This is a genomic window from Akkermansia sp. 54_46 (assembly GCF_001917295.1).
Taxonomy (GTDB): domain Bacteria; phylum Verrucomicrobiota; class Verrucomicrobiia; order Verrucomicrobiales; family Akkermansiaceae; genus Akkermansia; species Akkermansia muciniphila.
On the sequence record NZ_MNUD01000033.1, the window covers coordinates 173,015 to 230,685 of the forward strand.

Below are 57,671 nucleotides of genomic sequence, written 5' to 3' on the forward strand. Positions count from 1 at the left end.
CGTCGTGGCGTGCGAGGACGATGTCAGGGCCGTTCTGCGGCGGGCTTCCGAAGCGGACATTCCCCCGGAACGAATTCTGATCATGCCCCTGGCCTCCACACGGGATGAGTTGAACGCCATGCGTGCGCAGGCGGTGGAATGGTGTCTCCGCTACGGTCTTCGTTTTTCAGACCGTCTGCATATCGCCATCTGGAACAGCAAAAAAGGCGTTTAAGCACGCTCCTGACTCATCAGGAAAGACAAATGCTTCCCGCTTTTCCGGCCGGAATTCCGCAAGCCTCCAAGGCTCTGCGCCATCGGGGAACCTACGCTTTCTGTTTCAAATCCAGCAGCATCTGGGTATTGCTGGGGTATTTGTTCAGGAAAAACAGGAACCGTTCCATGGCTTCTACGGGTTTATGCCCGGCTAAAGCGCGGCGGATCAGATTCATCTTGTACAGCCATGCTTCCGGCATAATGAGCTCTTCCCTCCGCGTCCCCGATTTCAGAATGTCCACGGCCGGGAAGATATATTGCTCCGCAATGCGGCGGTTCAGCACCAGTTCCATATTGCCCGTCCCCTTGAATTCCTGGAAAATCAGGTCATCCATGCGGCTGTTGGTTTCCACCAGGGCGGTGGCAATGATAGTCAGGGAACCGGCCTGGCGCGTATTGCGGGCGGCGGCAAAAAGGCGCCGGGGCATTTCCAGAGCGCGGGCATCAATGCCGCCGGACATCGTGCGGCCGCTTCCCTTGTCAGCGTTATTGTAGGCGCGGGCCAGGCGAGTAATGGAATCCATCAGCAGGAAAACATGCTGCCCCGCCTCTACAAGCCGTTTGGCGCGTTCAATGCAAAGTTCCGCCATGCGGCAGTGATCGCGCACCCTTCCATCATTGGAAGAGGCGTATACTTCAGCTCCCGGGAGGGAACGTTTAAACTCCGTCACTTCTTCCGGACGCTCGTCTACCAGAAGCACCATCAGGTGAATGGAATCCCTGTAATTCTCCAGAATGGCTTCCGCCATGTGCTGAAGCAGCGTCGTCTTCCCTGCGCGGGGCGGAGAGACAATCAGGCCGCGCTGGCCGCGCCCGATTGGAGCAATCAGATCCAATGTGCGGGTGGTGTAACGCTCCGGCCGGGTTTCAAAAGAAATGCGCTTATTAGGATTGACCGCCTTGAGCTCTTCAAAGTGCGGGTTCTTGCGCGCTTTCTCTGGAGCAACCCCGTTAACGGAGGCAATTTCCGTCAGAAGAATGCCGCGGTCATGACGGCAGGCCTGCCCATGCACCCACACGGCAGGACGCAGACCGAACCTGCGGATCATATCCTGCGGCACATAAACGGCTTCCGCAAAAGCGTCAAAATCATTATCCGGCTTCCTTAAAAAGCCGAACCCCTTATTCGTAATTTCCAGCAACCCGTCCACCGGTTCCGGCGGCGCCAGTTCACGGGGGGCGCTGTTCTGTGGGGTTCCGCCCTCCTGATTATTATTCCAGCGGTTTTTAACCCGGTCATTGCCGTTTCTGCCATTGCGGCCATCCTGGCGGTTATTCCGGTTTTTGTTGAAACGGTCGTTGTTATTCCGGCGGTTCTGCCTGTCAAAACGCTGCCTTTGCGGCTCATTTGTCCGACGCGGCTCCCGGGCGGCATCTTCGGAAAAATCCGCCGCACCTTCCTGCACCACCTTGATGGACGGAACGGAAGCATCCGCCTCCGGCTCCTGTTCCCTCGGTTTCCTCACAAATCTCTGGCGAATAACCTTCGGCCTGCCTTCTGCGGGCTGCTCCGGAACAGAATCGGAAGAATCGGAAGCCGGCTCGGCGGGCGCTGCATGAACGGCAATTTCCGCCTCAGGGCCGGCTGAATCACCGTTCTCCGGAGCAACAGCCTTGGCAACACGCCTGCGCACCGGCTTGACGGCGGCTTCCGTTCCGGAGGCAATCGCAGAGCCGTCAGTTTCCGGAACCTCCTCCACAGGCTTCTTGCGCGGGCGTCCGCGCCGGGGCCTGGCAGGAACATCCTGCGCTTCTTCCACCGGGATTTCAGCACTGCTCTTACGGGAAGTCTTCTTCCCCGGCATATCGACACTTTCCATCCCATCATCCGCCAATTCAGCAACCTTCTTCCTTATCGTCCGCTTGCGGGGAGCCGGGGAAGAATCCTGTTCCGTCCCGGGCACTTCCGCAGCAGTCTGGGGCTTTACCGGAGCTTCCGCCGCAGACTTGGTTTTGCGGATAATACGTTTTTTGGGCGCCGGCTCCGGAGAAACCTGTTCCGGAGTCAAATCTGGGGGGGTATCAGACATGGAAAAGAAAATTGAACTGCAACAACAGGCGTCTCCTGAAGGACAACAGCGTTAACCAAGCTGCTCAAGGATTTCTTCCGCCACATCGAAATTGGAGAAGACGTTCAGCGCGTCATCATAGTCGTCCAGCGCTTCATACAGGCGCAGGGCGGCCTTCGCCGTTTCCAGATCATTAATCACGGAAGCATTCTGCGCCACGGAAATCAGCTTCATGGAAATTACCGTATGCCCGGCTTCACGCAGGGCGGCGCACACGTTGTTCAACTCCGTTGGGCTCGTAACAAACACCCATTCATTGTCGGAATCCCCCTGTTCCACATCATCCGCGCCGCATTCCAGCGCCAGATCCATGGCGGAATCCTCCGTAAGACCTTCCGCCATGATGCGGGCCTCTCCCTTGCGTTCAAACTGGTAAGCCACGGAACCGGGCGTACCGATGCTGCCTCCGTTTTTGGTGAACAGGGTACGCAGCTCGGAAGCGGAACGGTTTGTGTTGTCCGTCGCCACTTCAATCAGGAAAGCCGTGCCTGAGGGGCCGTAGCCTTCATAGGTAATCTCCTGGATGGTAGCTCCTCCCAGTTCCCCGGTGCCTTTTTTGATGGCGCGTTCAATATTTTCCTTGGGGGTGGACACGGCCTTGGCTCCGTCAATGGCGGCGCGCAGGCGCGGATTCAGATCAGGATCTCCGCCGCCGCTTTTGGCGGCCAGCATGATTTCATGGGCAAAGCGGGCAAAAACCTTGCCCTTCTTGGCGTCTTCCTTAGCCTTAACGTACTTGATCTTAGACCATTTATTATGTCCTGACATAGAATTGGGAATAATAGTAAGTGTAGGTGAAAAGAGACAAACTAACAAGTGGAACTGTTCTACAACCCGGGGAACACATTGTCATTTGCAAATACCACGCAGGAAGGGAATCAGGGTGCGGCCATCCGTAAATATATTACAGGTACCGGATACTCTGCCGGGGAACACGCCGCGCACCTTCAGGAGCTCCGGCTACCTCTTGGCAGTCACTCTCAACACACGCAAAATAACGTATTCCCCAGCATTGGCAATACTTTTTTAGGTCACGGCAACCGGCTGCTTTCAGAGTTATCTTCTACCGCCTTCAATTAATTTTTAATATATTTTGATTATTTAAAATAATAAATACTGTTTCTTTAATAGTGAAAATAAAAAAATATATCCGCACAGCAGGCTCCTGTTACGCATCCAGCCCTGATGGTGCAGGGGGTGATTCCGTCATGGGCCAAAGCCTGAGTTCTAACGCCGCCTCTGTTATCATTGACTAAGAAAGGGAGGCGGGCTTAGATATGCCCTTCTTTCTTTTTCCCTGTCTTATGGAACAAGCAGCGCACCAGGAAAAATCACATGCGGCCCTTTCCTCCGTCCTGTGGTCCGCCTTTTTAACGGTCATCAAGCTCTGGGCCGGCATTGTAACCGGCAGCCTCGGCATCATTTCCGAAGCCCTGCACAGCGGGCTGGACCTGATGGCTGCGGCCATGACTTTTTACGCCGTAAAAGTGGCGTCCCGCCCTGCGGACGAAAGCCACCCCTACGGGCACGAAAAGGTGGAGAATCTTTCCGCCCTGGCGGAAACAGCCCTCCTTTTAGTTACCTGCGCCTGGATTGTCTGGGAGGCTGTGGACCGTCTGTTCTACAATGAGGCGGAGATTACCCTCACCTGGTGGGCTTTTGCCGTAGTGGCCGTCTCCCTGCTGGTAGATGTGAACCGTTCCGCCATGCTCCGCCGGATAGCCAAAAAGCACAAAAGCCAGGCCCTGGAAGCGGATGCACTTCACTTTACCACGGATATCTGGTCTTCCGCAGTCGTGCTCCTGGGTCTTTTCTGCATCTGGCTGGCCCATCTGGTCCCTGCGGAATCAGCCTGGCACGGCCTCCTGGAGAGGGCGGATGCCATTGCGGCCCTGTTTGTGGCGGCTCTGGTTTGTTCCGTGGCTTTCGGCCTTGCCAAACGTTCCATCCACGCCCTGATGGACGGCGGTTCTTCCTCCCTGACGCGTCAGGTGCTGGACGCCATGAAAAAGAATGCCCCGGATTATCCGGTCAAACGCATCCGCCTGCGTGACGGAGGCTCGCGCATCTTTGTAGAGCTGGATGTGGAAGCGCCTGCGGAACTGCACGTGGATGACGCCCATGATGTGGCGGAATCCATTGAAGGCATTGTAAAGCATGAATTGCCGGAAGCGGACGTCATCGTCCATATCGAACCGGCGCGGGAGAATCTTTCCAATATGGAGCCGGACATGATTATCCACCGGCTGGCCTTGCGCCACCATGTCCGCATTCACGGTTTTTATGCAGGCCACGGCAAACAGGCCCCCTGTTATTTCATGGATGTGGAAATTCCGGCGGATTGGCCCCTGGAACGCGGCTACCATGTGGTGGAGGCTTTCAGGGATTCCATTCTGCATGAACTCAAGCCGGAAAAGGTAATTTGCCGCATTGAACCGGATTGCCGCGACATGGAAACAGGCGCCATTGCGGAACAGGTTTCTCCGGAGGAAGTGCGCCTGAAGGTAAATCTCATTCTCCAGCAGCACAGAAACATCCGCAAGATCCTCAAGCTGGACCTGACCAGGGAGGACAATTTCCCAACCTTGACCTGCGTGTGTTCCGTGGACGCCTCCCTGACTATCCGGGAATGCCACCAAATCGCCTCGCAGCTGGAAAACCAGATAGAAAACGCACTGCACCACCTGGGGCGCGTTACCGTCATTCTTAAACCGTCCAAGCAGGGCAGAAGTTGAATGACTGTTGCCGGATTCCCGTAAAAACATGTTCCGAATCCAGGAAGGGGAAACGGTGTCCATTCCGGGCATGGGAACCTCTGCCCGGACAAAGCGGAGCCAACGATTATGAATGGCCCGCAACGGAAACTCCGGGCATTTCCCTGTCCAGCTCCGCGCGAATGCGCTGGCGCTCGGAAACGATCTGTTCGTCGTCTGCACCGCCTTCCCGCAGGAAATATTCCGCCATGGACAGGGCTACTTCCGATTCCGAGGAAAAAACCTGGGAAGCGCCGGCTTCCTTCAGTATATCCACGTCCCTCATGTACTTGGTGTGAATCATCACGTCAATATGAGGGTTAAGCTCCAGAGCCACGCCTACTATCTCCTTGGCGTCCGGAATGGAAGCGGAGAGAATCAGGCTTTCCGCATATTCAATGCCCGCATGGCGCAGAATTTCCCGCTGGCTGGCATCCCCGTAAACAATATCCCCTCCCTGCTCCCGTATAGCGGTAACCGTGTCTATGTTCATTTCCACGATGATGACTTCCACCCCGTTGTCATTCAATATCCTCTTAAGAATGCGCCCCGTGGGGCCAAACCCTACCAATACCACGCGCCGCGCATCCGGAGCGGGCAAGGCCATGCTGTTCACGCCCCCCGGGTCCGCAAGCCCTATGCCGCGTTTTTGCAGCCATTTGACTGCAGGTCCAATCTGCCGATACAGGATGGGATTTAAGGAAATGGAGACGACAGCCGCCAGAATGATGGCCTGATTGGCATCCGGAGGCAGGATGTTGTACATGAGACCTATTCCGGCGAGAATGAAAGAAAATTCACCCACTTGAGCCAAGGCCACGGATACGCTCAGCGCCAGCGGCACCGGCCGCCTCAGGCAACGAACAACCACATAAGCCGCCAGCGGCTTGCCGATCATCACCACCCCCAGCGTTGCCAGGGCCAGAGGCCAGCAATCCCCCACGGACATCGGGTCAAACATCATCCCCACGGAAACGAAGAAGAGAACCGCAAAAGCATCCCTCATCAACATGGCTTCCGCCGCCGCGCGCGCGCAGAAGTCCGACTGGCCTACAACCATCCCCGCCAAAAACGCCCCCAAAACCATGGAAGCGCCAAAGAATTCCGCGGAGCACACCGCCACGCCCAGCGCAATGACCAGCACAGCCAGCGTAAACAAGTCACGCGCGCCCGTTCGGGCCACGTACCGCAGCACCAGCGGAATGACTTTTTTCCCGGCAAACAGCGTCAGGGCCACCAGCAGGGCCAGCTTGACGAACATCCAGCCAAGCTCGGAAAGAATGCCGCCCCAGTCTCCGGCGCCGCTCTGGCGCGCTTCCATCACGGCGGGGATGAGAACCAGCAGCAGAATGGTAAACAGGTCTTCCACTACCAGCCATCCCAGGGCCACATGGCCGCCGGGCGTATGGAGGTTCTGGTTGTCTTCCAGCACCCGCGTCAGCACTACGGTACTCGCCACGGAAATCGCCATGCCAAAAACCAGTCCGGAAATCGCGGACCATCCGAACATCCACCCGACCAGCACCCCCAGCACGGTAGCCACGGATATCTGCACAACGGCTCCCGGCACGGCCACTTTTTGCACGGCAATCAAATCCTTCAAATGGAAATGGAGCCCCACCCCGAACATCAGCAGGATAACGCCCAGCTCCGCGAATTGTTCCACCGTATGGGAATCCGCAACAAATCCCGGCGAGTACGGCCCTACCACCACCCCGGCCAGCAGGTAGCCCACCAGCGGGGATAAATGCAGTTTTCTGGCAATAAGGCCGAAAAGAAGGGCAGCGGCCAATCCGCCGACAAAAGTGAGAATAAGGCTGAAATCGTGATCCATACGCGCGTGACAGGGATAAGGGGTATTCTTGACCGCCAAGTCGTTTTTACGCTATCGCGTTTTTACGCTATCGCGTTTTATTTTCCCTCACAAGAACGCATTGCGCCGCATGGAAATGCAGTCGCACTTTTTGCATGAAAAATGGTCCCGGCAAATTTTCATCATACCCTATTTGCGACCGCTTCTAATTAAATTTTCCCATACGGGATTCCTATCAAATGTGTTAGTAAAATTCGTCCTGTTCATTCCCGGGAAGCTGCCGGGTCATTGTCCCGCACTGGCGGTCGGACAAATACCCATACATCACCATCGGCAATTTTTACATCCTGCTGCCGGACAACGGAAATAATCCGCCGGCCCGGAAAATCCAAAGCAGGAACGCCCGCCGGGCAGACACTTTCGTTTTCAGGCTCTTCCATGCTCCATGCCCATACCCCTGAACTTGGAAAAATTGATAAAATACCCCCAATTCCATTTGAATTTCCAGGAAATTAATTTATTTTATATTGGAAATAATTGATTTTTTCAAATCTATGACTGAAGATGCCATATTCAAGGAACAGTGGAACCTTCTTAAGAAGGAGATGGCAATGGGAGACGCTCATCTCCAGCAAAGGCTGGAACAGTTCATTTTCCGGCAATACGGCCGGGCGGTTCTGACGCATTACATTAAAGCCCTTTCCGTCCTGGAGCTCAGCCGCCATTTCTACCTGCGGTTCCGCAGGAGGAGCCGGGCCGTAACGGAACCCATTCTCTACTGGACCGTGCTTGCGGAAACAACCATCCACATGACGCTGGAGGGAGTAAAAGACATGCACCCCTTCATCTCCCTGCCGGCACGTGCCGGCGCAACCTTCCAGCTTGACATGTTAAAAGACTGCTACCTTCTTTATTTGAGGGACCGGGGATATCCCTGCTGGCCCAGGGCCTCCCGCAGAAGCCGCATCATCCGGAACAAATGGAACGCTCCGGAACTGGAAGCCGCCTATTTCCTCCGGTTGTGCCAGAACAGCACGGACCGTCATTATGCCAACGTGATGAACATCCTGCTGGAAGAAATACTGCATATGCTGATTACCCTCCACCAACTCAGGAACCACGGAAAAAACCTGCTGGAACTCAGAAGAAGCCGGAACTCCAATTCTTCCCCGGGCGGCGTTCCGCCGCCGTCCCTCCGCCCGCAGCACCCTCCCGAAGACAGTCTTTAAAACCATCCGCGCTTTTTCCAAAGGATACTTGAAAAAACCGCCGGGACCTTACAAAATCAACATGCAGTCTCCATAGGAGAAAAATCTGTACCGTTCCCGGATGGCTTCCAGATAGGCTTTCATGACCAGCTCCCTGCCCGCAAAGGCGCTGACAAGCATCAGCAGCGTGCTCTGCGGCAAATGGAAATTCGTGATCAGGGCGTCCACCACCTTGTAGTTGTAGGGAGGATAGATGAAGATGTTCGTTGAACCGGAACACTCCCTCAACGGCAGACCTTCCGCCGTTGCCACATGTTCCAGCACCCTCACGCTGGTGGTGCCCACGGCAATGACCCTTCTGGCGTTATTGACTGCCCGGGCAGCGGCTTCAGGAAGAAAAAAATGCTCCGTATGCATCTGATGGTCTTCTATCCTGTCCGCCTTGACGGGACGGAATGTTCCTACCCCCACGTGCAGGGTTAGAAAATCGTGGGGGACGGATGCCAGCAGCTCCGGCGTAAAATGCAGCCCGGCCGTAGGAGCGGCAATGGCCCCTTCATGTCTGGCGTAAACGGTCTGGTAACGCTCCCTGTCGGATGGGTCGCTTTCCCGGTTCATATAGTGGGGAAGAGCCAGACGCCCGTATTTTTCCTCATCCACTTCCCGGTCAAACCGGATAAGGCGGTACCCTTCCTCATCAATGCCTTCCACGGTGCCCACCGCCTCTCCGACCGCAACCGTACGCCCAAGCTTCATTTTGCGTCCGGGGCGCACCATGCACTTCCACAACAGGGGATTAAGAACCTCCGCGCGTACTATTTCAATGGAACCGTCGTTGGAAAAATATCTTGCCGGAACCACCCTGGTATCATTCAGGATAAAATGATCCCCTTCCCGCACATATTCCGGCAAATCGCAAAAATGCCTGTGTTCAATCATGCCCGTATCCCGGTGAATGACCATCATCCGGGACGCGGAGCGGTCCGGAAGGGGACGGTCCGCTATCAGTTCTTCCGGCAGCGGATAATCAAAATCAATGGTGCGCACGGCCAAGTGCATTGCCACGAATCCTCCGAAAGGTCAATATCTTTAAACCGCAGGTAACACAATTATATCTTTACCCTGCTTCGGTTCATATGGTATGGAAGGATACATGAACAACCTGCTGTCAGCAAACATTTCCAACGCAACCGCCTGGGGGACCATTCTGGTCGTCGTCCTCGTCATCTTTCTGGTCATCTTTTTCGCCATCATCGCCAAATTCTTCAAGACATGGCTGCGCGCCCGTCTGGCGAAAGCGCCCGTCTCCATGAGCAACATGCTGGGGATGTGGCTCCGGAAAGTGCCCTATCCCCTGGTGGTGGACACCCGCATTACGGCCGCCAAGGCGGGCCTGGACATCAGCACGGATGAGCTGGAGGCCCACTTCCTGGCCGGCGGCGACATCGTGGACTGCGTGCTTGCCCTGATTGCGGCGGAGAAAGCCGGCATTCCGCTGAGCTACGACCGCGCCTGCGCCATTGACCTGGCCGTGAAAGGCACTTCCAAGACCGTGCTGGAAGCCGTGCGCACCTCCATCAATCCCCGAGTCATCGACTGCCCGAACCCCAGCTCCGGCCAAACGCGCCTGACGGCGGTGGCCCGTGACGGCATTGCAGTGGCGGTGCGCGCCCGCGTAACGGTGCGCACCAACCTGGATCTCTTCGTAGGGGGCGCCACGGAGGAAACGGTGGTCGCCCGCGTCGGGGAAGGCATCGTCTCCGCCGTAGGTTCCGCCCCCTCCTACAAGGATGTTCTGGAAAAACCGGAGGTGATCTCCCGTACCGTAAGCGACAAGGGGGTGGACGCCGCCACGGCGTTTGAAGTGCTTTCCATTGACATTGCGGATGTGGATGTAGCCGGCAATGTGGGCGCCCGCCTCCAGGCCGAGCAGGCGGAAGCGGACAAACAAATCGCCCAGGCCAAAGCGGAAGTCCGCCGCGCCGCCGCCGTAGCCACGGAACAGGAAATGGCTGCAAAAACGCAGGAAATGCGCGCCAAGGTGGTGGAAGCGGAAGCCCAGATTCCCATGGCCATGGCGGAAGCCTTCCGCAACGGCAATCTGGGAGTGCTGGACTACGCCCGTTACCAAAACGTGGTGGCTGACACCAAAATGAGAGATTCCATCGCTCAACCGGATACGCCTCCCTCTTCCATCAAATAAATAAATTCCCTGGTTTCCGGAAAGGCCTGCTTTTTCCGGAAACCTTTATCCTTTATGGATTCACTGGCATACATGCTCGCCTCCGGAGGCGATGACAATAGCCTGAAACTCTGGTTCTGGCTGATTGTCGGGGTGATTTTCCTCATCAAAAAAGCAATCGAATTGTTGAAACCGGATGAAAAAGATGAGGAACCGTCCGTTCCGGACACGGAGAACCATCATGAAAAACGCGTAAGGGAAGTCATTGCGGAAATGCGCCGGGCAACCCCGCAGCCACAGCAAACCCAACCTGCCGCACCGGCCCGCGCACCGCGGCCCTCAGCCCCTCCTGTAGAGCTTCCCTCCCCCGCCGTGGCCCGCAAACCGCAGCCGATCCCGGCGCCGGCGGCTGCACAACCCGAGGAAACAGCCCGGCAGACGGCGCAAAATGTGCTGGAACGCTACGTAAAAGCTACGGAAGAAGCCCGGCAATCCATGCGCTCTCTTTCCGATGCGGAACAGGCGGCTCTGCAACGTTTGCAAAAGAGGGAGATGAAGGAACATCTGCCCGACCTTCTTCCGTCATCAGCCGCAGTGGAATCTCCTTCCCTGAAAAATTCCCTTCACCACCCCAAATCCCTGAAAGCGGCTGTTCTTTATCAGGAAATCCTTGGAAAACCCAGAGCATTACGAAGCGCATCCTTCAGCGGTGAATAAAGAATGGCCCTTCCCGGGCCATGTTCCGTTCAGCCGTCATGCTGCCCCCCTCTTATTCATTCTCCCTTGCCTGAAAAGGTAAGCGGAGGTACCCTCCATCCCGCAATGACAGACACACCTTTGCAGATAGCCGGACGCCAGTTCACCTCCCGCCTGATGGTGGGAACGGGAAAATTTCCTTCCAATGAGAGCATGAAAGAAGCTCTGGAAGCCTCCGGCGCCCAAATTGTGACGGTGGCTCTGCGCCGGGCGGATCTGACGGGTTCCCACGATCCCGCCGCCAATATTCTGGATTTCATTGATCCGGAAAAATACCTCCTTCTCCCCAACACCAGCGGAGCGACTACGGCAGAAGAAGCCGTACGCCTGGCGCGCCTGGCGGCAGCAGCCGGGCTGCCCAACTGGATCAAGCTGGAGATTCACCCGGACGCCCAGTACCTGATGCCGGACCCCATTGAAACGCTGAAAGCGGCGGAAATCCTGGTCAGGGAAGGCTTCACCGTGCTTCCCTACATTAACGCGGACCCCGTGCTCGCCAAACGCCTTCAGGAAGCCGGAGCGGCGGCCGTCATGCCTCTTGGCGCCCCCATCGGCACCAACAAGGGAGTACTGACCCGGGAGTTGATTAACATCATCATTGAACAGGCTATTGTCCCCGTGGTGGTGGACGCGGGGCTGGGAGCGCCCAGCCACGCGGCGGAGGCTCTGGAAATGGGAGCGGATGCCGTGCTCGTCAATACGGCTATCGCCGCCTCCGGCTCTCCCTCCGCCATGGCGGAGGCGTTCGCCCTGGCATGCCGTGCCGGACGCATGGCTTATCTGTCCGGCCTTCCCGCCGTTTCCTCCCAAGCTACAGCCACCAGCCCCCTGACTTCCTTCCTGCATTAAAAGGCCGGGAAAAAGCCCCGGTTTTCTCCCGCACCCATGGGTCAAGAAACTCCGGGAACATTTTTCGCAATCTTCCTGCGTATCAGGAATTCCAGGATGAAGCAGGCGGCTACAAACAGCACAATCAACGGAATCAGATAAGGCTGGCTGAAGAACATCTGGTAAAAGAACGCCCCCAGAATAAACAGCATCAGAAGAAAGCCCAGGATGATAAGCAGCGCATTTCCCTGAGTCTCTTTCCGGAGCCGCCAATGGGCGACGAACACCGCCAGGTAGCTGATCAGAAAACAGGCCCCCGCCAAATTGGCGATGGCTACCAGGTTAAAGGCATTCGTCATCACCAGAATCCCCAGCAAAAGATAGAAAAAACCCTCCGTTCCGTGGCCCCAGAAAGGCTGTTTAAAAATAGCTCCCAGCTGGCCGTTGCGCGCCAGAGCCCGGGAAATGTCCAGCATGCTGAACATGGTGGCATTAATGGCTGATGCCGTAGCAATGAGAGCCGCTACGGATACGGCCATGAAGCCCCACATGCCCAAAACCGGATAGGCGGCCTGCGCTACGGCCGTTTCCGTATGGCTTTCCAGGGAAGTAGCGGGAACGTTGGACAGTACTACGTAGGAGAGTATCAGGTACAAGGCCAGCACAAGGCCAATAGCCATAAAAATGGCTCTTGGCAGCGTCTTGGAAGGATTTTTCAGATTGCCCGCCGTATTGGCCATCATTCCGTAGCCGGCAAATGCGAAAAATGTCAATCCCACGCTGCCCAGCAAACCGTCCAGCCCTTTCACCGGAATGGGATCCGCGCCCACAGGCACGGAAGAACCGAAGCTGGCAAGCATTAAAACCGTCAAAATCAATAATTTGAATGCCACCATGATTACTTCCGACTTTCCAACGGCCCTGGCTCCCCCCATATTCAATGCCCCCAGCAGCAAAATAGCCACGCTGGCAAAAAGGGCCGTGGAATAAATGGTGACTGCCCTGTCCGGTAAAAACAGGCGGGACGCATAGGCTCCAAAGGATTTGGCCACCAGGGCCACGGTAATGACCAGCGTTCCCAGGTAAATAAGGGTCAGTGCGCCGGACAGGGTCTTATGGGAAAAAGCCTCGTTGAAATAATCCATAATTCCTCCGGAACCGGGATAACGGGAACCCAGTTTGGCGTAGGTGTACCCGGAAAGCAGGGCAGCAACGCCTCCCAGAATAAAGGACCAATATACATTTTTTCCCGCCATCAGGGTCGCCTGCCCCATGAGGGCGAAAATTCCCGCTCCCACCATGGACCCTATTCCTAATGCAATGACGCTCCACAGGGACAGATATTCTTTTGGGGCCTTCCCGTACATAAGGGATTTAGAGATACTACAGGAATGAAACGTTGACCTTTCCGCACGGGATGACACGTCCTGCTTATTCATCCGTCCTGCAGCCCCATCATGACTATTCCGGCACGGCTTTCCCCTTGAACCGTCCGTTGTCGGCATGTAGGGTACGGCTGATGATCAAAACCGCCATTTTTGATTTTGACGGAACTCTTGCCGACACCATACCCCTGTGCCGGGAGGCTTTTCGCCGCGCTATCCAGAAGCTGGACGGCAGAATATTGACGGATGAAGAAATCGAACGCCAATTCGGCCCGGACGATCTGGGAGTTATCCAGAAATTGATTCCCGGGAAACCGGAACTGCATGAACGCGGCAGGGAACTATTTATCCACTATTACCGCAAGCTGCACGCAGACCTGGCTCCCGCCCCCTTTCCCGGAACAGCCGAATTGCTGAGCACTCTCCGCAACCTCGGCATTCGGCTGGCCATGGTCACAGGCAAACGCCTGGAAAGCGCAGAGATATCCCTCCAGTTTTTTCATCTGTCCGAATTTTTTCCTATTCTGGAAACAGGCTCCCCGGAGGGAGGCGTAAAACCGGACCGCATCAAACGGGCTTTGTCCCGTCTGAATGCCGTCGCCTCAGAAGCCATCTATATTGGAGACGCCCCCACAGACGTGGACGCATGCCGCTCTGTCCCTATCCGCATTCTCTCCGCAGGATGGGCCGCGGAGGCGGACATCAAAGGCCTCAGGGAAAAAAAGCCGGACTTTCTCCTGACCCGTTTTGAAGACCTGGAACGTTTCTTCCGGGAACATCATGAAAATGAAGGCCTTTAAGATTGCAATCCTGCAGAAAACAGGCTACCATTACCCACCCCGTTAATATCAATCCTTCCATGACTTTTCAGAAAGAATCCGGAAAAGAGGGCCTGAAAATTCTGCTCATGCTCGCCAGCGTCATTATCATCACGGCCGGGCTGCAGGCGGGAAAACCGGTGCTCCTGCCCATCGTTTTATCCGGCTTTCTGGCAATCGTCAGTTATCCGCTGACGACTTTTTTCAAGAGCCGTCTTTGCTTCCCGCACTGGCTGGCAGTGACTTTCACGGTCATCATGGACTTTGGCATTCTGGTGGGCCTGGGCTATCTGGCCCAATACCTGGGGCAGGATCTGGCCAAAACGGTCACGGTCAAATACCAGCCTCTTATGATGGAGAAAATCCATGAACTCCGCGCTTTCCTGATTGAACAGGACTGGAACAACCTGGCTGACCAGATGCTTCAGGAATTTCCGGACCTGCTCAACGGCCAGCGCATCGTGGCGTTTTCCACAGGGGTGATGGGGCAGTTAGCTTCCATGCTGACCTTCACCACCCTGATTCTGATCCTGATGACTTTCTTCCTGGGGGAAGCCCCCCGCTTCCGGGCGAACATCAATAAACTGGGGCATAACAGCGACACAGGCATCCGCAAATTCTCCAAGGCCCTGGCCGGAGTTCAGAAATATCTCATTATTAAAACCTTCATCAGCGCAGTTACAGGGCTTCTGGCTTTCCTGCTTTGCTATTACATGAACGTGGACTTTCCGCTGTTGTGGGGCATCGTGGCTTTCGCCCTCAACTTCATTCCCACCTTCGGCTCCATCATCGCGGCTATCCCCCCCACACTTCTCGCCATGCTTCTGATCAGCCCTACTGCGGGCATCATTGTTGCCGGCGGCTACCTGGTGATCAACACAGCCTTGGGAAACTGCCTGGAACCCATGCTGTTGGGACGACAATTCGGCATTGTGACCAGTATGGTTCTGCTCTCCGTCATCTTCTGGGGCTGGGTATGGGGCCCCATCGGCATGCTGCTGGCCGTACCCATTACCATGTTGATTAAACTCGGGCTGGAAAGCTCCAAGGATCTCGCCTGGATCGCCCAGCTCATTGACAACCCTCCCACTCCCAGATTCCCTCTCCCCCCTCTCCATTCCGGGAAAACCAACGAAAGCACAACCAAGGAATAATCCATGCATTCATTCGCTTACAAAAACGGCACGCTCTACTGTGAAAACGTCAACCTTCAGGAACTGGCGGACAAGGAAAGCACACCCCTGTACGTTTATAGCAAACAAACCATTTTAAACCACTTTCACCGCCTCAGGGAAGCTCTGGCACCGCTTAACGCGGAAGTGGCCTACGCCGTCAAGGCCTGCTCCAACATCGCCATCCTGAACCTCATGGCCCGCAACGGGGCGGGATTCGACATCGTCTCCGGCGGAGAACTCTTCCGCGTCCTCAAAGCCGGGGGAGATCCGTCCAAATGCACTTATGCCGGCGTAGGAAAAACCGAGCAGGAAATCCGTTATGCCCTGGCGCAGGGCATTTATTGCTTCAATGTGGAATCCGAAGCGGAACTGCGGGCCATTAACGCCATTGCCGCCTCCATGGGAGTCAAGGCTCCGGTGGCCGTGCGCGTCAATCCCAACGTAGAGGCGGGAACGCACAAATACATTACTACCGGCAAGGCTGAAAATAAATTCGGCGTGGACTTCGAACGCATTGAATCTCTTTATGAGATGGCGGCCCGCGAACTTCCGAACCTTCATCTGAAAGGGTTGCAAATGCATATCGGCTCCCAGCTTACCCAGGCGAAACCCTTCCTGGAAGCCGTCAGGAAAGTCGCCCCCCTGGCTGCTTCCCTGAAAGAAAAACACGGCATTGAATTTTTCTCCATCGGAGGAGGAATTGGCATCGTTTACCAGGGCACGCTGGATTCCGGCGTTCAGGAATGGTGGAATGAGGACTGCGCCCAGCTCACGCTGAGCACTTACGCCCAGGCCGTCGTCCCCACCCTGCAACCTCTGGGATTACACATCATTGTGGAACCGGGCCGTCTTATCGTAGGAAATGCGGGAGCACTCATCACGCGTTGCCTGTATGAAAAAAACGGGAAAGCCAAAACCTTTAAAATTGTGGATGCAGGGATGAACGACCTCATCCGCCCCGCCCTCTACCAGGGCTATCATGAAATTATCCCGGTCAGAGAACACCCCTCCGGATCCTGCGTCACAGCGGATGTTGTGGGTCCCATCTGTGAATCCGGAGACTTCCTCGCCCAAAACAGGGACATGCCGGACGTGCGCCAGGGAGAACTCCTGGCCGTACTGTCCGCCGGAGCCTATGGTTTTTCCATGTCTTCCAACTACAATTCACGGCCTATGGCGGAAGAAGTCCTGGTGGACGGGGACCAATGGAACGTCATTCGCAGCCGCCAGAGCTGGGAAGACCTCATCCGGGGAGAATCCATTCCGGAATAACATCCCCATCCCGCCCATCTTTAGAATGCCCTTCCAGCGGTAAAACGAAGGAGGGGCATTTCCTTTCAACCGTACTGAATGGAAAACAAGGTAGAATTTTCAAGTCCGCCAAGCCACGCGGAGCTTCTTTCCGGAGACGCCGCACGCTACTGCCGTACGGGCTCCGGTGGACCAGTCCGGCCGCAAGTCACAATGATTCGAACATGAACATGTCCCGCAAGAGCGCTGCAACCCCGGCGTGCGCCTGAGTTCAGCCTTGCCCTCCTGAAAAAAAACACCTATCATATCCCCGTTATGCCAATAGCCACACCAGAACAATACATTACCATGCTTGAAACGGCCAAAAAGGAAGGCTACGCCTATCCGGCCGTTAACGTGACCACGATCGAAGTCATCAACGGCGCTCTCCGCGCTTTTTCCGAAGCCAAAAGCGACGGTATCATCCAGGTTTCCATCGGTGGCGGCAAATTCGCCTCCGGCAGCTCCGTAGGCAATTCCGCCCTTGGCGCCATTGTTCTGGCGGAAGCAACGCGCCGTCTGGCTGAAAAGCACAACGTTCTCGTAGCCCTTCACACGGACCACTGCCAGCCCGAACATGTGGATACTTTCCTGCGTCCTCTGATTGCCGAATCCCGCCGCCGCGTGGAACGCGGTGAAGCCCCCCTCTTCAATTCCCACATGCTGGATGCCTCCACGCTTCCCATGGCGGAAAACCTCAAGCTTTCCCGGGAACTGCTGAAGGAATGCGCCGAACTGGGCATCGTTCTTGAAATCGAAATCGGCGTTGTGGGCGGAGAAGAAGACGGAGTGGACAACTCCGGCCATCCCGCCGACAAGCTTTACACTTCTCCGGAAGATATGCTGATGACGTATGAAGCCCTCGCGCCCCTCGGCAAATTCATGCTGGCCGCCACTTTCGGCAACGTGCACGGCGTGTACAAGCCCGGCCACGTCAAACTGAAACCCAGCATCCTGCGGGACGGTCAGGAAGCCGTGGTAGCCAAACACGGAGAAGCGGCTCGCATGCCCCTCGTCTTCCATGGCGGTTCCGGTTCCGAACTTTCCGATATCCGCGAAGCCGTTTCCTACGGCGTCGTCAAGATGAACATCGACACCGACACGCAATACGCCTTCACCCGCCCGATCGTCTCCCACATGTGCGAACACATCAACGGAGTGCTCAAGATTGATGGCGAAGTGGGCAACAAGAAGGATTACGATCCCCGTTCCTATCTTGCCAAGGGTGAAAAGGGAGTCGCCGCCCGCCTTCAGGAAGCCGCCGACAACCTTATGTCCGCCGGCAAGACCCTCTTTGGCAAAATCTAAAAAGAGTTCCCTCAACGAGTTTAATGCCATGCCCGGTTTCTTAAAAGAAACCGGGCATTTTTTCTGGAAAAACCCGCCAACAGGGTAAGGCGGGAAACGCTTTCACCGAGTATTTATCCCTCTGAGACGACGGGAAAACGAACCGTTCCCCGTCTTCTTCTTTTCTGTCCCCTGGGCTTCTCCGATTACGGGACCATTAACCCGCATTCTTCCGCAAGGAAACCGCTGCGGACAAATAAAACGATAGCCGCACAGGAAAAACCGGAATTATTCATAACAGAACAAGGCCATTCCTCCGCTCAGCGGACCGCAGGGAACCCGGCAGCGCGGCCCTACCCCGGCGCCGCTTTGAACACAGGAGCCTTTCCCCAGCGCTCCAGGAACCTTAATTTCCTGCTTTGCGGGATTCCCTTACGCGGTCATTGGCGTTCAGGATGCGCTTGCGCAGACGGATAAAATGAGGCGTAGCCTCCACCAGTTCATCAGGTTCAATGTACTCAATGGCACGTTCCAGAGAAAAAATGACGGGAGGGGAAAGCTGGATGCCGTCTCCCTTCGTGGCTGAGCGGATATTGTTCAAATGCTTTTCCTTGCACGGGTTGACCGGCATATCCATCTGCCGCGGGTTTTCGCCTACAATCTGGCCTTCGTAAATATCTTCCTGCGGCCCCACAAACAGACGCCCGCGTTCTTCCAGCGCTACCAGCGCGAACGGAGTGGAAACGCCCGTCTCCATGGAAACCAGGGTGCCGGTGGTACGCGTGGTGATGTCCCCGGCATAGGGGCCGTAATCCCGGAACAGGTGGGAGAAAATACCGTGGCCGGACGTCAGATTGACCAGCTCAAATTCAAAACCGATAATACCGCGGGTGGGAATATAAGCCTGAATAAAAGTATGGCCCGTGCCTTCCCTGCATACCATGTCTTCCATCTGTCCCTTGCGGGCGTGAAGAAGCTTCATGACGCCGTTGGCATGTTCGTCCGGAACTTCTACGTACATCGTTTCATACGGTTCCGTAAGGCGGTCGTTTTCATCCCTCTTCATGATCACGGTGGGACGGGAAACGCACAGTTCATAATTTTCACGGCGCATAGTCTCCACCAGCACGGCGATCTGCATGGCGCCGCGGGCGGAAACGGAGAAAACGCCGGCCTTGTCCGTATCCTCCACCTGGATGGAAATATTCGTCCGCATTTCCCTCATCAGGCGGTCGCGTATCACGCGGGAAGTCACATTCTTGCCGTCGCGCCCTCCGAAAGGCCCGTTGTTGATGGAAAATTCCATGGAAATGGTAGGAGGATCAATCGCCACGAATGGAAGGGGCTCCGTATCCGCGGAACCGCCCAAGGTTTCCCCGATATTGACGTTTTCAAACCCCGCCACCCCTACGATGTTGCCTGCCACGCCGATGGCCGAATCCGTAGTGCTCAGGCCGGAATATTCAAACATGCGGGTCACTTTTCCGGAAATGCAGGAGCCGTCGCTCTGATGGAGCCACACGGTATCCCCTTTCTTCACAGTGCCGGAAGTAATGCGGCCGATAGCCACACGGCCCACATAATCGTCCCAGTCAATATTGGAAACGAGCATCTTGAATTCACCCTCCGGATCGGCATCCTTCGGAGCGGGGATATGTTCCACAATCTTGAATAAAAGAGGAGTGCAGTCCACAGGAGGTTCCCCCTCCATGGAATTCATGAAGTAACCGTCGCGGGCGGAACCGTACACGAAAGGGGCCTCAAATTGTTCATCCGTGGCGCCCAGCTCCAGAAAAAGCTCCAGCACCTGGTCATGCACGGCGGCGGGATCGGCATGCGGACGGTCGATCTTGTTAATGACGACAATGGGCATCAGACCTTCCTGAAGGGCCTTGCGGAGCACAAAACGCGTCTGAGCCTGCGGCCCTTCAAAAGCGTCCACCACCAGAAGCACGCCATCCACCATTTTCATCACGCGCTCCACTTCCCCGCCGAAATCCGCGTGTCCGGGAGTATCCACAATATTGATCGTATATCCATTCCAGAGGATGGATGTATTCTTGGCCTTAATCGTGATGCCCTTTTCTCGTTCCAGATCCATGGAATCCATGGCGCGTTCCTGCACGGCCTGGTTAGCACGGTAGGCGCCTCCCGCCTGCAAAAGTTGGTCAACCAGGGTCGTCTTCCCATGGTCAACGTGAGCGATAATGGCGAGGTTGCGGAACTTGGAAGGATCTGACATTGCGCGCGAGAGCTAAAAACACCGGAAAATAAATGTCAAGTCTGCTCCATGAATACCGACTATATTTTCAGCGGTTGCAAGCCTCCCTGCCGCCATTGCCGCAAGCGATGGAACTTTTATTTTCCTCCGGCGCATTTATAGCTTCCCCCCCTCCTCAAATAGGAGTATTCTGTTCCGGCATAAGTAATTTCTCAATTCTAGATAACAATGAAGATTTGGTTAGATGGAAAGCTGGTGGAACAGGAGGAAGCAAAAACCTCGGTTTTCGACCACGGCACACTCTATGGAGACGGCATTTTTGAAGGTATCCGGTTCTATAATAAGCGCGTTTTCCGCCTGGAAGACCACATGGACCGCCTGTACAACTGCTCCCATTATCTGTTGCTGGATATTCCTTACACTCAGGAAGAACTCTCCAACGCCGTATGCGAAACGGTCGCGGCCTCCGGCCTGAACGACGGCTATATCCGTCTGGTGGTTACCCGCGGCGTCGGCAATCTGGGACTTAACCCATTCAACTGCAAACGGTCCTGCGTCTTCATCATTGCGGATAAAATCTCCCTGTACGATCCGAATGTATATGAAAACGGGCTGGCCCTGATTACCAGCTCCGTGCGCCGCAACCGTCCGGACACTGTTTGTCCGCAGGTCAAGTCGCTCAATTATCTCAACAACATCCTGGCCAAAATGGAAGCTGTGCGCCAGGGTGCGGCGGAAGCCCTGATGCTGAACGACCTGGGTAATGTGGCCGAATGCACGGGCGACAACATTTTCATCGTGAAGGACGGTACCGTGTTCACGCCGCCAGTTACGGACGGCTGCCTGGACGGCATCACGCGCCGGGTAGTGCTGGAAATCTGCCGGGAGCTGCAAATCCCGGCTCAGGAAAAGACCATGAACCGCTTTACCATCACTTGTGCGGACGAATGCTTCCTGACCGGCACTGCCGCGGAATGCGTTCCCGTGACCAAACTGGACGGCTATCAGCTGGGCTCTGGAAAAATCGGTCCTGTTACAGCTCGAATCCTGGCCCGTTTCCAGGAACTGGCCCAGACCACGGGAACATCCTGTTAAAATCAGCCAACCCTTTTTTGGACCAACGAAAACGGCTCCGTCATCCGGCGGAGCCGTTTTTTTGCGCTATTCCGTTAAATATAAAAAAGAAAACACAGGTAAGCACATTCCCGCGGAGCTATACAGCAATCTCCTCTGGAAATGCAGACTTGTGACCTTCACGGCCTCCCGTTCCGAAACACTGCAGAAGAATCCAATATGAAAAGCCGCGCCATTTGTGAAATGACAAGGCAAGTGACATATTGCATGTCCGGCCGCCACGCCGGACATGTCTCAACCTGGAAAAAGGCTATTTCTTCTTGGGCAGGCCGGTTTCCGGGTCAAACTGCTTAGCCTGCTGGGCATGTTCTTTCGTCTGATAGAACCGAACGTAATCAACCAGGAATTTTACAGGATACCCTTGCCCGTCTTTAGGAGCTTTCTCGCACCAGGTGCCGCCCACGGCGGAATTGAGAATGAGATAGAACGGCGTACGGAACGGATTCCCCGCCCCATTGGCATAATTGGTGGTATTAAGGTCAATGGACTTCACCAGCTTGTCATCCACCATCAACTTGATGGAATCCTTGTCCCATTCCATGACATAGGTATGAAAATCATCGGAAAGATTATCTATCTTCACAGTCCCTCCGCGGGAAGCATCCCTTTTGGACACGCCGTCCGGACTCAAATGGAAAGTGGAATAAACCACATCCGGCTGTTGGGAAATATTCTCCAGCATATCAATCTCTCCATTGGCGGGCCAGCCCCATTTATTCTTGCCAAGCAGCCAGATGGCTGGCCAGATGCCCTTGGTTTTGGGAACCTTGGCACGCACTTCCAGTCTGCCGAACATGAAATTTTTTGTCTTGATCGTCGTAACGGAACCGGAGGTATAGGGCATGAACTTGGTATTCTTGATCCAATCCGCCGAACTTTTTTTGTAATTGATATTGGCGAACTTTTCAAAATGGGTTTCCAAAACCAGGCAGCCATCCTCCAATCTCATATTCTTGGGTCGGCCTGTATAAGTCTGCTGGGATCCCTGGTTACGGATTACTCCCAACTCCGGTTTCCACTTTTTGGCGTCTATCCTGGAACCGTTGAACTCGTCACCCCAGACATAAACCCATCCGCCGGGGAGGGTCCTCGGAGGTTTGGAATCTTCTCCCTTTACAGACATGCAAAGGCATGCAGTCAATAACACGGCAAATAGGCTCTTCTTCATACGGAGCAATACTGCACCTAGTTCCGCAGCCTTTCAAACAAAATACATCATTCGGGACCTCATACCTCCTTTCCCCTGTCAAATGGCGAAATATCCTGCAAAATGAATAGAACTTTTAACCCGGCACATGCTATGGTCATGATATGAAAACCACTTTTCCTCCCCATGCCCGAGCGCTCCTCCACCAGACGCCTGCAGGCGCTGTCGTGATTGTGGAAAACGGCACAGCCGTCACCCATCTTTTCTTCAGCCGCATGGCACAGCCGGAGCATTTGGAATGGGAGGAAACACCCCTGCTGCGTCAAACGGCTGACCAGCTGGATGAATATTTTCAAGGTTCCCGCCGCGTATTTGACGTGCCGCTTTCTCCCCAGGGAACCGAATTTGAACGAACGGTCTGGAAAGCCCTTCAAGCCATCCCCTATGGAGAAACCAGAAGTTACGGAGACATTGCCCGGCGAATAGGACGCCCATCAGCATGCCGGGCAGTAGGACAGGCCAACAATCGGAACCCTGTCGGCATCATCATCCCTTGCCACCGAGTCATCGGAGCCGACGGCAAACTGACCGGATATGCAAGCGGCCTGACCATTAAACAATACCTGTTGGAATTGGAACAGGGCTCCGCCACTCCTTTCACATTATTCACGGATGTGGAACGCATGCCCGGAAATACTCCGGCCAGTCCATAAAACGGCAGGACTGAAAAATTCCGGTCAGTGCTGCATACCGTTTTCCGTCTGAGGAAGAGGCATGGATTTCAAGGCGGCCTTGGGGGATTCAATATCCAGCCATTGAAGAGGCAGCAATTCACCCGTTACCCTGTAATGTTTGTAGGTTAATCCGGCAAACACAGCCAGAAAAAATATCAGGACGGCATAAAGAGCCATCCATAAATAATGATTCCGGGTCGTGCGGGCGGCTTCATCCGCCAACTGCTGTAAGTTCCGCATAGCGATCGAAGGGACGGCATCTTCTTCTCTCCCGGATGATTCGGCAGAAAATCCCGGAGATGGCTCTTCCGCAAACCGGAGCCTGGCATCCCCCAAAGCGATTTCATCGCCATCGTAAAGGGTCGCGGCGACCATCGGCGTCAGGCCGTTGATTTTAGTTCCATTAGTGGAGCCAAGGTCTTCCAGGACATATCCCCCTTCCTTAAACTGAAGCAAGGCATGCTCTCCGGAAACCGACTGAAAGGGAAGCACGATCTCGCAATGCTCGTCACGTCCGATGCGTGCGAAATATTCACCGTTCTTTGGAAGAACTATGGTTTTTTCAGAACCGTCGGGAAGGTGGATGGAAAGGCGTGGCATGATTCCCGGAAATCATGCCACGCCCATACTCATTTTCAATCCAAAAGACCGTTTGCCCATCACGTATAAGAAAAATGGCAATATCCGCCTTTCCCCAGAAAGACAGAATTCCATGCAAATTCATGATATGGGTTCATACTCCTCAATTTTTATTTTTCCCGCAGACTTTCGAAACATATTTTAAGCAATTACAGTGGCCTCCAGAGAGGTTTTCCATAAGTAATCCACTCATTTTAAAACATTACATGAAATACTGAATCAATTTTTTTCCTGATTGGAAACAGACCTTCCGAAACTGCGACGGATCATGCCGGACACGAACACTGCGCAAACGACAATCTTCAAGGGGGACAACTTGTTGGGAATCGCTAAACAGGCCATTTTCAAACATACCGTTTTCCGGGAGGGCCGCCCTCCCGGAACATGGATTGGATATACGCGCAAACTGCCGTCCTGCCTTTGGACATGTCCTTCACTATCTCGATAATTTTTTTATTTGCCTGGAGCGGCTTAAATCAAAAGAACTCAACTGAAATTTTTTCTGCTGTCTGGCATCTGCCGCTCCTCTTCTGGCATGGAGTTTATTCACCCTGGGTTCCCTTCCCCGTCCGTTACATGCAGACGTCTGCATGACACCAATAAAAGCGGCATGTCGCTGCCGCTGTCCCTGATTATTTTAATAAGAGGAATTTTTCTCTTCATTTATTACTGTGAAGACAGCCAGCATGGCACAAATCAATCCGGGGCATCGTAAAAACATCCGGAGTTCCCGTAATGATTCGAAATCCTCTTTCACGGGAAAGTCAGCGGCCTACACCGTGGAAAAACCGTGCAGCCCTGCACATGTCTTGCGTTTTGAAGGAAAATGTTTCATATTCAGACCATGTTTGTTGACAACATCCGCATATTCGCCAGGGCAGGAAAGGGAGGAAACGGGCTGGTCAGCTTCCGAAGGGCCAAATTCGTGCCCAAGGGAGGCCCGGACGGCGGTGATGGAGGCGATGGCGGAAGCGTCATTCTGGAAGTGGATCCGCACACGAATGACCTGCGTTCTTTTTTTTATGATCCAAAATTAATCGCCACGGACGGGGTAGGCGGACAAAGCGCCAAGAAACATGGCAAGAACGGCAAATCCGTCATCGGGAAAGTGCCCCCCGGCACCATTATCTACCGCAGCAATGCCTCTTCCATGGCGGAGGCGACCTGGCTGGAACGGGAAGGTGAAGGCATTGAACTGGAAAAAATAGCGGATCTGACGGAAATCGGCACCCGGTTCACGCTGTGCCAGGGCGGCCTCGGCGGCAAGGGAAACTGGCATTTCCGTTCCGCGACCAACCAGGCGCCTACGGAAGCCGAGATGGGAACGGAGGGGGAGGAAGGAGTCTTCTTTATGGAATTGCGCCGCATTGCGGACGCCGGGCTGGTAGGCTACCCCAACGCGGGCAAAAGCACATTGCTGGGAGACATTTCGGAAGCCAAGCCCAAAGTAGCCAGCTATCCTTTTACCACGCTTCAGCCTATCATTGGAGTGGTGGAATTCGACAGCTTTCGCCGCTGCATTGTGGCGGACATTCCCGGCATCATTGAAGGCGCACACAACAACCGGGGCCTGGGACATGAATTCCTGCGCCACATCACGCGCTGCAAAGTGCTCGTCTTCGTTCTGGACATGGCCGGCAGCGAAGGCCGCGACCCCATTGAAGACCTTCAGAATCTCCGCACGGAAATTAAACTGTACAGCGAAGACCTGGCCAAACAGCCCTGGTTCGTCGTCGCCAACAAAATGGACCTGGAAGGAGCGGAAGAAAATCTGGTTAACTTCCGCATGCGTTTCCCGAAAGTGGACGTCATCCCCATTTCCGCGCTCAATGGAGACGGTATTTCCCGGCTCAGGAACAGGCTTGATGAGCTTGTAGGTTATAAATTCATCCGTTAACTTATTCATTCAACTTTCTTTCAACCTTTGACATGACAGCCCCTCTCTCCGTAACGACAGCTCCCGACCAGCTTCTGTGCCGTATCGCCGGAATTGGAGACCTCTTCGCCATTGAAGGGGAATTCGTCACCGGGAAGGAAATCCCCAGCGGGCACATCAACACCACTTACAAGGCCACCTACCGTAAAAGCGACGGGACGGAAGATTCCTATATCCTCCAGCGCATCAACGATTACGTCTTCAAAGACCCCAAAGCCGTCATGCGCAATGTGGAAAAAGTCACGCGTCACATCAACTGGAAAGTCCTGCGCCGCCTGAAAGATTCCGCCGGCCAAACCCTCAACCTCTACCCGGCCCGGGGAGGACGCAACTACATTGACATCCCCGGCGACGGCATCTGGCGCTGTTACAACTACCTAGCCGGCACGCACACCTACGACGTGGTGGAAAACACCCGCCAGGCCTACCAGGCGGGATTTGCCTTTGGCTCCTTCCAGGATTTGATCAGTGACATGAACCCGGACGACATCGTGGAAACCATACCTGGCTTCCATCATACCCGGAACCGCTTCAACCGCCTGATGGAAGTGGCGGAACTGGATCCGCAGGGGCGTCTTTCCACCTGTCTGCCTGAATTGGAATTCATTAAAGCCCGTGAGCAGGATGTGGATCGGTTGCTGAATCTCCAGGAAAGAGGCGTGCTTCCTACCCGCATCACTCATAACGACACCAAAATCAACAATGTCATGCTGGATGAGGACACAGACCACGCCGTCTGCGTCATTGACCTGGATACGGTCATGCCCGGCCTGGTGTTGTACGACTTCGGAGATATGGTGCGCACCGTCACTCCGCCTACGGAAGAAGACGAAGAAGACCTGGACAAGGTGCGCATGCGCATGCCCATGTTCCAATCCATTGTAGAAGGGTATCTGTCTGCTGCCCACGGTTTCCTGACCCAGGCGGAAATAGACCAGCTTGCCTTCTCAGGAAAACTCATCACGCTGGAAATCGGCATCCGTTTCTTAACGGACTATCTGGAAGGCGACCCATACTTCAAGGTCTCACGGCCGAACCACAATCTCATCCGCTGCCGTACGCAGCTCAAACTGGTGGAATGCATTGAACAGGAACTTCCGGCCATGGAACAATATGTTCAGCGCGTCGCCAGGGGAATGTCCAGAAAATAAGGAAGAAGTTCTCCCTCTTCTATTCCACCACCTCCGGGGACGGCTATGCCGTCCCTTCTTTTTTATATTATTTGAACATGGCGGCCCATTCCATAATCCAAGAAACATTACACGTAATAGCCATAAGCCATGTTTGAAATACCAGACATCCAACTCAATCAATATGGCAAGCCGGCAAGGATCATGTTCCTGGCTCCATATGCCCCCGACGCTCCCGATTTCTCCAAAAAACCCTACACAGGCAATGGAGGCTACCCTCAGTACCACTACAACATTTATAAAGCCATCCAGGACATAGGCTATGACGTCGTCTCCTCCTCCAAACCCTATTCCGTCCAATTCGCCAAGGGAAACGTGGACTATGTATTCTCCCTGATGAACAGGTTCGCCATGTCCAGACCTGAAATATTCATTTCTTCCTACTGCGAATTCATTCAGATTCCCTACCTGGGCGCCCCTCCCAACATCCGCGCCATAGCGGAAGACAAATTGCTGACCAAAATGGTATTCCGCTCCCTGGAATTGAACGTTCCGGAAGGCATTGGACTTTCCGGAGAAAAAGGTATTCCGGCCCAGGCCCCTTTCCCAGGCCCCTATTTTGTCAAAAAGCGTTTTGGAGCCGCTTCAGGCGGCATCCGGGAAGACAGCATCTGCAGCTCCTGGAAAGCCGTGGACTCATGCGCCCGGCGCCTGATGGAAGAAGGGCACGAAGTGCTCGTGGAACAATACTGCGAAGGCATTGACGTCACCGTTCCCGTACTGGGCGGGGAAAACCCCGTCATCCTGGGATATGTGCAGCCGAAATCCGACAAACCGGGCAGCATCATCACGGAAGACCTGAAACTGCACGACCATCTGGGCTACCAACTGGTCTCCGTTCAGGATATGGAGCAGGACATCGCCTGTGACGTCCGGAAAATCTGGAGCGCTCTGGGGCCGATGGACTATTTCCGCATCGACTATAGAATCGACTTCGAGACGGGAGAACGGCGCATTCTGGAAATGAACATCTGCTGCCACCTGGGCAAAAGCGGCTCCATCTGCCTGGCGGCCGCAGAACACGGCTACTCCCAGGAGGACCTCCTCAAATACATTATCGCCTACAGCATGCACAGGCAGAAGAACCTCCGCCAATACGGCACATGGCTCATCTGACCCGCAGGGAAGAAACGGTTCGCATTCCGGTCAGAGCAAAAGCGGCACTTCACGAATCCGGTATCCGGCTGATTGCCTCAAACACCTCCTGCCAGCTTTCCATGGAAGCTTCCTGGCCGCCCAGGGCCATGCCCCGCTCACGGGCGGCAGCGGCCATGTCTTCCCGGTAGTGGGGCTCCCAAGCCATCTTAGTGGCGTACGTGATGAAATCACCGGGGCATTCGCACAGCCATCCGGTCTTCCCGTGTTCCACCATTTGTTCCCACCCCCCGCGCCTGTCCACAACAAGCACACTCCCGCTTGCCATGGCCTCAAAACCCACACGCGGCCAATTCTCCGTCGTATCGGTGGGCTGCAAAACGATGTGGCAGCGCCGGTAAAACTCCTGTTGGGACAAAGACTTTTGATCATGGAAAGTCTCCACCCAATCGGGAGGCCTGCCGGTCTTCGCCTCGCTCCGCCGGTCAAAACCGAGAAAAGTGCCCTTCTTCCGGACAGGAGAAGCAAAATGCTCGTAGATATGCCACGTATCCTTGCTGAACTTATCTTCATCCTGCCGGGAAATGTGTCCGGCTCCAAACCAGTCCGTGGAACGCCCTGCAGCAAAAGGAAAATCTGCCGCATCAAAATACGGCCTAAACGTCATGAACCGGATGGCCGGGTCGGGATTTAAAGCTCTCAGGCGAGGCATGACGTTTCCCATTACGTTGCTATTTTGATAAAGAAACAGGGAAATATCTCCCCGCCTCATGGCTTCCTTTTCCCTGCCGAAAAGCCAGGTCATGCAATTGACGAAAACTGTCCTTCCCGTCCGTTTTCGTATCTTCGGGAGAGCAGCCAGAAACTCTTCATTACAAAAACTGATGACGGGAGCCCCTGCCGGAATGGCCTCCCAATCATAGCCTTCATGCACCGCAACACCCAATTTCACCATCTCCGGATAAAGTCCGGCGCCGTGTGCATTTTTCTGGGTGGGGATAAGATGCATTTCCACCCCCATCTGCTTCCAAACCTTAATCTGGTGATAAAGCTCGGCCCCCGCACCGCCGTAAAGTGAAGGAAATCCAATGATGTAGAGAGAATATGTCATTAATTAATTCATGCCTGAATGATATTTCCCCGGAACTGCATGGAATAGTCTTGCCGTAAGGTTTCCAAAACACTTTAACTATTGACAATCAATAAATTGATTCGGAAAAATCAATAAAACAAGACTAAAGTAAACAATTCCGTAATTTTTTATAACTCTTAAACCGGATCCATTGATAACAAAGAAAAAAATAATTACAATATTACTCTATATAGTTTCAATGCTCTTCTCCTCTATTAATAATGATAACCAAGTAACGCATTCTTTATAGTCATATGGATTAAGTCCGCTATTCTCCTCGCCAAGATCAAGTAGCCATTCCAAAATGGTTCGTAACTGAACAGAAGAAAATTTTTTAAAGATATCCAAATCGTCACGCATTCTACCGATCATATTCTGACATGTGCAATCTACTAAGAGATCTGAATCTTTCAATTTTTGAAATTTAATCAGCTCTTCAAATGAAATATAAATAACAGCAGGCAAATAATATCTAAAAGCCTCGTTGCTGAAAACAGGAAAAAAATCCCATATATATTTACAATCACTAGCTTTCAAAGATATCCACGATTTCCCTTGAATATATGTTATATCTTCAAATTCATTTTCATCTTTAATGTTATTTGGAATCGGCAATATCGGAAAATTTATTTCTAAAGATTCTTTTTTTAATAATTTCATTTTTCTTCTATGAATTTTTCACATTTTGATAAATTATTCCAAGCATCTTTCGCTTGTTCGTGATGAGTTTTATTTCCACCCTTAAAACATTTATTATTAATATGACTCCTAGCACTAGCAAGCATTAACCATGCTTTCTTTTTCATTTTTAATATATAGCAACAGTCATGGCCCGTACACTTTCCACTTTTACCAACCTCTTTCTTTGCTCTATTCACTTTGTCTTGTAAATATTTTTGTTCGGAAGCAGAACAATCACCAAGTTTTGGAATATCTGGATAAGGCACGGCAATTGGCTCGACTTTAGGAATTACATTCTCAGATATTTTTTAATAACTTTTTCTGCCGTTCCTGGAGCAATAACTCCAGTAATGGCTACGGTGGTTACTGCAACAGCTGCAACTGTCAATCCAACTGGATTCAACAACGCCGGCAATGCAAACCCAAACTTTCCTTGTACGTCTATAAAAGCGCTGGGGAAATTTCCCACATAGCCACACAGATTTTCCTGAAGCCTTTCCATCATCGGCTCCCGGGACAACCATCCAAAGTTTTAGCAGTTCCAAAGAGAGAACTATTCAAAATGATTTTTTCAATATTTGAATTTAATCCATTAATAAATAACGAATCACATCTAGGTATATCATTATTTTTCAAATTCTCAAAATATGCCATCATTGAGTTGAATAGTGAATAAATTTTAAAGGCTGTTGAATCCTCACGTGGTAATAACAGTCCCCCAAAAACTACTCCAAAAATTTTTGAATTGTATCCGTATGCAACCAGAGGAGTTCCAGAAACTTCATTTCCATATGCCCCAAATAAATTAATTATAAACTCCAGATTTTCTAACGACACTTGCTGATTAATCATATTTGATAATTTATATTGTTTCATTATTTTCATCAAAGCGCTACTGACGACGTCTTCAGAATCGGAAACCATAATAGAATATTGTTTCATCATTTTATTTTCAAGAAGACATATATAATAAAAATATATTTTATTATCATTCAAAAATAAAATATTATATTTTTTTCTTTCTTCATCTGCTTTCAAAAATAAAATATCATACTTATCAGGAAATTCAGCCTTTAAACAAGGATGTTCTTCAACCCAACATTCATAACCAAGAAAAGGCAAAATACTTCTCTCTTCACATAAAAAGGGAATGTATGTAGACAGACTTTTATTTATTATTTCAATATCTGAACTGATTTCTTTTATCTTATGCAAAGCGGTTTCTACAGCTGCATCCAACGGGGTAATATTATTGTTTCCCGCAAATAAAATATTACCCGCCGAAATAAAAAATAATAAAAATAAATAAATAATATTCATAGTCACTGTCTTATTCCATTAATAAATGTTACATTTGTTTTTCCTGCAGGTCTGTTAGGGTTATAGAGATGGATACGCATATTATCATCCCGATCTCTTACTAATACCGTAATTATTACTACTGAAAAAATTTTAACATTTTCTTTCATTTTTAATATTTTTCATTTATATGAATTTATTATAATGTTTATAATTAATTTTTATTTTTAATTTCCGAATCTAATATTTTAAGAGCGTTGTTACAGCTATCTGCAAAATAATTATCTTTATTTTGAAACAATATCCACTTCCTTACAATTTCAAGCTGATTTTTTGTATAAGAACGGTATATATAATTTACTTCTTTTTGCACATAAGTACGTATTCTCTCCGAAAAACAAACGACAATAAGTTTATTCATCATCCATTCCTCAGCGTCAGCCATATAATTATTCACCCTTGATATTTCTTCCATATAAGAATTCCTTATAATAGAAGGGAAGAAATATGCAAGGGCTCTGCTTGTAGCAAAACTCACAAATTCGGCATTATCGTACCATTGTATCGCAGGAACATCAATCCAGCGCTGGTTTAAAAACGGTTCCCCGCATTCTCGTCCTTCATCATCCGGATAATCAGGATTTGCAATAAGATTGCGAATGTTTTTTGTTGGAAAAAAAGAGTTTTCTAAAGGAAATTCTCTTTCCACTTCCCGAATCATATCATTCAAATTTTTATGAGTATAATAATTCACCATTATAGTAATTTTTTCCTGCATTCTTTATATAAATTCCAACATCTTTCGGCACCTTTTCCTATCTCTTCAGACTGCTCTATATGTCCATTATCTCCACCATCAAAGCAATTTGAATCATACATTTTTCTTGCTTCTTCAGCATTTTTTAATTTTTGAGCCCGTCTCTTAAATTCATCACAAACAGAAGCTGTTGGATGCTCTGGGATACATAATTTTTTGCATGATTGACCTCGAGATGCTTCTTTAGCTTCTTTCTTTTTCCGCTTTAATTCTTCACAATCTGCTTTGGGAACTGTATTTGAAACAGGCACGGCAATTGGCTCGACTTTAGGAATTACATTCTCAGATATTTTTTTAATAACTTTTTCTGTCGTTCCTGGGGCAATAACTTCAGTAATGGCTACGGTGGTTACTGCAACAGCAGTAACCATCAATCCAACTGGATACAACAACTCCGTTAATATAAATTCATAATATCATTAGTTCAAATCATTGTAAAAATTTCCCGGGAGACTGTATCTAAAGAAAGCATTTATCCTATTAAACAACCAAATGAAGCAAACTGTCATTCCTTATTTTCAAATGGAATATATACTTCTACTCTCATTTATGATACTAATCTTAGTATTTTTTTCTTTGTCTACATACGTCAGTTTCAATTGCTACTTGCAAAAGAAGAAACGAGAATTTCGTCGTTTTTTACGAGCCTGTTTTTTTACAACATCGCTAAAATTACGAACATTTTTTAAAAATATACCCTTGCGAATACAACTATGAATCCGAGCCTGATAGCACGACCAAACTCTACTTGAACTTATCAGATTTCCTATCATAGAACATTCAACTTCAATACCTTCTGATACGTTAGCATGCATCATGGGATGCATGATGAATAAATCCATTTCCATTTCTACAAAACAACGGGCATAATACTCTTGTTTACATGATAAAAATGTCTCTATTTTTAATCGTTCAATATCTCTTCCTGCATCTGGCAAAAAACAAAATTCTTTGAACCAATAATAATCCGTTCTGATTTTTCTCCCTGATTTAATTAATTCAGCCATGGTTTAATGGATTTTCATCTATAATACAGTTTTTTACATTAGGTGGGATTTCCCTGTTATTGATCCAATGATTGAGGTAGCTCTCCAGAATTTGTACTGCATGATCTTCATCCTTCGCCCGAATATGAGCATCCCAGCATAAATCTCTAAACGATTCTTCTGTCCACAACCAATGAGACACCGAGCGTTTTCCATGTCTTGAAATCATATAGAGTTCCCGACTAAAAATTCGCGGATAATAAAGAACCTCCTTATTTTTTTTAGTTTTATACAAATCTAGCCTAACAATCCAATCAGGCAAAGAAGATTCTGTTACAAGTTGGAATTCCAAAGTTGTAACTAATTCATATTTTGTGATTGACTCCATCATATTTTACCATTTTGCACATTTATAGTTGTTAGATTCATGTTTGGCTGTGCATCCCTTAGGAGTTCTAGAGGAAGCGTATCTCTTTGCAGCCTCATGAGCAATGTTTTGAGTTTTTCCTACACCATAACCATGAATAACTTCTGGACAACATGTTCCTTTATTTTCTTTCGTCGGGAGAGTGCTTCCTCGAACGTAACATACCCACATCCCTTTCCGATGTTTTAATTCTTTTAATATTTCTTCAACCTTGACTCCGCTTCTCATCATAGATCTTTGAAGGGATTCTTTAGAGACTATGGCTACTGTTCCAGCCGCTGCTATTACTCCTGCTGCCAGTGCCACTTTGGCAGGTTCTATCAATGTAGCTGCGCCGACGGAATTTGTTGGGCCAGTACCAAGCAAAGACGCATCTATTGCCTGAAATCCTAAAAAATCAATATGTTGAGTCAATTTATTGTTGACAAAAGAATACAAATTCCATCCATCTATTTCTCCAGCAGGCTCTCTACTAATCCACCTGCCATTTTGGGGATTATAATAGCGGTAATTGTAGTAAACCAGCCCCAGTTCGTCATCAGCGTATTCGCTGGAGAACCGGAACGGATTGTCCTCTGCGGCATTTCCTTCCATCCTGAGGATATTCCCATATGGGCCGTATTCGTACAAGGCGCGGCGTCCCGCTCGGATGCCGAAGAGCGCCGTAGCGTTTTTCAACAGGTCGTGCGTGCAGTACAGGTCTTCCGCCCAGGTTCCCTTTTCATCAAAGAGGCTCATGGCCAGGATGCGCGTGGCTACCTGCTCCAGAGGATTTCACAGATAGGTTTTTCTTAATACGGGCGTTATCGTTTCCGTTGTCCGATCATATTGTAATATTACTTCACAATACTATTAGTTCAAGATCTTGTAAAAACCATTGACCGTTCTTATTGAATGTTGCTGTTCTAATTTAGATCTGCACATATTATATTAATCATTAAAAAGAATTTGATATGTAGTTTCTTCTAGAAAAGAACATGAAGAGGGTCGCTTGAACATCTTCTTTCGAAACGTCAAATCGGATATATGCCACACGGTCATTAGATATGATGATGAATATAATAAAGGAAATCCTATATTCTCAATCTTGAAGAGAGGATGACAATATAAATTATTATATCTAATTATTCATAATTTTATCTTTTAATTTTATGCATTCATTTTTATAATCGTAAAATGGATTGTTTTCTATTATCTTTAATATTCTTCCCAACAACGTTCTTTCACTTTCATTCAAATCCTTATAATTTTCAATAACAGCATCAATTGTATGTTCTACAAATGAATCGATATTCCCAACTTCATATTTATGATAATCCCCAAAAAAATATTTGATAGTTAAATTTAAACATGCCGGGAAATAATATCTAAGAAAAGATGTCGAAAATATATAATTCGGCAAAATTGTTGTATCGTATTCAAGTGGCATTAAATCATGTTCCCACGAGCATTTTAACCAATTTATTTTATGAATATGAACATATTCACAAAATTCAATTGCAGGTAACGCAAAAGATTCTGATTTGATCAAATCAATGCATATTTCGAATTGTTTATTATTCGGAAGCGGAAATACAGGATATATAACCTTCATTGCATCAATAAAGGATTGATAGGATAGGAAATTAGTATTCACGATAGATAAAAATTTAATTTTATGAATTTTTTGACTGTGGAAATTTTTATAATAATTGATTGAGTTTATCTTGGCAACGTTTTTTACCCGCTAAAGCGCGCTCAATTTCATCATTATGTGCATTATCTCCACCATTGAAACACTCATTATTTATTTTTGTTCTTGCATCAATACAGTCTTGAAATCTTTTTATATTTCTTTCTATTTCATTTTTACACATATTTTTGTTTTTACAATGCATTGATGAACCTTTGCACTTACGACCAACCTCTTTATTTAATTCACTATGTCTTTGTTTTGAACAATTTCCATATCTAGGTTTTTGAGGAATTGCTATTGGAACTGTTTCTGGAACTGTTTTCTTTGTAGTATCCGAGCTTATTTCATCTATTACTTTTTCGGCAACTACCACCACTACCGCAACAGCTACACCTACTGCCGCTGCCGCTACCACCGCCGCTCCTATAGGATTAAATAGAGCAATCGCAAACGCGAATTGCCCCTGCACATCAATCAAAATAGAAGGTGTGTTATACGCATATGAATAAACATTATCTTTCTGTTTCTCTATAATAGGATCCCTACTAATCCACCTGCCATTTTGGGGATTATAATAACGGTAATTGTAGTAAACCAGCCCCAGTTCGTCATCAGCGTATTCGCTGGAGAACCGGAACGGACTCGGATGTCGAAGAGCGCCGTGGTGTTTTTCAACAGGTCGTGCGTGTAGTACAGGTCTTCCGCACAGGTTCCCGTCTCATCAAAGAGGCCCATGGCCAGGATGCGCGTAGCTGCCGGTTCCAGCGGATCCCACAGATAGGTTTTTCGCAGCACGGGCATCGCTGATTCCGTCGCGGCGGCGTCCAGTTCCGCGATTTGCAGGTAGCCGTGATAGATGAACCGTTTCTTCGACATCAGGATATCTCTTTCATAGACGGATTAATAAATTTTGCCGACTACTTCGTGTTAAGAACCTATCGCGAACCCTATGAGCATGATGACAAGCCATGTACCTGACAATATAAGTGCAATAAGATCGTCTTTTCTGTTCGAATTCACGATGATACCACACAATCCCCAAAACAGGCTTGCAAATTGACCGATGAACATTACCGATCCTAATGTTATAGATAGAGAAACAGGAAAGCGAATGTTTTTGTCGAATAGTGTTACACAAGCTATAGGAAACAGTGCTATCCATCCGATTAGTGAAGGAGTGTAAGATTTCATGGTTGATTATTTTTAATACATTCACAGATAGCACTCTGTATTTGACTATACCGATTCTTTAATTCTTCTGTATTAACGCCCGGACCCGCCACGTACTGTGGATTACCTTTTTTGTTCTTTCGAATTTTTCTGAAGTAATCCTCTACCCCCTGTCGGAATGCATTCGCATGAATTTGACATCTTTGTAATTTTTTTTAATTGTTGGTCAGAATTCTGCAGATATACAACACCGTTCGACGCCTTTCCTAAATCATCAATGACATGACTCATAATGAGAACAGAAAATTCTATGGCTTCTTGATTAGTTAGAATATAACTCTTTACCTGTCCAAACGTTACTGAAGGGCCTAATGAACTTTCTCGTCCATACCGGATGGCAGTTGCAAAGTGAATATTGACAGAACTAATATCTTTCTTAAAAAATTAAGCGTTATCAGGAAGTATGTTTTCAATAATATTACCTTGCACCTAATCTGTCGCCCATTTAGTTGGCCAACTTTGATAATCATCATATTCTTCTGCCATAGCCATTGAAAGAGCATACGGATCAACTTTACACAAGGAAGAATATTTGGCAATATACTTACAATTTTCTTTGAGCCACTCAATGGCAGAGTCTTTGTATAAACCAAAGACATCAAACCATGTGGATGGTGAGTTCTCGGAAAAGTAATATGGATTTTTCCTTCATTGCCAAACATATTTTACTGCTATATGATTTTTTATAATTAATTTAAAAATCATATAATTCATTCCTGCGGAATTTACTTCCCACAAAAGATATAAATTTACTATGGATTTATATAGAATATTCTTGCCGTAAGATTTTCAGAACATTTTGACTATTTATATTCAGAAAATTATTCAGATAAAAATAGAAAAAATGAATAAAAAAATTTAAAATAAACAATTCCATTAATCAATAAACATTTTTTGCAAAATTTGCACTAAATATTTTTTGTTCTGTTTTAAATAATATTAATATATTCCTTAAACTAAAACATCAATCTCCACAAAAAGATGAAACCAATAAAAAACCTATTCAATTTAATTATTTTCTTTATCAGATAACTTTTATTTCAAGAAATTAATTATTTTTTCTGAGATTCATCATCTAAATAATTGGCAAATTCAATATATGCATTTTTTATGATTATTTCCATCGTTTTTTTATCTTTGGGATCAATAGCTATCGTTCTGTTCTTGGTAAATTTTTCAAAACTGTCTGCAACTAATCTTTTCAGAACGTCTTCCGGATTTTTTCCTATAAAATGAGCCAATATGTTTCTGCTATTCCAGTCATATCCATGTTTCTTCATTTCATTATAAAATTGATTTTCAATTACTTTCTTTTTATTTAACAAAATCACGGTTTTAAAATAATTACGTTTACTCTTGTTAAGTATCATTTGATTTATAAGAAAACACTGAAAAAGATATTTTTGAACTATCTTCGGTAAATATTTAACATTGAATTTTCGATAAAAATTCATGGACTGCTCCAATATAAAGTGGTTATTTTGATCACTTAATATAGAAGAAGAATACTTGGAATTACCTACAGCACGCATTAAGAATGCAGAAGATTGAAGTACATATTTTTTTAAATATTCTTGTTCCTTTATTGAAAAATTGTTTTTAACATAGTCTGAATCCTGATAATTATTCACATCAGAATAGACACTCATCGGGAATAATAAAATAAAAAATAGAAATATTTTTTTCATAATTTTTCTTGATTTAATTATATATCTGTTTGCATTTTAATTTACAATTTCTATATTCGACAAAAATAAAAGCTAATGCAATAATAAATAGAATGCCTTGAATTTTACTTTCTTCTACAGACGGTCCTCCAATAGAAGAGTTAGATTGTTGTGCACGGTCATATGAATTTAACCATCCTCCACATTGTGCCTGTAAACGATTTTCACAGTCATTTAAACAATCTTGCAATTTTTTAGAATAATTTTCAATGCACTTTATATATGCGTCCATAGCAGCTGGTTGTACCCATGACATATCTGGACATTGTCTTCCCAATATGTCAAATGTATTAGGTGGATTATTTCTGACAAACCAATATAAATTGTTAGTTTTTTCTTCTTCGGCAGGATCTCTACTAATCCACCTGCCATTTTGGGGATTATAATAACGGTAATTGTAGTAAACCAGCCCCAGTTCGTCATCAGCGTATTCGCTGGAGAACCGGAACGGAATACGGGTCGTATTCGTACAAGGCGCGGCGTCCCGCTCTGATGCCGAAGAGCGCCGTGGTGTTTTTCAACAGGTCGTGCGTGTAGTACAGGTTTTCCGCCCAGGTTCCCGTCTCATCAAAGAGGCTCATGGCCAGGATGCGCGTGGCTGCCGGTTCCAGCGGATCCCACAGATAGGTTTTTCGCAGTACGGGCATTGCTGTTTCCGTCGCGTCGGCGGCGTCCAGTTCCGCGATTTGCAGGTAGCCGTGATAAATGAATCGTTTTTTCGACATCAGGACTTCTCCTTCATAGACGGCTTTCTCAATCCGCCTGTTCAGATAGTCGTAGCGGCACTCCACCCGCCTGTTCCCCTGAATAAACCTTGCCGCCTGGTTCAGGGCATTATAAGAAACTTCCCATTCTCCTGTGGACGTTTGAATCTTTGTCTGGTTGCCGTCGGCATCATAGCCAGGCGCGAAAGGCGCTTCTTCCTCCCGGGTGATGGCCGTGTACTGGTTCAGGCTGTTGGCCGTGTACGCCGCCGCTGACGCACCCGAACCTTCCCGGGAGGTGACGCGGTTGCCGATGTTGTCATACACATAGGAATATGTTCCCCCCCGGCTCATCGCGTCGGCGGCCAGTTCGCCGCGGCCGTTGTAGCTGTAGCTGTGCGTCAGGCCGGGAGTAGGGGTATTGAAGTAATCCTTCTTTTCCGTGGGCCGCCCCAGCGCGTCATAGGTGTAGTCGGTTTTGGCCGGGTAGTTGGCGCTGCCGGGACGTAGATAGTCGATTCTGGTCAGCAGATTCCGTTTCTCTTCCCGGGTGTACCATCTCCGGAGGGTATTAGGGTAATCGAGCGTTTCCAACAGTCCGTTGACGGCGTGGTAGCCATAGACGAAGGGATCAGCGCCGTTATTGAGCGAGACCGTAGAAAGACGTCCGCAACCGTCATATTCCCAGGCCGTCTGCTGGACAACGCCCTCCCCGTAATGCAGACTGTAGCCCGAAGGCCGCCCCAGACCGTCGCGCAGATAGTTGAGCGCGCTTGCCGCCAGTCCTGCCGCAGTTTCCGATTCCGCTTCATTATATTGGTTGTAAGCCAGCGTCCTCGTGCCGGAATCGTCCGTGACCTGCGTGAGCAGGTTAAGGTGATTGTAGGTACAGGTGATGGAAGGAGTCGCGTCGTTGTGAGTGACGGAGACCAGGTTGCCCGTCTGCGAATCGTAGGCATAAGAAGTCGCCAGAGGCGTTCCCTGCCCGTCCGCCGTCCGGGCCTGTCGTTTAACCGCCAGCCTGTTCCAGTCATCGTAAGAGTAGCTTTCCCCATGGCCGTCGGCATAGGTTTTAGCCGTCATCAGGCCGGAGGCGTCGTCATAGCTCCACGCCGTCACGTCCCCGTCCGTCCGTTCCCGCGGATCGGCAGCAATGGTTTCCCCCGGAACGCGGAACGTCATGAGGGATACCAGCCTGTCCGCATCATCGTAGCCAAAGACGGAGGGCTGAAGGGCCGTACCGTATTCGGCGGTTTTGCGTCCCCGCGGGTCATAAGCGTAGCAGGCCGTGTTGCCCAAGGCATCCGTGACGCAGGAGGGGGAAGCCGTGGACGGGTCATACTGGATGGCGGTCGTATTGCCGGCGGCGTCCGTCCTGGCTGTTTCACGTCCGGCGATGTCAAAGACGGTAACGGCGGCATTGCCGCGGGCGTCCGTATAAGTCTCCGTGCTGCCGCTGGCCGTATAAGCGCGGGAAGAAGCGGTCAGAACTCCCGCATGGTCTTTCCGGGATACGGCGTAACCGTCTATGACGACAGTTTCCGCAATGACGGAAGAAGCCGGGGACTGCGTTTTTACCGTCCGTCTGGCCGGAGCCGCGTATTCCGTCCATTGCAGGGTTTCATTGCCCCGCGGATCGGTGGAGATGTTTTTTCCGGCCAGCGAGGGGGCCAGGAAGGAAACCAGCTCGGCCGTGCTTTCCGCATATGTTGTTCCCTGGCTGTTGCAGCGCGTGACTGTGGTTACCCGGTACACGCCGTCTTCCCGCTGCCGGCGGGCATAGGCGTACTCCGTGACTAGGGAGTTGGCGGATGTGGGGTTTTCGGCCAGTTTGAGCGTGGTTTTGACGATATTGCCAAACGGGTCATAGTCATAAAGCAATGGAGCCATTCCATCCACTTGCTGCCGCAAAAGCCTGTTGTTCAGATCAAAAGCGCGCCGGTCATGAATAAGGCCGCCGTTGGCGTTCGCCCGGGAGACGCGCACCATGTTGCCCCTGCCGTCCGTGACGGTTTGTTCCACCAGCGCCGGTTCTCCCTCCGCCCGGGGAAGCAGCGTGGAACGGACCACGCCTTCCGCGGAGTATTCCGTACGGTAGAGGAGATGCCTCTGCCCCGTGCCGCTCTGCTCCAGCACGGACCCGTCCGCATGGCGGATAGTGACGAGCGTCGCGCCCGTCGGCGTGGTGACGGTTTCCGTCAGGCCGTCCGCACTGTAGGCATGTGTATTGCTCCTTCCTAATACGTCCGTTTCCTGCACCAGCTGCCCCAGCAAATCGTAAGCCCTGCTTTCCGTCGTCGTCATGGGGCCGACGTCCCGGCGCGTTTGCAGGATTCTGCCGAAGGCGTCCCGCGTGTAGCTGACGATGGTTTCAGGCGTGACGATTGTTTCTCCGTCCGTGACTTCCGACCGGCTGACTTCCACCAGCTGGCGCGCCGTATTGTAGGAGTAAGTAGTCATGATGCCGTCTTCATCCTTTTCCCACAAGGGGCCGCAGCACATCATCTCCCGTTCCGTCACCCTGCCGTTGCCGCGCGTACGCTTAATCCACCGGTTTTCTCTGTCGTATTCGTAATCCGCCGTATCCGTCAGCGCCCAGGTTCCATCCGTCAGCAAGGCGTATTTCTCAACGCGCGTGTTATTTCCGTGAGCGGAAACGTACGTGACTTTCCTCGTGCTGTGCCCAGGCACGGCCTGCCCCGCTATCTGCGTTTCCCTGGTCTCCCTGTAGAGGGCGCCGTACTGGCTGGCCGCCTCATAGCCATAGACCGTCTGCACGCCGCTGGCGGACTGCTTCATCTTCAGCCTCCCCCGGGCGTATTCGTTAGGCGCCGCCGGCAGCCACGTTTCCGTCACTTCCAGCTGCTCTCCCTCCGCGCCCAACGCCGTGGTGCGTTTTTCCACACGGCGCACATGGTTGGCTTCCGTATAGGCGTAATGCGTATCCGTCAGCCGTGCGGCGTTTATAGTGAGCACCACGTACTGGTGCGCAATATCCGGATCGGCATGGTCGGAGCAGCGGTAATAGGTGTAGGTGCCCTTCCTTCCCCCGCCCGCCCAGGGTTCCATCCGGACGGTTTCACGCCCGAAGGCGTCGTAGGACCAGGTCTTTTCGCTTCCGTCGGGGGCCGTCTCCCGGATCAGTTTGCCCGCGGCGTTATAAGCGTAAGTCGTTTCACGGGCATAGTCGGTTCCATAAGCCTCAATACGGCTGGTGCACAGGTTGCCGCTGCGGCCCTGTTCATAGGTTTCGCACACCCGGGAAATAGGAGCGCCGTTTCCCCCGCGCTGCACGGTAGTGAAGAGCTTCCAAATCCCCGAAGAAACCTCCTGCCTTTCACGGATCGTGTAAATCGCGTCTTCCCCTTCCCCCTGGGATATGCACCAGGCCCCTCCCGTTCCCTGCCAGTAGCGGGTGACGTAAGGCTCGCGCCCTTCCGCCTGCTCCGTGACGGTGAGCTTGCCGGTCTCCGCATTGCCCTCAATGGTGAAGGTTTTAAAAGGCGTCCCCGTAACGGCGTAAAGACCGGTGGAAACGTTTTTGGCCCCCACCTGCTCGGGCAGATAAAAGGCGATCACATAGCCCGTATTCGTCACGTTCTCAATATTGGCCAGACCGTCCCACAGGTTCCAGACCTGGCGGATGACATCATCTGCGCTTCGGACGATGTCCAGGTAATTGGCAAAATCCTGAGCCGTCCATGAAGAACCCAGCCTGGTCCGGTAGCCGGAGGCCGCGCCCAAAGCGGAAACGGAAGAACCGCCGTAGATGACTGTATTGCCCCCGGCGTTGCTGACCCTCATTTCCGCCGCGCTGGCGGAAGCCGAGACAACACGCCCCTCTGCCGCGGCATACGCCATGGAAACGGAACCCGTCCTTTTCCGCGAGCCGCCGATGGAGCCTGCACTAGCCGCGCCGGCATAGCAGTAATAGTTGGCGCGGGTGCCTCCGTTCCGGATCTGGAATGCCATGTCAGCCCCCAACTCCCGACCGGAAGGGGGCAGAATACAGCTGGCCATGGGATGCAGGTATTGCAGGGCTGCGGGCGTCCACAACCTGGAAGAGAAGTGATAAGCCACAATTTCCAGCATCCCGTACGGCACGCCTTCCATACCGCGGAAGGAACCGAAGCTGGTGCGCCATACCATGCTGGTTTTCCGCGTCTGGGCAGTTACCCGTTTGCCTGCGGAAGAGAACTTTCCATAGGCGGAGGCGGAGGAAACCAGGCTACGCACGGCAGACGCGCTGGGGGAACCGCCCCGGTTGTCCATGCAGTCATCCGGGGAAAAAGGATTGGCCGGATCAGTCTCATCCTCATCCCCGCCGTTGTCGCCATTAGGGCATGGATTGCTGGAACTGCTGTTGGGAGAACTGCTGCTTCCGCTGCTGGAGCCTCCGCATGGATCATCGTCGCCCTCGTCGTTGTTGTCCACTGGCTCCGTTTCCGCCTCCGGGGGCACATAGGAAGAAGAAGAACCCGTTTGCCGGTTGGTAATTTCCACCTTCAGGTCAAAGGAGAATTTGGCAATGTTGTTATTGGCATTGGGAATGGAAATATTGCTATAGTCCACATGCGCCCTATGCATTCCGGGCTCAATGCTGAAAGAAGCCGTCTGCGGCTCGTAACTGCCGCCTCCGTACTGTCCGCGCGGGCCGATGTCCAGCCGTTCTTCTCCATCCACGGTCAAGTTAGCCAGATCGTCGGCGCCCATGGTCACCTTGCATTCGGCCGTTTCATCAGGCCCCAGCTCCCTGACTTCAAAATCCCAGTCCCAGCTTCTTTCAAAAGCGTCCGTTGGCGCTTGTTTGTCGATCGCGGAGGGAGCTCCGCTATTGGAATTGCTCATGCCCGTCAGGGAATTGACATCGTTATCAAAGGATTGTTCTTTCATGGTTTGAATCGGATTAGCTATTGAAACGCAAACATTGCATCATCCCAATCTTGGAAAAACTGCAATAATTTTTATCCGTTCCTTATCCATAACAACAAAACCTCCTGTTTCAACACGTCCAACACGGGATGCCCCCTGGCCTCAGCCGTGGTTCAATAAATGGTAAAAATTTCTTCTCTGCGCTTCCGAATGGAAAACTCTGGCCCATATGGAAAATTCCGGAAGCAACATATCCAAATGGCCTTTAACTGCGCGCCATGAAACACAGCAATTTTTCATTTAACATGGATTCATGAACTCTTCAACGGAAAAAGCATGATCTCCCTGAATTGGAAAAGAAATCCAAAATCCATAAAAACGGTTATCGCCTGCGGGCATGTTCAGCAACCCCGGCATGTCTGAATGGAGAGAAAGCAGGATAAACCACCACTTTCCCAGCCTCCACGCCTGAATTTACAAGGAAAGCTGCTCCTTCAAACGCTCCAGCAGATTGCCGCAACCGTCCTGAAGCAGTTTTACCACATATTCAAAGCCTTCCTGCCCCCCATAATAGGGATCCGGCACTTCTTCATCCGGAAAACGAGTCGTGAAAAAACACATGGGCGCTATCTTGCCTGCCCACTGTCCCTTTTTATCCAACCGTTTCAAATCCCGCAGATTTTCACGGTCCATTCCCACAATCAGGTCAAATTGTTCCAAATCCTCTTTCCGCACGGGGCGCGACTTAAGCCCCGGATCCTCATATCCGTATTTTTTCAGCGCCGTCAGCATCCGGCTATCCGGAGGGCAGCCCCGATGGTAACCGATCATTCCGGCGGAATCGCTCTCAATCAAATGTTCCAGACCTTGTTCTGCGACCATTTTTTTGAAAATGATTTCCGCGGCAGGAGAGCGGCAGATGTTGCCCAGACAGACAAACAGGACTCGGTAAGGTTCGGGAGCACTCATGGACGTCATTTCTTTTTCAGGATAGGCAGGCGGCCTCCCCATTTCAAGAGGGAAGAGTTTCTGCACGGGAAACGGAAACGCCCGCGAATATGGCATGGGGCAGAGAAAGAAACTGCGCCGCTCATTCAAAAATAAGATTCTCCTGTGTTTCGGCTTGCGTTAAAGGATGTCCGGCTGTAGATTATCGCATGGCAGATTTCCCTCTTGGATTAAGTTTTGATGACGTGCTCCTGCTGCCCCGCCTGAGCGCGATTCTTCCCGGCGACGCGGACATCAGTTCCCAGCTTGTTCCCGGCTTTGACATGAAAATCCCCGTGTTGTCCGCGGCCATGGATACCGTTTCCGAATCGGAACTGGCGATTGCCCTGGCGCGGGAAGGCGGTCTGGCCGTCATCCACCGCAACAACCCCATTGACATCCAGGCGGCCATGGTTTCCCGCGTGAAGCGTTTTGAAAACGCGGTCATCCCGAACCCCGTCACGGTCAACAAGGACATGACGCTGGAAGAAGTCCACCAGATCATGATGGACCAAGGCTATTCCGGCTTCCCCGTCGTGGATGCCAACCGCAAGCTGGAAGGCATCATCACCGGCCGCGACATGCGCGGCGTGGACGATTACCAAAATGTCCGAGTCGAGGACGTCATGACTCCCCTTCCCCGCCTGATTACGGCGGCTCCCACCACGACCATTGAGGAAGCGCGCCACATCCTTTACACCCACCGCATTGAAAAGCTTCCTTTGGTGGATGAACACGGCGTGCTGGCCGGCCTTATCACGGAAACGGACATTCAGAAGCGCGCCATGTTTGCAGACGCTTCCAAGGATGAACACGGCCACCTGCGCTGCGGCGCCGCCGTGGGTGTCGGCCCCGATTATCTGGACCGAGCCAAAGCCCTGATTTCCGCCGGAGCGGACGCCCTGTTCATTGACGCCGCCACAGGACACACGACCCGCGTGATGGACGTGGTTTCCAACCTCCGCAAGCTGACGGACCGTCCCATCGTGGCCGGCAATGTGGTTACGGCGGAAGGAGCGGCCGATCTCATCAAGGCGGGCGTGCAGGCCATCAAGGTGGGCGTGGGCCCCGGCTCCATTTGCACTACCCGCGTCATATCCGGCGTGGGCATGCCCCAATTCACCGCCATTCAGGAGGTAGCCTCCGTGGCGCGTCCCGCGGGCGTCACCGTCATTGCGGACGGCGGCATCCGCTATTCCGGAGACATTGTCAAAGCCCTGGCCGCAGGCGCCGACCTGGTGATGCTGGGCGGACTGCTGGCAGGTACGGAAGAAAGCCCCGGCAAGGTGGTTCATTACCAGGGCCGCCACTTCAAGCAGTATCGCGGCATGGGCTCCCTGGGCGCCATGCGCCGCGGCTCCGGCGACCGCTACGGTCAGAACAGCTCCGGCAAGCTCGTTGCGGAAGGCGTGGAAGCGCGCGTTCCGTATAAAGGCATGCTGGCGGACGTGGTATTCCAGCTCATGGGCGGCCTGCGCTCCGGCATGGGTTATCTGGGCGCGCACAATCTGGAGGAACTCCGGAACAAGGCCCGGTTCGTTCAAATCACCTCCGGCGGGCTGAAGGAAAGCCATCCCCACGATATCACCATCACGGAAGAACCCGTCAATTATTCCTGTTAACTCCTCCCTCACATGGACGACAAGCACCTCGTAGCCGTCATTGACTTCGGCTCCCAATACACCCAGCTCATCGTACGCCGCGTGCGCGAACTGGGCTACATGGCCAAGCTGTATGCGCTGGAAGACCTGGACCAGATTCACGAACCCGGCGCCGTCATCCTTTCCGGCGGCCCCAAAAGCACCACGGACGCAGACGCCCCGGACATTGACTTTGAATGGCTCCAAAGCCTGAATGTCCCCGTCTTGGGCGTGTGCTACGGCATGCAGCTGCTGAACATCAAGCACGGCGGCACCGTAAAAGCCAGCAACAAGCGGGAATACGGCCCCGCCGCCCTGCTGCCGGAAACCTGTGCGGGCCTGTACCGGGACATGTCCCCTTCCTCCCAGGTATGGATGAGCCATTCGGACACGGTGGACCATCTGGCGGAAGGCTGCCGCGTAATCGCCCGCAATGCGGAAGGCGTCCCTGTCTCCCTCCAATGGGGAGAAACCACCTTCGGCATCCAATTTCATCCGGAAGTGACTCATTCCCATGAAGGGCGCACCATCCTGCGCAACTTCCTTTCCTGTGCGGCCAATCTTAAAAAGTTCGACATCGGAGACTTTAAAAGGGAACTCATCCGGGAAATCCGGGAACGCGTAGGCAACAGGCAGGTGGTCTGCGGCGTCTCCGGCGGCGTGGACAGCACCGTTCTGGCCGTTCTGTTGCATGAAGCGGGCGTGAACATGCGCGCCATCTTTGTGGATAACGGTCTGCTCCGCAAAAACGAGGCAGAGGAAGTGCGGGCCAATTTCGCCCGTATGAACGTGGAAATTGAAACGGTGGATGCCTCCGAACGCTTCCTGGCGGCTCTGGACGGAGAAAGCGATCCGGAAAAGAAACGCCGCATCATCGGAGGCCTGTTCATCGACGTTTTCTGGGATGCCGTGGGAGACGCGGAAATGCTCGCCCAGGGCACCCTGTACCCGGACGTGATCGAAAGCGCCTCCAACGCCAAATCCAAGGCCTCCGTCATCAAGACCCACCACAACCGCGTGGAACGCGTGCTGGAACTCCAGGCGCAGGGGAAAGTACTGGAACCCCTGGCGGAACTGTTCAAGGACGAGGTGCGGGAACTGGGCGCCTCCATGGGCATCCCGCATGACATTCTGTGGCGCCACCCCTTCCCCGGCCCCGGCCTGGCCGTGCGCTGCCCCGGCGTGGTCACCAAAGAACGCCTGGACATCATCCGGGAATGCGATGCCATCTTCATCGGCAACCTGAAGAAATACGGTTGGTACGACAAAGTCTGGCAGGCCTACGCCGGCCTCATTCCCGTAAAAACGGTGGGCGTGAAGGGGGACGAACGTTCCTATGAATGGGCCACCAACCTGCGCGCCATCGTGTCGGAAGACGCCATGACGGCGGACTGGGTGGAACTCCCCCCGGCCCTGCTGAGGGAAACCAGCAACCGCATCCTCAATGAAGTAAAGGGCATCAACCGCGTCCTTTACGACATTTCCACCAAGCCCCCGGCTTCCATTGAGTGGGAGTAAAGCTTCCGCGCCCTGTTGACGCTCGTTCAGCAGGGTGCCCCGCTCCTCCTCTCCGGCAATAAGGATCAAGAAAGGAGAAAATAATGACTGAACTGGAAAAATGCATGGCGGGCGAATGGTATGACTGCCATGACAAGGTGTTTCTGGAATTCAAAAACAAGACGCACCGGCTCCTGATGAAATACAATTCCCTGCCTTACGACCATAAGGAGGAAAAGCGGCAGGTGCTGCAGGAAATGCTGGGCAGCATCGGCGCCAAGGTCTCCATCGGCCATTCCTTCATCTGCGATTACGGCCGCAACATCCATATCGGAAACAACGTCACCGTCAATACGGGCTGCACATTCGTGGACTGCAACAGGATCACCATCGGCAACAATGTGCTGATCGCCCCCAACGTACAGATTTACACCGCTACGCACCCCATTGAGCTGGATGAGCGCCTTACTCCCGTGGAAACGGATGAAGGAGTTGAATACATTCGCCATACCTACGCTCTTCCGGTAACAATAGAAGACGGCTGCTGGATTGGCGGCGGCGTCATTATCCTGCCCGGCATTACCATCGGAAAAGGAAGCGTCATCGGAGCCGGCAGCGTGGTCACCAAAAATATTCCTCCCGACAGTCTGGCGGCGGGGAACCCCTGCAAGGTTATTCGTAAAATCAACGGAAGTCGGGAACAATGATCAAGCTGATCGCTTTTGATCTGGACGGAACCATAGGGGACACGGTCCCCATGTGCATCAGGGCATTTGAAAAAGCGGTTTCTCCCTACGCCGGCCACACGCTGAGCGAACGGGAAATCACGCAGACTTTCGGCCTGAATGAAGTAGGAATGATCAAGAAAGTCGCCGGAGAAAAATGGCGGGAAGCTCTCCATGATTTCTACCCGGTTTATGAAGAAATGCATCAATCATGTCCGGCTCCGTATGAAGGCATACGCGAATTGATAGAAACCCTGCAAAAGGCTGGCGTGCTTGTCGCCCTGATTACCGGAAAGGGAGACAAAAGCTGCCGCATCACGCTTGAGCAATTCGGCATGCGGGATTTGTTCTGTTCCGTCAAAACCGGAGCGGAAGACAGGCCCAACAAGGCGGAAGCTATTGAAGAGCTTCTGCACGACTTCCGCTTGAACAAAGATGAATTTTACTATATCGGGGATGCGGTTTCAGATGTGGCCGCCTGCAAAAAAGCGGGGGTGACCTGCCTGTCCGCCGCCTGGGCAACGACCGCAGACGTCGGCGGATTGGAAAAAGCCAACTCCTCAAAGGTTTTTCCCAGCATTAAGGAATTGACATTATTCCTGTCCATTGAGAAATAATTAGAAGATCCTCCTCACTTGGATAAGGAAAAACATGATGGAAAAATTTCAAAAACTGGCCCTTCTGATTGATGCTGAGAACATCGCTCTGGATAATCTTGAAAGCGTCATTCGGAAAATATCTGCATATGGCCGCATCGTGATTCAAAGAGCCTACGGCGACTGGAGCAAGGAAAGTTTAAAAAACTGGAAAGACTCGCTAAACCGGTTTGGCATAAAAGCGGAGCAGCAATTTAATTATACTCCCCAAAAAAACTCGACGGATATGGCGTTGACTATTGACGCCTTGGATTTATTGTATCAATCGTCTTACGATGCCCTTGCCATTGTTTCGAGCGACTGCGATTTCACTCCCGTTTCCCTATATGTCAGGGAACATGGTATTTATGTAATTGGTATCGGAGAGAAGAAAACTCCAGAGGCTTTCAAAAAAAGCTGCAATGAATTTATTTTATTAAAAACTGCTGACTCTAAAATAGATAATACACTACAAAATAAGCCTTCTCAATCTGGATCAGAAAAACGAAAAAAAATCCCTGAGTCTATTCATAAATTACTTAAGGAGGCATTTGAAACGCACAAAAAAGAAGGATGGGTAGCCTTATCTCGGGCATCATCTTATATTAAAAATAAACAACCTGATTTTTCTTTAAAAGAATACTATTCCAAATTTTATAAACTCATTCAGTATTTTCCGGAAAAATACAAACTTGAAAAATCGCATACAAAATATCAATGCAAATAAAATTATAGAGTTATCTTCTATAACTATATTCATCTGATTCTATCTTGGAACAAGAAATAAATTCCTGTTTTTTATACGCTCATTTAACGCAAAAACAGTTCCTTCTGCCATGGATACCGGCGCCGTCATCCTCACCACCTTTCTCTCCACCATTCCCGTTTATCTTTTCTTTGCCACGGGTTTCTATCTGCGCCACAAGCAAGTCATCCAGGCAGACCATGACGCGCCCATCATGCGCATCGCGATGGATGTGGCCTATCCTTGCCTCGTCTTCCACAGCATCATGAAGTACATGGTGCTCTCCGGAAATGAGACGCTCAGCAGCGTTTCCTTTTCCCTCCAGGCCATCGCAGCCGGGGCCCTGGAACTTCTGCTCGGCATCGCGGCCGCATGGCTGGTCGCTAAACTGCTGCGCATGCGCATCGGCACGGGCCTTCGTACGTTCACCCTGACGGCGGGAGTGCAGAACTACGCTTTTTTCGTCATTCCCATCATCCAGATGCTGTTTGCCGCCGGCAACGATCCCACACTGGGCGTCCTTTTCGTCCACAATGTGGGGTGTGAGCTGGTCGTCTGGAGCATCGGCGTCATCATCATCGCGGGCGGCCCGGGCAATCTGAATATGGGCGTTTTCTTCCGCGGCCCCCTGCTGGCCGTTATCGTGGGCCTGGCTCTTGCCTGGTCCGGCCTGGGAACCTATGTAGCCCAACCGCCCCTGATGAAGACTCTTGAAATGATCGGCAACTGCGCCACTCCCCTGTGCCTGATCCTGTTCGGATGTTCCATGCGGGATTTATGGCATAACATGAAGTGGGAACCCAAACCCATCATCTGCGGCCTGCTGACGCGGCTGGGGCTGGCCCCTGCACTGCTGTTCCTGATGGCTTATTTCCTTCCGGTGGATGATTATATCAAGCGCGTCATCATCATCCAGGCAGCCATTCCCTCCGCCGTCATTCCGGTCATTCTGGCCAAACGTTTCGGAGGCCATCCGGACCTGGGCACTCAAATCCTGCTGACAACGACGGTGGCTTCCTTCCTCACACTACCCTGCTGGCTGGCTCTTGGTTCCACCCTGGTCGTACCATTGTATTAACGGGATAATGGCGACATCAATCCCCGGATGGTCCGGGACGGCCCGCTTGCCCAACATCTTCCGCTTTTCCGGAGGATTCCGTTCCCGGTGTCCTGCCCCTTGATGGAAATAAAACCAGGCTGCAAGGTTCGGCGGCGGAACAATTTCCCTGCTGAAATATCCGCATCCTTTCCGTCTCCATCCTGCATTCCATGCTGAATGCTTCCCTACCTTTGGGTTGACTCCCCAGTCGGATATGTATTGAATGGATTCATGAAATTTCCTGCTCCTCTCTGCGCCGCCCTGCTGCCGGTCCTGTTTTCCTGCGCGGAGCAGGTTTCCCGGATTGAACACGTTCGGGAGGTGCCCTTAAAAACCACGGTGGTTCCTGCGGAAGACGTAGGCATGCACCGCACCCAGGCCACCTATCTGCTGCATGGCGCCGTCTCCCAGCAACAGCGCCTTCAGCGTCTGGGTCAATACTACTTCGTCACATGGAACGATGCCAATCCGGAACAGGCGGCAACCCTGGTCATGATATACCGCCAAGGAAAGACAGGTTCAACCGTCCTGACAAAATCCATTTCCTATCCAGCCGGGAGAAAAGGCGGCACGCAAAACTCCGTTTTCGAATTCATCGGGGATGAGGCCAGAGAAAAAGGGGAAGTCCTCGCATGGAAGCTCGTCCTGAAGGACAACCGCGGCAAAACGATTTCCGAACGCCATTCTTATCTGTGGGGGGACGATCATTGACTCTTCGGCAAAAACACCGAAGAGCCGTAAAATCACCCGGATATACAGGATGAGACCTGCAGTTTCCGGCAGTCTCGCCAGCCTCCAACTCCGTTAATAATCCTCCGGAATATGGGCACGCTTACGCTTCCTGCCGTTTGGCACGGCGTTTGCGGACAGCGTCGGCAAGGGTTTCCAGCACTTCCACTGTCGTCTCCCACCCAATGCACTGGTCCGTGATGCTCTTGCCGTACACCAGGTCGGAACTCAACGGCTGGGCCCCTTCCACAATGTTGCTTTCAATCATCACGGCAACAACCTGTTCGGACCCGCTGGATATCTGTTCCGCGATATTGGCGGCCACAGCCGGCTGTTTGCGATAATCCTTGCAACTGTTTCCGTGGGAGCAGTCTATCATGATGCGGTTGTTGATGCCGGCCTTCTGCAAAGCTTCTTCCGCTTCCTTTACATGATCTTCATCAAAGTTCGGCCCCAGGGAGGAACCGCGCAAGATCAGGTGGCAGGATTTATTGCCCGTAGTGGAAACAATGGCGGAAACTCCCTGCTTGGTCACGGAAAGGAAGCAGTGAGGGCAGGAGGAGGAAACAATGGCGTCTACAGCGATTTGCAGGCTGCCGCTGGTGCCATTCTTGAATCCCACAGGCATGGAAAGCCCGGAAGCCAGTTCACGGTGTACCTGGCTTTCCGTGGTGCGCGCGCCGATGGCGCCCCACGTGATCAGGTCCGCAATGTACTGCGGCGTGATGGTGTCCAGGAACTCGGTAGCTGCGGGCACTCCCATATCCCCCAGGCGCAGCAGCAGCCCGCGGGCCATATGGAGACCGCGGTTGATGTCAAAGGTATGGTTCATGAACGGGTCGTTGATGAGGCCCTTCCAGCCCACGGTGGTGCGGGGCTTTTCAAAATACACGCGCATGATGATCACCAGATCCTTTTCAAAGCGCGCCATTTGTTCCTTCAGGCGGGAGGCATAGTCCACGGCAGCCTGGGGATCATGGATGGAGCACGGCCCCACCACCACCAGCAGGCGGTCGTCGTGGCCGGAAATGATGTTCTCCGCATTCTTGCGGGTCGTAGCCACCATTTTGGCGATTTCGGTGGTTGCCGGATAATCCTTGATTAAAATGGCGGGGGAAATCAGGGGCTCAATGTCTTGAATGCGTATGTCGTCTGTTTTGAACCAGTTCATGTCTGGGGCTTATTGAGAGGTTTTTGAGAGAAGTTGAAAAGAAAAAAATACGGTTTGCGGGCTTTATGCCTGAATATACCGCGGGGCCTCACGGCCATAAGCCGGAAGCCCCGCAAAATGAAGCGGCCGCGCCTCCCGACAAGAGGCGCCGTCATGCATTACCAGGAAGTCACATTGTCTTCCGTCAATTCCGGATTGTTGATATGGCCGTCCGCCGTGCTGCCCTGCTTGTCCTTGCCGGTGCTGTAAACGGCCACGTTCTTGGTCACCATCCGGGAACCTACCTGAACACGGGGAGTACGGTCGTCAGGGTTGGCATTCAAAATGATGTAATAGGGAGATTCCCAAGGATCCATCAGGCCCACACGGCCGCGGCTTTCAAAAAACAGGCCGGGAGCGCCTTCCACATCCGTAGTCGTCGTATTGAAATAAGCCGTTTTCTTGGGATTCAACTTTCTGTCCTCATCCGCCCGGTCCATATAATTGGTCAGGATGCTCATGATGCGGCTATCGTCGTCCACGGCGGTTGTCACGTAATACTGTCCGTCCTTGTGGGCCTGCTTGGTCATTTCCCGGCTGCTCCAGGCCACGGGAACGCGGCCGTTGTCCAGCATGTAATTTTCCACAGCCGTCTGCAGACCGTTGCAATCGCTTCGCGCCGTGGTAACCTTGGATTTTTCCATCACGCCGTTCACCACCGTCATGGCGATGCCGGCCAGCGTCAGGATAATGGCAATCACCACAAGCAATTCAATCAACGTGAATCCCTTGGACTTACGGTTCAAAAAAGGTGTCTTCATACTTTGCCAAGAGTAGCGCAATTACAGTTCAGGGCAAGCGGAAAACAACCGGCGCCGCCTATTTCAAAGCCTGTTCCCGGAACGGCAGCAGACGGAATAACCCCGGTGCACAAACACCCCGGCGCCTTCCGGCAGCCGGGGTGTTTAAAAAGAATGCTCCTTTAGTTGGAGGGGACAGGGGTTTCTGCGGAAGCAGGGGCCGGAGCCTGAGAAGAAGCGGCTTCCGCTTCAGCGGCGCGCCTGCGCAGCTCCTCCTGCTGGAGTTCTTCCGGCGTCTTGGCGGGAATGGAAGCTTCCTGCCTGGCGGCAGCCTTCATCATTTCCGGGCTCAACAGGCTTTCCGAACTCTTAACGTGCTGCCGGTTGATCAGCATGCCCAGCCCCAGGCAAAGAACCATGAACGCGGTTCCGAAGTACACCGTGGCTTTTTTCAGCACATCCGTCGTCCGGGCGCCAAAGGCCTGGTCCGTAATGGCTGCGCCAAAGGCGGCTCCCAGCCCTTCCTGCTTGGGTCTCTGCATAAGCACTACGCCCAGAAGGAGAAGTGATACAATCACCAAAACGGCAAAAAGCAACTGAATGCTGATATTGAGTGAATCTGCTAAAAAAAGGTTCATGAGCGCGGGGAGTATGTGTGAATTCGAACGGTTTGTAAAGTCTAGGAAATGATTTCGTTATGCTCGTTGCAGACGATTTTCTTGGGGATGATGGGCTTGTCCGACAAGGCAAAACTCATAATGACCACCCGTTCGCCCGTCTTGATTAAATGGGCCGCACCGCCGTTCATGATGATGTTCCCCGTGCCGGCAGGCCCCTGGAGAGCATATGTTTCCAGACGGTTCCCGGACGTGACGGACGCTACGAGAACTTTTTCCCCGGGCCACAAATCCACGGCGGCCATCAAATCGGCAGGAATTTCAATACTGCCTTCATATTGAACATCGCCACGGGTAATCATGGCGCGATGAATTTTTGATTTTAACTGCTCAACCAACATGACGTTCGAACAACAAACCCCCGATCGCCCCTCCGGTCAAGCCGTCATCCTCCATTTTACGGTTTTCTGTGTCTTACTCCCCCTCCTCCAGCGCTTCCGCGGCATGGGCGGCATCCCGGGCAAGCTGGCTTTTCAATTCTTCCAAAGAGGGGAATTTGATTTCCGGCCTTAGGAAACGGACCGGTTCCACTTCCATCTCCCGCCCGTAAATATCCCCCGGGTGGCCGAATAAATGCGTTTCCAGCAAAAGTTCCCCCGTCTCACCTTCCACGGTGGGGCGCACCCCCAGATTGGCTACGCCTCCGTATTTTTTGCCGGCCACCCGGGCGCGCACGGCGTAAACGCCATGGGGAGGCTGTAACCCGCAACCGGGTCTTATATTGGCCGTGGGGTAGTCCAGCAGGCGCCCCAGTTGGCGCCCGTGAATCACCGGGCCCTTCCAGCGGTAGGAACGGCCAAGCATGCCGGCAACCTGTAAAAAATCCGCCTCGCGCACGGCTTCGCGAATCCGGGTGCTGCTTATGCGCTCCCCGTCCTGCAGAATAGGAGGAACGGCCGTCACCCGGAACCCGTAGCGGCAGGACAGCAGGCGCAGGGTTTCTACATTCCCTGCCCTGCCGCGGCCAAAATGCCAGTCCTCTCCCACGGCAATCTGAGCCACCCGGCAGGAGGAACAAAGTTCCCCAATAAACTCTTCCGGGCTCATGGACGCCAGCCTGGAAGAAAATTCCAGCGACAGCACCGCCTTCACCCCCAGCTCTTCCATCAAGGCAAATTTTTCAGCATCTTCCCCCATGATGGCGGGCGGCACGCTTTCCGGCCTCACCCGGGCCAGCGGATGGGTGCGGAATGTCAGCACGGCGGGAATTCCTCCGTCAAGAACAGCCCCTTTCACCGCCGCAGCAATCACTCCGGCATGTCCCAGATGCACCCCGTCAAACATCCCCATGGCCCAGTGTACGGGGGCGGCAAGGCTTTTCAATTCCTTGAATTCCCGGTAAATGACCATATGCTACCCGGCAATCAGAATATCCGCCAGCTCCTTCAGGGAAAGCATGGCCCGGAACAGTTCCTCCCTGGGCGCGGTTTTCAGGGTGTCCACCGTAATGGCGCGGTCCAGCGTAAAAGAACCGGACCTGGTGCGCCGGAGGGCGCTCAAATGCGCTCCGCAGCCCAATGCCTTCCCAATATCATAAGCATAGGACCGCACATAAAAACCTTTGGAACATTGAACGGTAAAATCCACTTCCGGAATGGCCACGCGTGAAATTCCGTGGCCAAACACTTCCACAGGCCGCGGCTCCCGCACAATTTCCTGACCTTTCCGGGCCAGTTTGTACAGCGGCACCCCGTCCTTTTTGATGGCGGAAACCATCGGAGGAATTTGTTCAAAAGCTCCGTCAAACCGGTCAAACGCTTCACGCACGGCCTGTTCCGTCACTCCGTCTACGGAATACTCCGCCACTATTTCTCCCATGGCATCCTGAGAGGAAGTCTCCACGCCCAGCATAAGGGTTCCGGCGTATTCCTTGTGTTCGCACATCAACTTGTCCTGAAGCTTGGTCGCCTTCCCTACCACCAGCATCAGCAATCCCGTAGCCATGGGATCCAGCGTGCCGCAGTGGCCTATTTTCTTAATTCCCAGGGAACGGCGCGCAATTGCCACCACATCGTGGGAAGTCATGTCCCGCGCCTTGTCAATCAACAGGACGCCCGAAGGAACCTGGATGGAATCTGAAACATTCATGAAATCTTCTGTCGGAGCACGCGTTCCACTTCTTCCCGCATGGCCTTCAGGATAGTAAGGCGCACTTCTTCAATAGGCCCCCGGATACGCACTCCGGCGGCCATGGAATGGCCGCCTCCGCCGAAACGGGAGGCCAGCTCCGCGACGGATATTTCAGGCGTCTTGGATCTCAGGGAAATACGGATGCGGGGATCGTCCTCCGTTTCTTCCAGATAAGCGGCCAGCCAGACTCCCTGCACGGAACGCAGAAGGTCAATCAGGCCTTCCGTATCTTCCGGACGGCTTCCAATCCGGGCTTTTGCCTCATTCGTCAGGCAAAACGTGCAAATCCTGCCGTCCGGCGTCAGCTTCATTCCGTTCAGCGCCTCACGCATCAACTGCATTTTCACCCACGGCTTTTCCTGGTAAAGCTGGCGGTTGATGTCCTGGACGTCAACGCCCATCCGGATCAAATCCGCAGCCAGTTCCATGACGGCCGCCGTCGTCATCTGGTACTGGAAAGACCCCGTATCCGTGCTGACGGCCACGTAAAGGGCGTCTCGCATCACCGGAGTAACGGGAATGCCCAGATACTTGAAAAAGTAATATAAAACCGCCCCCGTGGCGCATTCGTCCGGCAAAACGCACTGCACATCTCCAAACAGTTCGTTCGTCCGATGGTGGTCGATGTTCGCCCACACCTTCACTCCCGCCAAAGCCTCCAGGCTGCGTTCTCCCAGCCTCTTGAGCGCGCCGTTATCCACGGAAATGGCTACTTCCACATCCACCGGCTCATCAGGCGTGGGAATAATATTTTCCACACCCGGCATAAAGGCCAGATTGGAAGGCACCCCGTCCTCGTTCATCATCACCACCTTCTTTCCCATTTGCTTCAGGGCTTCCCCCAAAGCCAGCGTGGAGCCGATAGCGTCGCCGTCCGGATGAACATGCGCAATTACCGCAAAACTGCCATGGCTGCGGATCAGATCCGCCAAAGGCGCAAATTGGGGACAATGTTTCCAATCTTCCATATGTACTGCCGTGTTTTTATAGAAAAAGCCGCACCTGGACAATCACCAAGTGCGGCTTGAAAAGTCGTACTTAATCCCGGAAGAGGATTACTTCTTGGACTTCATGACCACCGGAGCCACATCCACGGCGGGCTGGTTCAGGTCATTGAACTTGGGCAGGGGGGTCAGGGGCGGAGCACCCTGATCCTGGCAGCAGCAGGAAGCCATGATGCTCGCCGCAAAAGCGGCAAGAGCCATAACGGTAATCTTCTTCATATGCGTGGTTAAATGATGGGTGATAAAGGATATGGAAATATCTTGGAGCATAAAAGCATACCATGCGGGCGCCCGTCAATCAAATTTGCAAAAATCTCCCAAGGAGACGCCTTTCCCAAAATGGCAAGACGCATAAATCGCTCGCCCGGGGTTATCTGTAATTATAATC

Annotated in this window: 55 protein-coding genes and 1 pseudogene (1 of these 56 cut by a window edge); 22 read left to right on the plus strand and 34 right to left on the minus strand. The window is 51.8% G+C overall.

Features of this window, described 5'->3' with window-relative positions:
• Positions 1-214 carry the 3' portion of a 7-carboxy-7-deazaguanine synthase QueE gene (locus tag BHW66_RS07990; RefSeq protein ID WP_094140676.1) on the plus strand. It extends 470 nt beyond the left edge of the window, so only the last 214 of its 684 coding nucleotides appear in the window; its start codon lies beyond the left edge, outside the window; its stop codon occupies positions 212-214.
• Positions 215-305: 91 nt separating this feature from the next.
• Here the strand turns inward: BHW66_RS07990 and rho are convergent, their stop codons facing one another.
• Positions 306-2,285 carry a transcription termination factor Rho gene (rho, locus tag BHW66_RS07995; protein WP_046436535.1) on the minus strand — a complete coding sequence of 660 codons (1,980 nt, stop codon included), beginning with the start codon at positions 2,283-2,285 and terminating at the stop codon, positions 306-308.
• Between the two features lie 51 nt (positions 2,286-2,336).
• Positions 2,337-3,092, minus strand: coding sequence for a YebC/PmpR family DNA-binding transcriptional regulator (locus BHW66_RS08000; protein WP_012419761.1), 756 nt, complete (start codon positions 3,090-3,092; stop codon positions 2,337-2,339).
• Between the two features lie 536 nt (positions 3,093-3,628).
• Between BHW66_RS08000 and BHW66_RS08005 the strand changes: the two genes are divergently transcribed.
• A complete protein-coding gene (locus BHW66_RS08005) occupies positions 3,629-5,059 on the plus strand; it encodes a cation diffusion facilitator family transporter (RefSeq protein WP_046436668.1) in 1,431 nt (476 codons plus the stop codon).
• Positions 5,060-5,165: 106 nt separating this feature from the next.
• On the opposite strand, the gene BHW66_RS08010 is transcribed toward BHW66_RS08005, so the two are convergent.
• Positions 5,166-6,911 (minus strand): cation:proton antiporter, encoded by a 1,746-nt coding sequence (locus BHW66_RS08010; protein WP_031930458.1) that lies wholly within the window; start codon positions 6,909-6,911, stop codon positions 5,166-5,168.
• Between the two features lie 533 nt (positions 6,912-7,444).
• Between BHW66_RS08010 and BHW66_RS08015 the strand changes: the two genes are divergently transcribed.
• Positions 7,445-8,119: a hypothetical protein gene (locus BHW66_RS08015; protein ID WP_046436532.1), complete on the plus strand. Its 675-nt coding sequence runs from the start codon at positions 7,445-7,447 to the stop codon at positions 8,117-8,119.
• 48 nt (positions 8,120-8,167) lie between these two features.
• Here BHW66_RS08015 and queA read toward each other — a convergent pair whose 3' ends face one another.
• The gene (queA, locus tag BHW66_RS08020; protein ID WP_099421496.1) at positions 8,168-9,145 is read right to left on the minus strand and encodes a tRNA preQ1(34) S-adenosylmethionine ribosyltransferase-isomerase QueA; all 978 of its coding nucleotides are present in this window, start codon (positions 9,143-9,145) and stop codon (positions 8,168-8,170) included.
• 106 nt (positions 9,146-9,251) lie between these two features.
• Between queA and floA the strand changes: the two genes are divergently transcribed.
• The 3 genes from floA (at position 9,252) to BHW66_RS08035 (ending at position 11,885) form a co-directional block, all read left to right on the plus strand.
• On the plus strand, positions 9,252-10,301 hold the full coding sequence (gene floA / locus BHW66_RS08025; RefSeq protein WP_012419766.1) for a flotillin-like protein FloA: 1,050 nt from the start codon (positions 9,252-9,254) through the stop codon (positions 10,299-10,301).
• A gap of 54 nt (positions 10,302-10,355) precedes the next feature.
• A complete protein-coding gene (locus tag BHW66_RS08030) occupies positions 10,356-10,997 on the plus strand; it encodes a hypothetical protein (RefSeq protein ID WP_143247098.1) in 642 nt (213 codons plus the stop codon).
• 105 nt (positions 10,998-11,102) lie between these two features.
• Positions 11,103-11,885: a thiazole synthase gene (locus tag BHW66_RS08035; RefSeq protein WP_046436528.1), complete on the plus strand. Its 783-nt coding sequence runs from the start codon at positions 11,103-11,105 to the stop codon at positions 11,883-11,885.
• 41 nt (positions 11,886-11,926) lie between these two features.
• Here the strand turns inward: BHW66_RS08035 and BHW66_RS08040 are convergent, their stop codons facing one another.
• Positions 11,927-13,369 carry an APC family permease gene (locus tag BHW66_RS08040; RefSeq protein WP_102758714.1) on the minus strand — a complete coding sequence of 481 codons (1,443 nt, stop codon included), beginning with the start codon at positions 13,367-13,369 and terminating at the stop codon, positions 11,927-11,929.
• On the opposite strand from BHW66_RS08040, the gene BHW66_RS08045 reads away from it, so the two are divergent.
• The 4 genes from BHW66_RS08045 to fbaA all read left to right on the plus strand — a co-directional run bounded on the left by BHW66_RS08045 (position 13,282) and on the right by fbaA (position 17,840).
• Complete coding sequence (locus tag BHW66_RS08045; RefSeq protein WP_094140748.1) at positions 13,282-14,049, plus strand: HAD hydrolase-like protein; 768 nt, start codon at positions 13,282-13,284, stop codon at positions 14,047-14,049. The genes BHW66_RS08040 and BHW66_RS08045 overlap by 88 nt on opposite strands.
• Before the next feature lie 59 nt (positions 14,050-14,108).
• On the plus strand, positions 14,109-15,221 hold the full coding sequence (locus tag BHW66_RS08050) for an AI-2E family transporter (protein WP_128153451.1): 1,113 nt from the start codon (positions 14,109-14,111) through the stop codon (positions 15,219-15,221).
• Between the two features lie 3 nt (positions 15,222-15,224).
• Complete coding sequence (lysA, locus tag BHW66_RS08055; RefSeq protein WP_012419772.1) at positions 15,225-16,514, plus strand: diaminopimelate decarboxylase; 1,290 nt, start codon at positions 15,225-15,227, stop codon at positions 16,512-16,514.
• Positions 16,515-16,808: 294 nt separating this feature from the next.
• The gene (fbaA, locus tag BHW66_RS08060) at positions 16,809-17,840 is read left to right on the plus strand and encodes a class II fructose-bisphosphate aldolase (RefSeq protein WP_012419773.1); all 1,032 of its coding nucleotides are present in this window, start codon (positions 16,809-16,811) and stop codon (positions 17,838-17,840) included.
• A gap of 385 nt (positions 17,841-18,225) precedes the next feature.
• Here the strand turns inward: fbaA and typA are convergent, their stop codons facing one another.
• Positions 18,226-20,061, minus strand: a complete 1,836-nt coding sequence (typA, locus tag BHW66_RS08065; protein WP_012419774.1) for a translational GTPase TypA — start codon at positions 20,059-20,061, stop codon at positions 18,226-18,228.
• A 207-nt stretch (positions 20,062-20,268) separates the two neighbouring features.
• Between typA and ilvE the strand changes: the two genes are divergently transcribed.
• Positions 20,269-21,135 (plus strand): branched-chain-amino-acid transaminase, encoded by an 867-nt coding sequence (ilvE, locus tag BHW66_RS08070; protein WP_046436520.1) that lies wholly within the window; start codon positions 20,269-20,271, stop codon positions 21,133-21,135.
• Between the two features lie 289 nt (positions 21,136-21,424).
• Here the strand turns inward: ilvE and BHW66_RS08075 are convergent, their stop codons facing one another.
• Positions 21,425-22,297 carry a glycoside hydrolase family 16 protein gene (locus BHW66_RS08075; RefSeq protein WP_180974159.1) on the minus strand — a complete coding sequence of 291 codons (873 nt, stop codon included), beginning with the start codon at positions 22,295-22,297 and terminating at the stop codon, positions 21,425-21,427.
• Positions 22,298-22,485: 188 nt separating this feature from the next.
• On the opposite strand from BHW66_RS08075, the gene BHW66_RS08080 reads away from it, so the two are divergent.
• On the plus strand, positions 22,486-23,034 hold the full coding sequence (locus BHW66_RS08080) for a methylated-DNA--[protein]-cysteine S-methyltransferase (RefSeq protein WP_046436516.1): 549 nt from the start codon (positions 22,486-22,488) through the stop codon (positions 23,032-23,034).
• 24 nt (positions 23,035-23,058) lie between these two features.
• On the opposite strand, the gene BHW66_RS08085 is transcribed toward BHW66_RS08080, so the two are convergent.
• A complete protein-coding gene (locus BHW66_RS08085) occupies positions 23,059-23,655 on the minus strand; it encodes an FHA domain-containing protein (protein ID WP_102734957.1) in 597 nt (198 codons plus the stop codon).
• 883 nt (positions 23,656-24,538) lie between these two features.
• Between BHW66_RS08085 and obgE the strand changes: the two genes are divergently transcribed.
• The 3 genes from obgE to BHW66_RS08100 all read left to right on the plus strand — a co-directional run bounded on the left by obgE (position 24,539) and on the right by BHW66_RS08100 (position 27,936).
• Complete coding sequence (gene obgE / locus BHW66_RS08090; protein ID WP_046436512.1) at positions 24,539-25,591, plus strand: GTPase ObgE; 1,053 nt, start codon at positions 24,539-24,541, stop codon at positions 25,589-25,591.
• Positions 25,592-25,623: 32 nt separating this feature from the next.
• Complete coding sequence (locus BHW66_RS08095) at positions 25,624-26,781, plus strand: aminoglycoside phosphotransferase family protein (RefSeq protein ID WP_102732028.1); 1,158 nt, start codon at positions 25,624-25,626, stop codon at positions 26,779-26,781.
• 129 nt (positions 26,782-26,910) lie between these two features.
• Positions 26,911-27,936, plus strand: a complete 1,026-nt coding sequence (locus tag BHW66_RS08100; RefSeq protein WP_046436510.1) for a hypothetical protein — start codon at positions 26,911-26,913, stop codon at positions 27,934-27,936.
• Between the two features lie 49 nt (positions 27,937-27,985).
• Here BHW66_RS08100 and BHW66_RS08105 read toward each other — a convergent pair whose 3' ends face one another.
• The 18 genes and pseudogenes from BHW66_RS08105 to BHW66_RS08190 form a co-directional block, all read right to left on the minus strand.
• Positions 27,986-29,026: a glycosyltransferase gene (locus tag BHW66_RS08105; RefSeq protein ID WP_046436508.1), complete on the minus strand. Its 1,041-nt coding sequence runs from the start codon at positions 29,024-29,026 to the stop codon at positions 27,986-27,988.
• A 207-nt stretch (positions 29,027-29,233) separates the two neighbouring features.
• Positions 29,234-29,707, minus strand: coding sequence for a hypothetical protein (locus BHW66_RS08110; RefSeq protein WP_046436506.1), 474 nt, complete (start codon positions 29,705-29,707; stop codon positions 29,234-29,236).
• A complete protein-coding gene (locus BHW66_RS08115; RefSeq protein ID WP_182916529.1) occupies positions 29,704-29,994 on the minus strand; it encodes a hypothetical protein in 291 nt (96 codons plus the stop codon). Before BHW66_RS08115 ends, BHW66_RS08110 begins: the two co-directional genes overlap by 4 nt.
• 23 nt (positions 29,995-30,017) lie before the next feature.
• A complete protein-coding gene (locus BHW66_RS08120; protein WP_046436504.1) occupies positions 30,018-30,233 on the minus strand; it encodes a hypothetical protein in 216 nt (71 codons plus the stop codon).
• Entirely contained in the window at positions 30,230-31,048 is an 819-nt protein-coding gene (locus BHW66_RS08125) for a hypothetical protein (RefSeq protein WP_046436502.1), read from the minus strand. Before BHW66_RS08125 ends, BHW66_RS08120 begins: the two co-directional genes overlap by 4 nt.
• A 193-nt stretch (positions 31,049-31,241) precedes the next feature.
• On the minus strand, positions 31,242-31,784 hold the full coding sequence (locus tag BHW66_RS08130; RefSeq protein WP_102735614.1) for a hypothetical protein: 543 nt from the start codon (positions 31,782-31,784) through the stop codon (positions 31,242-31,244).
• Complete coding sequence (locus tag BHW66_RS08135) at positions 31,784-32,215, minus strand: hypothetical protein (protein ID WP_215439491.1); 432 nt, start codon at positions 32,213-32,215, stop codon at positions 31,784-31,786. Before BHW66_RS08135 ends, BHW66_RS08130 begins: the two co-directional genes overlap by 1 nt.
• Before the next feature lie 231 nt (positions 32,216-32,446).
• Positions 32,447-32,851, minus strand: coding sequence for a hypothetical protein (locus BHW66_RS08140; RefSeq protein ID WP_148038581.1), 405 nt, complete (start codon positions 32,849-32,851; stop codon positions 32,447-32,449).
• Positions 32,844-33,221, minus strand: coding sequence for a hypothetical protein (locus BHW66_RS08145; protein WP_143247096.1), 378 nt, complete (start codon positions 33,219-33,221; stop codon positions 32,844-32,846). Before BHW66_RS08145 ends, BHW66_RS08140 begins: the two co-directional genes overlap by 8 nt.
• Before the next feature lie 3 nt (positions 33,222-33,224).
• Positions 33,225-33,995 carry an RHS repeat-associated core domain-containing protein gene (locus BHW66_RS08150; protein ID WP_182916531.1) on the minus strand — a complete coding sequence of 257 codons (771 nt, stop codon included), beginning with the start codon at positions 33,993-33,995 and terminating at the stop codon, positions 33,225-33,227.
• 382 nt (positions 33,996-34,377) lie between these two features.
• Positions 34,378-34,893 (minus strand): hypothetical protein, encoded by a 516-nt coding sequence (locus BHW66_RS08155; RefSeq protein WP_022197474.1) that lies wholly within the window; start codon positions 34,891-34,893, stop codon positions 34,378-34,380.
• A 46-nt stretch (positions 34,894-34,939) separates the two neighbouring features.
• Positions 34,940-35,536 (minus strand): RHS repeat-associated core domain-containing protein, encoded by a 597-nt coding sequence (locus BHW66_RS08160; RefSeq protein WP_094175309.1) that lies wholly within the window; start codon positions 35,534-35,536, stop codon positions 34,940-34,942.
• Positions 35,461-35,808 carry a hypothetical protein gene (locus tag BHW66_RS08165; RefSeq protein ID WP_286688993.1) on the minus strand — a complete coding sequence of 116 codons (348 nt, stop codon included), beginning with the start codon at positions 35,806-35,808 and terminating at the stop codon, positions 35,461-35,463. The genes BHW66_RS08160 and BHW66_RS08165 overlap by 76 nt, the downstream gene beginning before the upstream one ends.
• Positions 35,809-37,214: 1,406 nt before the next feature.
• Entirely contained in the window at positions 37,215-37,850 is a 636-nt protein-coding gene (locus BHW66_RS08170; RefSeq protein ID WP_182916532.1) for a hypothetical protein, read from the minus strand.
• Between the two features lie 13 nt (positions 37,851-37,863).
• Positions 37,864-38,145 (minus strand): hypothetical protein, encoded by a 282-nt coding sequence (locus BHW66_RS08175; RefSeq protein ID WP_286688994.1) that lies wholly within the window; start codon positions 38,143-38,145, stop codon positions 37,864-37,866.
• 75 nt (positions 38,146-38,220) lie between these two features.
• Positions 38,221-38,343, minus strand: a pseudogene (locus BHW66_RS12820) (RHS repeat-associated core domain-containing protein); the annotation flags it as partial.
• A complete protein-coding gene (locus tag BHW66_RS08185; RefSeq protein WP_286688995.1) occupies positions 38,312-43,486 on the minus strand; it encodes a sugar-binding protein in 5,175 nt (1,724 codons plus the stop codon). The pseudogene BHW66_RS12820 and the gene BHW66_RS08185, both read right to left, overlap by 32 nt.
• Before the next feature lie 453 nt (positions 43,487-43,939).
• On the minus strand, positions 43,940-44,434 hold the full coding sequence (locus tag BHW66_RS08190; RefSeq protein ID WP_102733826.1) for a low molecular weight protein-tyrosine-phosphatase: 495 nt from the start codon (positions 44,432-44,434) through the stop codon (positions 43,940-43,942).
• Positions 44,435-44,622: 188 nt separating this feature from the next.
• Here BHW66_RS08190 and guaB point away from each other — a divergent pair, with 188 nt between their 5' ends.
• The 7 genes from guaB (at position 44,623) to BHW66_RS08225 (ending at position 51,504) form a co-directional block, all read left to right on the plus strand.
• On the plus strand, positions 44,623-46,074 hold the full coding sequence (gene guaB / locus BHW66_RS08195) for an IMP dehydrogenase (RefSeq protein WP_102733769.1): 1,452 nt from the start codon (positions 44,623-44,625) through the stop codon (positions 46,072-46,074).
• A 12-nt stretch (positions 46,075-46,086) separates the two neighbouring features.
• Positions 46,087-47,610, plus strand: coding sequence for a glutamine-hydrolyzing GMP synthase (guaA, locus tag BHW66_RS08200; RefSeq protein WP_031930479.1), 1,524 nt, complete (start codon positions 46,087-46,089; stop codon positions 47,608-47,610).
• 80 nt (positions 47,611-47,690) lie between these two features.
• Positions 47,691-48,296: a sugar O-acetyltransferase gene (locus BHW66_RS08205; RefSeq protein ID WP_094140654.1), complete on the plus strand. Its 606-nt coding sequence runs from the start codon at positions 47,691-47,693 to the stop codon at positions 48,294-48,296.
• Complete coding sequence (locus BHW66_RS08210) at positions 48,293-48,931, plus strand: HAD hydrolase-like protein (protein ID WP_094140652.1); 639 nt, start codon at positions 48,293-48,295, stop codon at positions 48,929-48,931. The genes BHW66_RS08205 and BHW66_RS08210 overlap by 4 nt, the downstream gene beginning before the upstream one ends.
• A 34-nt stretch (positions 48,932-48,965) precedes the next feature.
• A complete protein-coding gene (locus tag BHW66_RS08215) occupies positions 48,966-49,676 on the plus strand; it encodes an NYN domain-containing protein (protein ID WP_215711983.1) in 711 nt (236 codons plus the stop codon).
• A gap of 109 nt (positions 49,677-49,785) precedes the next feature.
• Entirely contained in the window at positions 49,786-50,772 is a 987-nt protein-coding gene (locus BHW66_RS08220; protein WP_094140650.1) for an AEC family transporter, read from the plus strand.
• Positions 50,773-51,024: 252 nt separating this feature from the next.
• Entirely contained in the window at positions 51,025-51,504 is a 480-nt protein-coding gene (locus BHW66_RS08225) for a hypothetical protein (RefSeq protein ID WP_094140648.1), read from the plus strand.
• A gap of 121 nt (positions 51,505-51,625) precedes the next feature.
• On the opposite strand, the gene BHW66_RS08230 is transcribed toward BHW66_RS08225, so the two are convergent.
• The 8 genes from BHW66_RS08230 to BHW66_RS08265 all read right to left on the minus strand — a co-directional run bounded on the left by BHW66_RS08230 (position 51,626) and on the right by BHW66_RS08265 (position 57,502).
• Positions 51,626-52,693 (minus strand): 3-deoxy-7-phosphoheptulonate synthase, encoded by a 1,068-nt coding sequence (locus BHW66_RS08230; protein ID WP_031930484.1) that lies wholly within the window; start codon positions 52,691-52,693, stop codon positions 51,626-51,628.
• Between the two features lie 158 nt (positions 52,694-52,851).
• The gene (locus BHW66_RS08235) at positions 52,852-53,493 is read right to left on the minus strand and encodes a prepilin-type N-terminal cleavage/methylation domain-containing protein (protein ID WP_012419796.1); all 642 of its coding nucleotides are present in this window, start codon (positions 53,491-53,493) and stop codon (positions 52,852-52,854) included.
• Positions 53,494-53,654: 161 nt separating this feature from the next.
• The gene (gene secG / locus BHW66_RS08240; protein ID WP_102739901.1) at positions 53,655-54,110 is read right to left on the minus strand and encodes a preprotein translocase subunit SecG; all 456 of its coding nucleotides are present in this window, start codon (positions 54,108-54,110) and stop codon (positions 53,655-53,657) included.
• Positions 54,111-54,151: 41 nt separating this feature from the next.
• Positions 54,152-54,490, minus strand: coding sequence for an aspartate 1-decarboxylase (locus BHW66_RS08245; protein ID WP_012419798.1), 339 nt, complete (start codon positions 54,488-54,490; stop codon positions 54,152-54,154).
• A 73-nt stretch (positions 54,491-54,563) separates the two neighbouring features.
• Positions 54,564-55,499: a riboflavin biosynthesis protein RibF gene (gene ribF, locus BHW66_RS08250; protein ID WP_102758712.1), complete on the minus strand. Its 936-nt coding sequence runs from the start codon at positions 55,497-55,499 to the stop codon at positions 54,564-54,566.
• Between the two features lie 3 nt (positions 55,500-55,502).
• Entirely contained in the window at positions 55,503-56,237 is a 735-nt protein-coding gene (gene truB, locus BHW66_RS08255) for a tRNA pseudouridine(55) synthase TruB (protein ID WP_012419800.1), read from the minus strand.
• Positions 56,234-57,211, minus strand: a complete 978-nt coding sequence (locus tag BHW66_RS08260; protein WP_046436475.1) for a bifunctional oligoribonuclease/PAP phosphatase NrnA — start codon at positions 57,209-57,211, stop codon at positions 56,234-56,236. The genes truB and BHW66_RS08260 overlap by 4 nt, the downstream gene beginning before the upstream one ends.
• Positions 57,212-57,334: 123 nt before the next feature.
• Positions 57,335-57,502: a hypothetical protein gene (locus tag BHW66_RS08265; RefSeq protein ID WP_022396399.1), complete on the minus strand. Its 168-nt coding sequence runs from the start codon at positions 57,500-57,502 to the stop codon at positions 57,335-57,337.
• Positions 57,503-57,671 lie beyond the last annotated feature (169 nt).

Excerpts from the sequence above, each read along its gene's own strand:
- BHW66_RS08045 (WP_094140748.1), top strand. The coding sequence starts at position 13,282 with ATGACACGTCCTGCTTATTCATCCGTCCTGCAGCCCCATCATGACTAT.
- BHW66_RS08225 (WP_094140648.1), top strand. The coding sequence starts at position 51,025 with ATGAAATTTCCTGCTCCTCTCTGCGCCGCCCTGCTGCCGGTCCTGTTT.
- ilvE (WP_046436520.1), top strand. The coding sequence starts at position 20,269 with ATGAAGATTTGGTTAGATGGAAAGCTGGTGGAACAGGAGGAAGCAAAA.
- BHW66_RS08220 (WP_094140650.1), top strand. The coding sequence starts at position 49,786 with ATGGATACCGGCGCCGTCATCCTCACCACCTTTCTCTCCACCATTCCC.
- fbaA (WP_012419773.1), top strand. The coding sequence starts at position 16,809 with ATGCCAATAGCCACACCAGAACAATACATTACCATGCTTGAAACGGCC.
- BHW66_RS08000 (WP_012419761.1), bottom strand. The coding sequence starts at position 3,092 with ATGTCAGGACATAATAAATGGTCTAAGATCAAGTACGTTAAGGCTAAG.
- lysA (WP_012419772.1), top strand. The coding sequence starts at position 15,225 with ATGCATTCATTCGCTTACAAAAACGGCACGCTCTACTGTGAAAACGTC.
- typA (WP_012419774.1), bottom strand. The coding sequence starts at position 20,061 with ATGTCAGATCCTTCCAAGTTCCGCAACCTCGCCATTATCGCTCACGTT.
- BHW66_RS08130 (WP_102735614.1), bottom strand. The coding sequence starts at position 31,784 with ATGGTGAATTATTATACTCATAAAAATTTGAATGATATGATTCGGGAA.
- obgE (WP_046436512.1), top strand. The coding sequence starts at position 24,539 with ATGTTTGTTGACAACATCCGCATATTCGCCAGGGCAGGAAAGGGAGGA.
- BHW66_RS08140 (WP_148038581.1), bottom strand. The coding sequence starts at position 32,851 with ATGGCTGAATTAATTAAATCAGGGAGAAAAATCAGAACGGATTATTAT.
- BHW66_RS08035 (WP_046436528.1), top strand. The coding sequence starts at position 11,103 with ATGACAGACACACCTTTGCAGATAGCCGGACGCCAGTTCACCTCCCGC.
- BHW66_RS08265 (WP_022396399.1), bottom strand. The coding sequence starts at position 57,502 with ATGAAGAAGATTACCGTTATGGCTCTTGCCGCTTTTGCGGCGAGCATC.
- BHW66_RS08170 (WP_182916532.1), bottom strand. The coding sequence starts at position 37,850 with ATGAAAAAAATATTTCTATTTTTTATTTTATTATTCCCGATGAGTGTC.
- BHW66_RS08010 (WP_031930458.1), bottom strand. The coding sequence starts at position 6,911 with ATGGATCACGATTTCAGCCTTATTCTCACTTTTGTCGGCGGATTGGCC.
- BHW66_RS08075 (WP_180974159.1), bottom strand. The coding sequence starts at position 22,297 with ATGTCTGTAAAGGGAGAAGATTCCAAACCTCCGAGGACCCTCCCCGGC.
- BHW66_RS08150 (WP_182916531.1), bottom strand. The coding sequence starts at position 33,995 with ATGAGCCTCTTTGATGAAAAGGGAACCTGGGCGGAAGACCTGTACTGC.
- BHW66_RS08210 (WP_094140652.1), top strand. The coding sequence starts at position 48,293 with ATGATCAAGCTGATCGCTTTTGATCTGGACGGAACCATAGGGGACACG.
- floA (WP_012419766.1), top strand. The coding sequence starts at position 9,252 with ATGAACAACCTGCTGTCAGCAAACATTTCCAACGCAACCGCCTGGGGG.
- BHW66_RS08190 (WP_102733826.1), bottom strand. The coding sequence starts at position 44,434 with ATGAGTGCTCCCGAACCTTACCGAGTCCTGTTTGTCTGTCTGGGCAAC.
- guaB (WP_102733769.1), top strand. The coding sequence starts at position 44,623 with ATGGCAGATTTCCCTCTTGGATTAAGTTTTGATGACGTGCTCCTGCTG.
- BHW66_RS08110 (WP_046436506.1), bottom strand. The coding sequence starts at position 29,707 with ATGAAATTATTAAAAAAAGAATCTTTAGAAATAAATTTTCCGATATTG.
- truB (WP_012419800.1), bottom strand. The coding sequence starts at position 56,237 with ATGAATGTTTCAGATTCCATCCAGGTTCCTTCGGGCGTCCTGTTGATT.
- BHW66_RS08125 (WP_046436502.1), bottom strand. The coding sequence starts at position 31,048 with ATGAATATTATTTATTTATTTTTATTATTTTTTATTTCGGCGGGTAAT.
- BHW66_RS08050 (WP_128153451.1), top strand. The coding sequence starts at position 14,109 with ATGACTTTTCAGAAAGAATCCGGAAAAGAGGGCCTGAAAATTCTGCTC.
- BHW66_RS08030 (WP_143247098.1), top strand. The coding sequence starts at position 10,356 with ATGGATTCACTGGCATACATGCTCGCCTCCGGAGGCGATGACAATAGC.
- BHW66_RS08185 (WP_286688995.1), bottom strand. The coding sequence starts at position 43,486 with ATGAAAGAACAATCCTTTGATAACGATGTCAATTCCCTGACGGGCATG.
- BHW66_RS08230 (WP_031930484.1), bottom strand. The coding sequence starts at position 52,693 with ATGAACTGGTTCAAAACAGACGACATACGCATTCAAGACATTGAGCCC.
- BHW66_RS08040 (WP_102758714.1), bottom strand. The coding sequence starts at position 13,369 with ATGCCGACAACGGACGGTTCAAGGGGAAAGCCGTGCCGGAATAGTCAT.
- BHW66_RS08085 (WP_102734957.1), bottom strand. The coding sequence starts at position 23,655 with ATGCCACGCCTTTCCATCCACCTTCCCGACGGTTCTGAAAAAACCATA.
- BHW66_RS08215 (WP_215711983.1), top strand. The coding sequence starts at position 48,966 with ATGATGGAAAAATTTCAAAAACTGGCCCTTCTGATTGATGCTGAGAAC.
- BHW66_RS08105 (WP_046436508.1), bottom strand. The coding sequence starts at position 29,026 with ATGACATATTCTCTCTACATCATTGGATTTCCTTCACTTTACGGCGGT.
- BHW66_RS08005 (WP_046436668.1), top strand. The coding sequence starts at position 3,629 with ATGGAACAAGCAGCGCACCAGGAAAAATCACATGCGGCCCTTTCCTCC.
- BHW66_RS08080 (WP_046436516.1), top strand. The coding sequence starts at position 22,486 with ATGAAAACCACTTTTCCTCCCCATGCCCGAGCGCTCCTCCACCAGACG.
- BHW66_RS08120 (WP_046436504.1), bottom strand. The coding sequence starts at position 30,233 with ATGATGGAAAGGCTTCAGGAAAATCTGTGTGGCTATGTGGGAAATTTC.
- BHW66_RS08100 (WP_046436510.1), top strand. The coding sequence starts at position 26,911 with ATGTTTGAAATACCAGACATCCAACTCAATCAATATGGCAAGCCGGCA.
- ribF (WP_102758712.1), bottom strand. The coding sequence starts at position 55,499 with ATGGTCATTTACCGGGAATTCAAGGAATTGAAAAGCCTTGCCGCCCCC.
- BHW66_RS08165 (WP_286688993.1), bottom strand. The coding sequence starts at position 35,808 with ATGTCGAAGAAACGGTTCATCTATCACGGCTACCTGCAAATCGCGGAA.
- BHW66_RS08175 (WP_286688994.1), bottom strand. The coding sequence starts at position 38,145 with ATGTCATGGGTACAACCAGCTGCTATGGACGCATATATAAAGTGCATT.
- BHW66_RS08135 (WP_215439491.1), bottom strand. The coding sequence starts at position 32,215 with ATGGTTACTGCTGTTGCAGTAACCACCGTAGCCATTACTGAAGTTATT.
- guaA (WP_031930479.1), top strand. The coding sequence starts at position 46,087 with ATGGACGACAAGCACCTCGTAGCCGTCATTGACTTCGGCTCCCAATAC.
- rho (WP_046436535.1), bottom strand. The coding sequence starts at position 2,285 with ATGTCTGATACCCCCCCAGATTTGACTCCGGAACAGGTTTCTCCGGAG.
- BHW66_RS08095 (WP_102732028.1), top strand. The coding sequence starts at position 25,624 with ATGACAGCCCCTCTCTCCGTAACGACAGCTCCCGACCAGCTTCTGTGC.
- BHW66_RS08145 (WP_143247096.1), bottom strand. The coding sequence starts at position 33,221 with ATGATGGAGTCAATCACAAAATATGAATTAGTTACAACTTTGGAATTC.
- BHW66_RS08015 (WP_046436532.1), top strand. The coding sequence starts at position 7,445 with ATGACTGAAGATGCCATATTCAAGGAACAGTGGAACCTTCTTAAGAAG.
- secG (WP_102739901.1), bottom strand. The coding sequence starts at position 54,110 with ATGAACCTTTTTTTAGCAGATTCACTCAATATCAGCATTCAGTTGCTT.
- BHW66_RS08245 (WP_012419798.1), bottom strand. The coding sequence starts at position 54,490 with ATGTTGGTTGAGCAGTTAAAATCAAAAATTCATCGCGCCATGATTACC.
- BHW66_RS08235 (WP_012419796.1), bottom strand. The coding sequence starts at position 53,493 with ATGAAGACACCTTTTTTGAACCGTAAGTCCAAGGGATTCACGTTGATT.